45 protein-coding genes (1 of these 45 running past the window's edge) are annotated in these 57,671 nt (G+C 70.6%); 14 read left to right on the forward strand and 31 right to left on the reverse strand.

The window, feature by feature from the left end; translation table 11 throughout:
* The 3 genes from M0R80_10040 to recA all read left to right on the forward strand — a co-directional run.
* On the forward strand, window positions 1-688 hold a 688-nt coding region (locus tag M0R80_10040), incomplete at its 5' end, for a nicotinamide-nucleotide amidohydrolase family protein (protein ID MCK9459966.1).
* A complete protein-coding gene (gene thpR, locus M0R80_10045) occupies window positions 685-1,377 on the forward strand; it encodes an RNA 2',3'-cyclic phosphodiesterase (protein MCK9459967.1) in 693 nt (230 codons plus the stop codon). The genes M0R80_10040 and thpR, both read left to right, overlap by 4 nt.
* Window positions 1,378-1,383: 6 nt before the next feature.
* On the forward strand, window positions 1,384-2,502 hold the full coding sequence (gene recA, locus M0R80_10050; protein ID MCK9459968.1) for a recombinase RecA: 1,119 nt from the start codon (window positions 1,384-1,386) through the stop codon (window positions 2,500-2,502).
* A 69-nt stretch (window positions 2,503-2,571) separates the two neighbouring features.
* On the opposite strand, the gene M0R80_10055 is transcribed toward recA, so the two are convergent.
* Window positions 2,572-3,594 carry a hypothetical protein gene (locus M0R80_10055; GenBank protein MCK9459969.1) on the reverse strand — a complete coding sequence of 341 codons (1,023 nt, stop codon included), beginning with the start codon at window positions 3,592-3,594 and terminating at the stop codon, window positions 2,572-2,574.
* 272 nt (window positions 3,595-3,866) lie between these two features.
* Here M0R80_10055 and M0R80_10060 point away from each other — a divergent pair, with 272 nt between their 5' ends.
* Entirely contained in the window at window positions 3,867-4,394 is a 528-nt protein-coding gene (locus M0R80_10060) for a DUF3782 domain-containing protein (GenBank protein MCK9459970.1), read from the forward strand.
* Here M0R80_10060 and dapF read toward each other — a convergent pair.
* From dapF to M0R80_10090, 6 genes are all read right to left on the reverse strand, one after another.
* A complete protein-coding gene (gene dapF, locus M0R80_10065; GenBank protein MCK9459971.1) occupies window positions 4,360-5,178 on the reverse strand; it encodes a diaminopimelate epimerase in 819 nt (272 codons plus the stop codon). The two genes, M0R80_10060 and dapF, sit on opposite strands and share 35 nt — an antisense overlap.
* Window positions 5,179-5,198: 20 nt before the next feature.
* On the reverse strand, window positions 5,199-6,647 hold the full coding sequence (locus M0R80_10070; protein MCK9459972.1) for a hypothetical protein: 1,449 nt from the start codon (window positions 6,645-6,647) through the stop codon (window positions 5,199-5,201).
* Between the two features lie 98 nt (window positions 6,648-6,745).
* Complete coding sequence (locus M0R80_10075; protein ID MCK9459973.1) at window positions 6,746-6,949, reverse strand: hypothetical protein; 204 nt, start codon at window positions 6,947-6,949, stop codon at window positions 6,746-6,748.
* The gene (locus M0R80_10080; GenBank protein ID MCK9459974.1) at window positions 6,946-7,887 is read right to left on the reverse strand and encodes a formylglycine-generating enzyme family protein; all 942 of its coding nucleotides are present in this window, start codon (window positions 7,885-7,887) and stop codon (window positions 6,946-6,948) included. The genes M0R80_10075 and M0R80_10080 overlap by 4 nt, the downstream gene beginning before the upstream one ends.
* 1 nt (window position 7,888) lies before the next feature.
* Window positions 7,889-10,426 (reverse strand): right-handed parallel beta-helix repeat-containing protein, encoded by a 2,538-nt coding sequence (locus tag M0R80_10085; protein MCK9459975.1) that lies wholly within the window; start codon window positions 10,424-10,426, stop codon window positions 7,889-7,891.
* A gap of 51 nt (window positions 10,427-10,477) precedes the next feature.
* Window positions 10,478-10,837 (reverse strand): hypothetical protein, encoded by a 360-nt coding sequence (locus tag M0R80_10090; protein ID MCK9459976.1) that lies wholly within the window; start codon window positions 10,835-10,837, stop codon window positions 10,478-10,480.
* Between the two features lie 149 nt (window positions 10,838-10,986).
* On the opposite strand from M0R80_10090, the gene M0R80_10095 reads away from it, so the two are divergent.
* On the forward strand, window positions 10,987-12,207 hold the full coding sequence (locus tag M0R80_10095; GenBank protein MCK9459977.1) for a hypothetical protein: 1,221 nt from the start codon (window positions 10,987-10,989) through the stop codon (window positions 12,205-12,207).
* 26 nt (window positions 12,208-12,233) lie between these two features.
* Window positions 12,234-14,183, forward strand: a complete 1,950-nt coding sequence (locus tag M0R80_10100; GenBank protein ID MCK9459978.1) for an LTA synthase family protein — start codon at window positions 12,234-12,236, stop codon at window positions 14,181-14,183.
* 12 nt (window positions 14,184-14,195) lie between these two features.
* Here the strand turns inward: M0R80_10100 and M0R80_10105 are convergent, their stop codons facing one another.
* Window positions 14,196-15,809: an FHA domain-containing protein gene (locus M0R80_10105; protein MCK9459979.1), complete on the reverse strand. Its 1,614-nt coding sequence runs from the start codon at window positions 15,807-15,809 to the stop codon at window positions 14,196-14,198.
* Window positions 15,810-15,904: 95 nt separating this feature from the next.
* A complete protein-coding gene (locus M0R80_10110) occupies window positions 15,905-17,260 on the reverse strand; it encodes a hypothetical protein (protein MCK9459980.1) in 1,356 nt (451 codons plus the stop codon).
* Between the two features lie 65 nt (window positions 17,261-17,325).
* On the opposite strand from M0R80_10110, the gene M0R80_10115 reads away from it, so the two are divergent.
* Entirely contained in the window at window positions 17,326-17,724 is a 399-nt protein-coding gene (locus M0R80_10115) for a PDZ domain-containing protein (protein ID MCK9459981.1), read from the forward strand.
* A gap of 19 nt (window positions 17,725-17,743) precedes the next feature.
* Window positions 17,744-20,851, forward strand: coding sequence for a S41 family peptidase (locus M0R80_10120; GenBank protein ID MCK9459982.1), 3,108 nt, complete (start codon window positions 17,744-17,746; stop codon window positions 20,849-20,851).
* A 7-nt stretch (window positions 20,852-20,858) separates the two neighbouring features.
* Here M0R80_10120 and M0R80_10125 read toward each other — a convergent pair whose 3' ends face one another.
* The 5 genes from M0R80_10125 to M0R80_10145 form a co-directional block, all read right to left on the reverse strand.
* Entirely contained in the window at window positions 20,859-21,893 is a 1,035-nt protein-coding gene (locus tag M0R80_10125) for a beta-eliminating lyase-related protein (protein MCK9459983.1), read from the reverse strand.
* Between the two features lie 8 nt (window positions 21,894-21,901).
* Window positions 21,902-24,607 (reverse strand): S8 family serine peptidase, encoded by a 2,706-nt coding sequence (locus M0R80_10130; protein ID MCK9459984.1) that lies wholly within the window; start codon window positions 24,605-24,607, stop codon window positions 21,902-21,904.
* 120 nt (window positions 24,608-24,727) lie between these two features.
* Window positions 24,728-28,309, reverse strand: a complete 3,582-nt coding sequence (locus M0R80_10135; protein ID MCK9459985.1) for a zinc-ribbon domain-containing protein — start codon at window positions 28,307-28,309, stop codon at window positions 24,728-24,730.
* A gap of 72 nt (window positions 28,310-28,381) precedes the next feature.
* Entirely contained in the window at window positions 28,382-29,545 is a 1,164-nt protein-coding gene (gene metK, locus M0R80_10140) for a methionine adenosyltransferase (protein MCK9459986.1), read from the reverse strand.
* A gap of 159 nt (window positions 29,546-29,704) precedes the next feature.
* Window positions 29,705-30,445: a thrombospondin type 3 repeat-containing protein gene (locus M0R80_10145; GenBank protein MCK9459987.1), complete on the reverse strand. Its 741-nt coding sequence runs from the start codon at window positions 30,443-30,445 to the stop codon at window positions 29,705-29,707.
* 138 nt (window positions 30,446-30,583) lie between these two features.
* Between M0R80_10145 and M0R80_10150 the strand changes: the two genes are divergently transcribed.
* Window positions 30,584-31,102 (forward strand): ORF6N domain-containing protein, encoded by a 519-nt coding sequence (locus tag M0R80_10150; GenBank protein ID MCK9459988.1) that lies wholly within the window; start codon window positions 30,584-30,586, stop codon window positions 31,100-31,102.
* Between the two features lie 22 nt (window positions 31,103-31,124).
* Here the strand turns inward: M0R80_10150 and M0R80_10155 are convergent, their stop codons facing one another.
* The 4 genes from M0R80_10155 to M0R80_10170 all read right to left on the reverse strand — a co-directional run bounded on the left by M0R80_10155 (window position 31,125) and on the right by M0R80_10170 (window position 35,170).
* The gene (locus tag M0R80_10155; protein MCK9459989.1) at window positions 31,125-31,841 is read right to left on the reverse strand and encodes a hypothetical protein; all 717 of its coding nucleotides are present in this window, start codon (window positions 31,839-31,841) and stop codon (window positions 31,125-31,127) included.
* Between the two features lie 131 nt (window positions 31,842-31,972).
* Entirely contained in the window at window positions 31,973-34,222 is a 2,250-nt protein-coding gene (gene priA, locus M0R80_10160; GenBank protein ID MCK9459990.1) for a primosomal protein N', read from the reverse strand.
* Window positions 34,219-34,881: a hypothetical protein gene (locus M0R80_10165; GenBank protein MCK9459991.1), complete on the reverse strand. Its 663-nt coding sequence runs from the start codon at window positions 34,879-34,881 to the stop codon at window positions 34,219-34,221. The genes priA and M0R80_10165 overlap by 4 nt, the downstream gene beginning before the upstream one ends.
* A gap of 112 nt (window positions 34,882-34,993) precedes the next feature.
* The gene (locus M0R80_10170) at window positions 34,994-35,170 is read right to left on the reverse strand and encodes a 4Fe-4S binding protein (GenBank protein ID MCK9459992.1); all 177 of its coding nucleotides are present in this window, start codon (window positions 35,168-35,170) and stop codon (window positions 34,994-34,996) included.
* Between the two features lie 120 nt (window positions 35,171-35,290).
* Between M0R80_10170 and M0R80_10175 the strand changes: the two genes are divergently transcribed.
* Window positions 35,291-36,727: a B12-binding domain-containing radical SAM protein gene (locus tag M0R80_10175; GenBank protein MCK9459993.1), complete on the forward strand. Its 1,437-nt coding sequence runs from the start codon at window positions 35,291-35,293 to the stop codon at window positions 36,725-36,727.
* A gap of 209 nt (window positions 36,728-36,936) precedes the next feature.
* Window positions 36,937-38,547, forward strand: a complete 1,611-nt coding sequence (locus tag M0R80_10180) for a VWA domain-containing protein (GenBank protein ID MCK9459994.1) — start codon at window positions 36,937-36,939, stop codon at window positions 38,545-38,547.
* A 19-nt stretch (window positions 38,548-38,566) separates the two neighbouring features.
* On the opposite strand, the gene M0R80_10185 is transcribed toward M0R80_10180, so the two are convergent.
* From M0R80_10185 to M0R80_10220, 8 genes are all read right to left on the reverse strand, one after another.
* Window positions 38,567-39,298, reverse strand: a complete 732-nt coding sequence (locus tag M0R80_10185) for a rhomboid family intramembrane serine protease (GenBank protein MCK9459995.1) — start codon at window positions 39,296-39,298, stop codon at window positions 38,567-38,569.
* A gap of 9 nt (window positions 39,299-39,307) precedes the next feature.
* Complete coding sequence (locus M0R80_10190) at window positions 39,308-41,407, reverse strand: hypothetical protein (GenBank protein ID MCK9459996.1); 2,100 nt, start codon at window positions 41,405-41,407, stop codon at window positions 39,308-39,310.
* 142 nt (window positions 41,408-41,549) lie between these two features.
* The gene (locus tag M0R80_10195; protein ID MCK9459997.1) at window positions 41,550-42,074 is read right to left on the reverse strand and encodes a hypothetical protein; all 525 of its coding nucleotides are present in this window, start codon (window positions 42,072-42,074) and stop codon (window positions 41,550-41,552) included.
* An 83-nt stretch (window positions 42,075-42,157) separates the two neighbouring features.
* Window positions 42,158-42,670: a hypothetical protein gene (locus M0R80_10200; protein ID MCK9459998.1), complete on the reverse strand. Its 513-nt coding sequence runs from the start codon at window positions 42,668-42,670 to the stop codon at window positions 42,158-42,160.
* Window positions 42,671-42,744: 74 nt separating this feature from the next.
* Window positions 42,745-43,842: a radical SAM protein gene (locus tag M0R80_10205; GenBank protein MCK9459999.1), complete on the reverse strand. Its 1,098-nt coding sequence runs from the start codon at window positions 43,840-43,842 to the stop codon at window positions 42,745-42,747.
* Window positions 43,835-44,911, reverse strand: a complete 1,077-nt coding sequence (locus M0R80_10210) for an ABC transporter ATP-binding protein (GenBank protein ID MCK9460000.1) — start codon at window positions 44,909-44,911, stop codon at window positions 43,835-43,837. The genes M0R80_10205 and M0R80_10210 overlap by 8 nt, the downstream gene beginning before the upstream one ends.
* Entirely contained in the window at window positions 44,908-45,570 is a 663-nt protein-coding gene (locus M0R80_10215; protein MCK9460001.1) for an ABC transporter permease, read from the reverse strand. Before M0R80_10215 ends, M0R80_10210 begins: the two co-directional genes overlap by 4 nt.
* A 10-nt stretch (window positions 45,571-45,580) precedes the next feature.
* The gene (locus tag M0R80_10220; protein MCK9460002.1) at window positions 45,581-46,051 is read right to left on the reverse strand and encodes a hypothetical protein; all 471 of its coding nucleotides are present in this window, start codon (window positions 46,049-46,051) and stop codon (window positions 45,581-45,583) included.
* Between the two features lie 140 nt (window positions 46,052-46,191).
* Between M0R80_10220 and M0R80_10225 the strand changes: the two genes are divergently transcribed.
* Entirely contained in the window at window positions 46,192-48,021 is a 1,830-nt protein-coding gene (locus tag M0R80_10225) for a M2 family metallopeptidase (protein ID MCK9460003.1), read from the forward strand.
* A 7-nt stretch (window positions 48,022-48,028) separates the two neighbouring features.
* Here the strand turns inward: M0R80_10225 and M0R80_10230 are convergent, their stop codons facing one another.
* Window positions 48,029-49,639, reverse strand: a complete 1,611-nt coding sequence (locus M0R80_10230; GenBank protein MCK9460004.1) for a tetratricopeptide repeat protein — start codon at window positions 49,637-49,639, stop codon at window positions 48,029-48,031.
* Window positions 49,620-52,583 carry a hypothetical protein gene (locus M0R80_10235; GenBank protein MCK9460005.1) on the reverse strand — a complete coding sequence of 988 codons (2,964 nt, stop codon included), beginning with the start codon at window positions 52,581-52,583 and terminating at the stop codon, window positions 49,620-49,622. Before M0R80_10235 ends, M0R80_10230 begins: the two co-directional genes overlap by 20 nt.
* Window positions 52,584-52,640: 57 nt before the next feature.
* Between M0R80_10235 and M0R80_10240 the strand changes: the two genes are divergently transcribed.
* Both M0R80_10240 and M0R80_10245 read left to right on the forward strand, forming a co-directional pair.
* On the forward strand, window positions 52,641-53,096 hold the full coding sequence (locus tag M0R80_10240; GenBank protein MCK9460006.1) for a GatB/YqeY domain-containing protein: 456 nt from the start codon (window positions 52,641-52,643) through the stop codon (window positions 53,094-53,096).
* A 6-nt stretch (window positions 53,097-53,102) separates the two neighbouring features.
* The gene (locus tag M0R80_10245; GenBank protein ID MCK9460007.1) at window positions 53,103-54,668 is read left to right on the forward strand and encodes a helix-turn-helix domain-containing protein; all 1,566 of its coding nucleotides are present in this window, start codon (window positions 53,103-53,105) and stop codon (window positions 54,666-54,668) included.
* A gap of 9 nt (window positions 54,669-54,677) precedes the next feature.
* Here the strand turns inward: M0R80_10245 and M0R80_10250 are convergent, their stop codons facing one another.
* The 3 genes in view from M0R80_10250 to M0R80_10260 are tightly spaced (at most 14 nt apart) and all read right to left on the reverse strand, a layout consistent with a single transcriptional unit that may run on beyond the window.
* Window positions 54,678-55,355: a metal-dependent transcriptional regulator gene (locus M0R80_10250; GenBank protein ID MCK9460008.1), complete on the reverse strand. Its 678-nt coding sequence runs from the start codon at window positions 55,353-55,355 to the stop codon at window positions 54,678-54,680.
* 14 nt (window positions 55,356-55,369) lie between these two features.
* A complete protein-coding gene (locus M0R80_10255; GenBank protein MCK9460009.1) occupies window positions 55,370-57,337 on the reverse strand; it encodes a 50S ribosome-binding GTPase in 1,968 nt (655 codons plus the stop codon).
* A gap of 10 nt (window positions 57,338-57,347) precedes the next feature.
* Window positions 57,348-57,671 carry the 3' portion of a hypothetical protein gene (locus M0R80_10260; GenBank protein ID MCK9460010.1) on the reverse strand. The gene runs 216 nt beyond the window's last position, so the window shows 324 of its 540 coding nt (coding positions 217-540); its start codon lies beyond the right edge, outside the window; it ends in the stop codon at window positions 57,348-57,350.

Consider the following 57,671-nt stretch of genomic DNA (forward strand, 5'->3'; position numbering starts at 1 on the left):
CGTCGGACTCCTCCACGGCATGGGGGAGTCCGACGTGCAGGCGAGGCTCGCGCCGTACGCCGCGGCGCACCCGGAGCTCGTCTTCGGATTTCGCGCGACGTTCCCCGAGATCGGCCTGCGCGTGGTCGCGGAGGACGAGCCCGCGCTCGCGGACGCCGCCGCGGAGATCCGCCGTGCGCTCGGCGCGGCGATCTTCGCCGAGGGCGAGGCGGGGATGGCCGAGGTGCTCGGCCGGGAGCTCGCGGCGCGCGGCCTCACGATCGGGACGGCGGAGTCGTGCACCGGCGGGCTCATCGGCCACGAGCTGACGCAGATCCCCGGATCGTCGGCCTACTTCCGGGGCGCGATCGTTGCGTACGACGACGCCGTGAAGTCGTCCCTCCTCGGCGTCGACGCGCGCCTCCTCGCGGCTTGCGGCGCCGTGAGCGAGGAGGTCGTGCGCGCCATGGCGGCGGGGGCGCGGCGCGCGCTCGGGGCAGACCTCGCGGTCGCGGTCTCCGGCATCGCCGGGCCGGACGGCGGCACGGCCGAGAAGCCGCGCGGCCTCGTGCACTTCGCCGTGGCCACGGCGCGCGATTGCGCGCATCTTGAGAGGACGTTTCGCGGCCACGATCGCGCGTGGGTGAAGGCCGCGGCCGCGTGGACGGCGATGCGCCTGGCGCTCGACTCCGTCCGGGAGAGCTCATGAGGACCATCCGAAGCTTCATCGCCGTGAACATCGGGCTGCACGCCCTGCGCGCCGTCGCGGAGGAGCAGTCCGCCCTGCGGCGACGGGCGGGCGCGCGCGGCGTCGAAGTGCGCTGGGTCGCGCCGCAGAACCTCCACGTCACGCTCCGCTTCCTCGGCCAGGTGACCGAGCCGATGGTCGCGGCGTTCCAGGACGGGCTCGAGCCGGCCTTGAGGAACGTCGCGCCGTTCGAGGTGACCGCGGCGGGGCTCGGCGTCTTTCCGGACGAGCGGCAGCCGACGGTGGTGTGGGTCGGCCTGCGCGAGGACGACGCCCTCGGGCGGCTGCACGGCACGGTCTCGGAGGTGCTCGTCGGCATGGGGTTCGCCCCGGACGACAAGCCGTTCCGCTCCCACGTGACGATCGGACGCGTCAAGTCCGGCGAGGTCGACGCGCTCGCCGCGTGCATGGCCGAGTCGGGGGAGCGGGCGTACGGCGCGTTCACGGTGCGCGAGATCGTTTGCTACCGCAGCGATCTGCGCCCGAGCGGCGCCGACTACCACATGCTCTGGCGCCTCCCGCTCGGCGGGCGGGCGCGCGGCGCGCGGATCGAGGAGGCGGAGCCGATCACGGAGCGCGAGGCGGAGGACGAGCCGCTCCCCCCGGACGCGGCGGACGGGGCCCCGGACGAGGGCGAGACAAAGGAGTGAGAGCCGATGACGACGAACCAGGCGCAGGGATCGAACGCGGAGAGGAAGGGCGAGAAGGAGCGCGCGCTCACGCTCGCCATCAGCTCCATCGAGAAGAGCTACGGAAAGGGGTCGATCATGCGCCTCGGCGAGGACCAGATCCTCGGCGAGGGGATCGACGCCATCCCCTCGGGCGCGATCGGCCTCGACGTGGCGCTCGGCGTGGGCGGCTACCCGCGCGGCCGGATCGTCGAGGTCTACGGGCCCGAGTCGTCGGGCAAGACCACGCTCACGCTCCACGCCGTCGCCCAGGCGCAGAAGCAGGGCGGGATCTGCGCGTTCATCGACGCGGAGCACGCGCTCGACGTCGCGTACGCGCGCAAGCTCGGCGTCAAGACGCAGGAGCTCCTGATCTCGCAGCCCGACTGCGGCGAGCAGGCGCTCGAGATCGCGGACATGCTCGTGCGGTCGTCGGCGGTCGACCTCATCGTCGTCGACTCCGTCGCGGCGCTCACGCCCCGCGCCGAGCTCGAGGGCGAGATGGGCGACTCGCACGTCGGCCTCCAGGCGCGGCTCATGAGCCAGGCGCTGCGCAAGCTCACCGGCGCGCTCTCGAAGTCGCAGACGTGCATCATGTTCATCAACCAGATCCGCATGAAGATCGGCGTCATGTTCGGCAACCCGGAGACGACCACGGGCGGGAACGCCCTCAAGTTCTACGCGTCGCAGCGGCTCGACATCCGGCGCATCGGCGCGATCAAGCAGGGCGAGGAGTCCATCGGGAACCGGACGCGCGTCAAGGTGGTCAAGAACAAGCTCGCGCCGCCGTTCCGCGAGGTCGAGTTCGACATCATGTACGGCGAGGGGATCAGCCGAGAGGGGTGCCTCGTCGACGTGGGATCGGACGAGGGAATCGTCGAGAAGACCGGCGCCTGGTACTCGTTCGAGGAGACCCGGATCGGCCAGGGCCGCGAGAACGCGAAGGAGTTCCTCCGGGCGAACCCGGACGTCGCGTTCCGCATCGAGACGAAGATCCGCGAGAAGCACCGCCTCCCGCCCGCGAGCGCCCCGCTGCCCGCGTCCGCCCCGGCGGAGGTGCGCGCCGATGCCGCCGAGAAGCCGCAGAAGGCGGCGAAGAAGGCGTAGCCTCCGCGGCCCGCGGCGCCTCACGCGGTTCCGGACCGTTGGGTTCACGGGTCAAAGCAGAGAGAAGCCTCACTCGTACGGGTTGGCCAGGTCGACGGCGCTCCATTCCAATCCGTCGTACCGCCAGATCGCCGGGCCCCAGACTCCGTCCGCCAGTCCGGCGCTCGTCCCGCCCACGGCGAACAGGTTCGTCGACGCGCTGCCGTGCAGATCGTGCACCACGGCGTCGTCTGCGACGTCCACCGCCTCCCACTCGGCGCCGTCGAAACGGGCCCACTCGAACCCCGCGCTCAGCACGTGCACGTCGTTCGCCGCTGATCCCCAGATCGTCGCGAACGCGCCCTCGCAGCAGCCGTCGTACAGGACGCTCTTCCAGTGCGCGCCGTCGAAGTGCGCGATCGACGTCCCGACGCACTCCTCGAACGGCACAGCGGACTCGCCTTCGCCCGCCGCGTAGACGTCGCCCGGGCCGGTGCTCCAGACGGTACGCGCGAACGGGATGTTTCCGAGATCCGCCTCGTCCGCCAATGGGAGCTCGTCGCTCCAGACTGCGCCGTCCCAACGGAGGATCCCTCTGTCCGCCAGCGGGTACCCGCCAGGGTCTCCGACGGCCCAGACGTCGGCGGACGAGCTGCCCCACACGTCGGTCAGGGCGAAGTCGCAGCCGGCGTCCCCGAGCTGCCACGTCGCGCCGTCGAAGTGAACGGTCGTACACCCCTCGCCGACCGCCCAGATATCGGTCGAGGAGTTTCCCCAGATACCGTGCAGAGCGACACCCGTGGGGCTCTCGACCTCTTCCCACGAATTGCCGTCGTACCGGATGATCGCCCCCCCGGATCCCACGGCGTAAACGTCGTCGGGCGAGGAGCCCCACACGGCGTCGAGCGCCGAAGTGATCGGCGACCCCATCCAACTCCAAGCGGTGCCGTCGAGCCGCGTGATCGCGCCTTCGTCCCCGACCGCGAAGGCGTCCGTCTCCGAGAAGACCCACACGGCGTGCAGGACTGGGCCCTCGGTCGCCGGATCGCCGGTGTCGGTGTCCGAATCCGTGTCGGTGTCGGTGCCGGCGTCTGAGTCGGTGTCAGAGTCCACGTCGCTTGCGTCGCTTGGGTCGCTTTTGTCGCTTGAGCAACCGACAAGCCAAGGGACGAAAGGGACAGAAGCGACAGAAGCGACCAGTGCAAAGAACCAGCGGGCCCGTGGCGCCGACAAGCGATCCGTTCTCGCAATCATCTCTCACCCCCGTGGTGGGGCGATCGTAGCACCGCGAAGCAGTGCGCGGCCGATTTTCGGCAACCTCCGGCGAGAACGGCCGATACAGGTGCAAGGCCGAACGTCGAGCTATATACTGCTCAGGAGGAACGATGATGGAAACGAGCGTTTCGATAGAGGAGGTTCGCCGCGCGATCCGGGAGCTCGCGGAGCAGTCCAAGGAGACGGACCGCCACCTCAAGAGCCTCGCCAAGCGGTTCGGCGATCTGGGAAACCGCCTGGGCGAGTTCGTCGAGGGGATGGTTCGGCCCGGGCTCGTTCGCCTTTTCCGTGAGCGCGGCCTCGAGCTCCATCAGACTTTCCGGGACATGTCGGCGCGCCAGGGCAAGGAGGCGGCGCAGATCGACCTCATGGCGATCGACGAGACCGTCGCGGTGGCGGTCGAGGTCAAATCGCGCCTCACGATCGAGGCTGTCGATGAGCATCTCAAGCGCATGGAGAAGTTCCGACGGCTGTTTCCGCGCTTCAGCGACCTGCGCGTCCTGGCGGCGGTCGCCGCGATGGTGATCGACGACGAGGCGGCGGCATACGCCGAAGCGAGCGGCCTTTTCGTCATCGGCCAGGCCGGCGACGACGCGGTGCTGCTCAACTCGGAGAGGTTCGAGCCTCGGGCCTGGTAGGATCCAGGTACACGCCCTTGCAGATCGTGACCGCCGGGCCGGTCATCAGCACGCTCCCGCTCTCGGTCCAATGGATGTCGAGCGGGCCGCCCGGTAGCCGGATGGTGACCGGCGCGCGCTCGAGCACCCCCTCGACGACCCCGGCCACCGCGACCGCGCACGCGCCCGTGCCGCAGGCGAGCGTCTCGCCGCAGCCGCGCTCCCAGACCTTCATCTCCGCCTCCCGCGGCCCGAGGATCTTCACGAACTCCACGTTCGTCCCATCCGGGAAGGCCGGCGCCAGCGAAACCCGCGCGCCCTCCGCGCGCCAGTCGAACGCGAGATCGTCGACGAACGCGATCGCGTGCGGGTTGCCCATCGACACGATCGTGAAAGCCCGGCCGCCCTCGACGACGCGAGGCGCCCCGAGGCGCGGGGAGCCCATGTCGACCTCGACGCGATCGCCCACGAGCTTCGTGCGGATGATCCCGGCCAGGGTCTCGAAGCGGAGCTCGCCCTTCGCCGTGATCCCCTCCTCGACGACGTAGCGCGCGGCGCAGCGGATGCCGTTGCCGCACATCTCCGCCTCGGAGCCGTCCTCGTTGAAGATCGACATGCGGAGATCCGCGCCCGCCGCGCGCCGCAGGACGATGAGGCCGTCGGCGCCGAGCCCGGTGTTCCTGTCGCACGCCCGCCGCGCGACCGCGGGGAGCTCGGCCGCGTCGGGCAGCGAGCGCCGGAGATCGTCGATCACGACGAAGCAGTTGCCGAGCCCGTGCATCTTCCTGAAAACGATTTCGCTCATCCGCTCCAGCCCCTCCCGGCCTACTCGGCGGCCGCGCCGGCGACCGCGCGCGTCGTCACGAGCCCCGAGAAATCGTCGAACAGCATCTCGCTCGTCCCCTGGACGAGCGTGTCCACGAACACCTCGATGGCGACGCCGCCCGCGGGCGCCGCCGGCGCATCCCAGTCCGCCGGGAGCGCCGGGTACGGGATGGAGCCCGGGAGATCGTCCCATGCCGTGACGCGCCACAGCTCGGCGCCGGTCGCCGCGTCCGAGACGACGAGCTGTCCCAGATCACGCCCGGTCGTCGGCAGGCACGAGAACCCGGCGCCGTCCCACGCGAGCGAGGCGGGCGCCGGGGGTGGCGTGCCGAGCACCCGCGGAAGATCCTCGTACCCGAGCCACGTTTCGAACCCGCGATCCACGAGGAAGGAGCGGGGCAGCCCGGCCGCCGGGCCCGCGTCGGCGGCGTCCACTTCGTCCTGCTCCGCGGCGCCGACGAGCAGGGGCGAGGCGTCCGCGAAGTCGCCCGAAGGCCACGGCGCTTTGAAGACGAACGTGTCGGCGTTCGGACGCGTGGCCTCCAACCACGCGGTCCCCTGGGTGCCGAGATCGAGGCCGAGGTACACGCCCTTGCGCTCGAAGGAGGACGGCACGCCCGCGAGGACGATATTCACGAAGACGGTGAGCGGCGTGTCGAGCGGGAGATCCACGTCCTCGATCGCGTCGCCGGGCGCGGGCGACAAGCCACCGACCAGTCCGAGGAGGCTCCAGGCCGCGGCGTCGTCCGCGGGATCGATCGTGCCATACGTCTCCATCAGCCCCGCGAGCGCGTACAGCGCGCCGGGTCGCGCCGGCACGGAGAGCGAAAACGCGCCGCCCTCTGTGTCGGGGCGCAGCTCGACGGAGTCCGAGCCGCGGGGCGCGAAGTCGCCGTCGCGGAACGGGAGGAGCGAGGCGATGGGCTCCCCGTAGAAGATCCGCGCGATTCGGTACTCGGTCGGCCCGGGCTCGAGCAGCGCGTCGAAACCCGTGAGCTCGCCCGAGACGGTCGCGGTCGCGCCCTCCGTCACGGCGCCCTCGGGCCGCAGGAGCAGCGTGGCGTTCGTCCACGCGAGCGCGAGCGTCGTCTCGAGCACGTAGCCGGGGGTCCAGGCGTGCACGTCGATCGCGCCCGAGAGCGTCGGATCGACGAACACGACGAGGCCATCCGCGCCGGTTTCCCCGAGGAGCGCGGTCAACGGATCGGCGCCCACCATCACATGGACGCCGGGGAGCGCCGCGCCGGTCGCCTCGTCGATGAAGTACAGGTTGAGGCAGCCGTCGATCGGCCCGCCGCCCACGCCGCCGCCCGGGTAGAGCTCGGGCTCGGGGGGGGAGTCGGTGTCGTCCGTGCCGGCGCCGCCGTCCGGGAAGATGGGGTGCACCTCGCCCCAGCACCCGCCGAGGGCGAGCGCCGCGAGCGCGACGACGGCGATGGCCCTGCTCATCGAGATCACCTCGACCGCATCCTAACGGGTTTGCGGCGCGGGAGTCTAGAGCGCGAACATGGACCGCCACTCGACTGTTGGTCGCCGCACCGAGCGAATCAGACGAAACCCTCGCGCCCGGCGCCGCCCATGACGTCGCTGTAGTAGACGATCGCGCCGCTGTCGCAATCCGGAGATATCCCGTACGGGCCGTTGGTCCAGAGGATGGAGTTGTAGACGACCGGCGGGGCGCCGGAAGTCGACCCCGCGTACCAGGACACGCCACCGGGAGCGTTGTTTGCGATCGTGCCCCTGGATTTCATCTCACGCAACGAATTCCAAGGGCAGTCGACCAGGCGGAACTTGTTCCGCTGCCCCGGTGGACTACTCCTATGTAGTTCTCGCCATTCCAAAAAGAACCACTCCTGGCGATCATCGAATCGTTGAGGCAGTCATCCTCCCACGCACTTCCGTCGTTTGGTGCTCCCTCGTAGTTGGCATGAAGGCAGTCCTGCACCCACTCGAAGACATTTCCAGCCATGTCACACAACCCCTGCTCGGTGTTGCCGTCTGGCTTGCTGCACACGTCCCACGTCCGCTCCTCGTCGCAGCCGGGCATGAAGTCGGCCATCACGCACAGGTCGCACGAAGGCTCCTCCTCGCCCCACGGGTAGGTCACGTCTTGACCCTGGCTCCGAGCCGCGTACTCCCACTCGGCCTCGGATGGCAGACGCCCGCCGGCCCAGGTGCAGAAGTCGACCGCCTGCTGCCAGTTGACGCAGTTGATCGGGCGGTCGTCTTCTTCCTGGAGATCCCAGTTGCAGTTCTCCAGGCTCGCCCAGGGTTCGTCGGTGTCGGGCTCATACCCCGGAGGCTGAGGCTCGGTGCAGATGCCTTCGAGGAAACAGCACCGGTACTGTGCGGCAGTCACCTCGGTGCGAGTCATCTCGAAGGACGGGACGGTCACTTCGTGGACGGGTAGGCACAATGTATCCATCGTGTCCTCCGGACCACCCATCATGAAAGTACCGCCTTCGATCCCAATCCACTCCACCTCGTCGCAGGCTTCGGTCTCGGTCTCGGTCTCGGTTTCTGTCTCGGTGTCGGTGTCGGTGTCGGTGTCCGTATCGTTGTCCGTATCCGAATCTGTGTCCGAGTCTGAATCGGCGTCACTCGCGTCCGGTCCGATGAGCGGCGGATTCTCGGCGCACGATGCCGTCCCGAGGAGAAGCGCTATCGAAATTAGTAAGGTGGCGCGCATGCTATTCTCCTGTCCCGCCATCGAAGTACTCGTAAGCACCCATGTCTGGATTCGGATCTCTGTACTCTCCTTCAATATCGGTTAGGGGTGCCGTCCCAGGGTTGGCGGCGTCAATGCAAGCTGAACCACTCTGAAGTCTGTAAACGGGATCCACAACTCCGTTAAAAAGTGGGTTGCTGCTGATGTTTCCCGCGAATCCCTCGCACCCGGCGCCGCCCATGATGTCGCTGTAGAAAACGAAAGCGCCTTCGGTGCAGTCCGGAGAAATCTCGTATGGGCCGTTGTTCCAGAGGATGGAGTTGTAGATGATGGTCGGCCAGCTGTCGTCCCCCAGTGAGTCGACGCCGCCGGTCTCGTTGTCTGCGATCGTGCAGTTTAGGAGAGCGAGCCTGGGGTCGTCGGAAAGGACAGCGGTCGCTATCGCCCCGCCCACCTGGGATCCGGTGGAGTTGTTGTCGAGCAGGCTGTTCTCCACCGTCGTGTACTCGGAATAGACGTACTGTCCGAAGAACGCCGCCATGGCGCCGCCGAGGCCGGCGGTGTCGTTGTCCCACCATCGGCTGGCGCGGTTGAAGGAGAAAGTGCACGCCTCGATCGACGGCGCGCCCATCCCGTCGACGGTCTGCCCGATGGACACGGCGCCGCCGGCGTACGCGTGGTTGCCGATGAAGGTCGAACCGACGATCTCTGCCGGAGAGTTCTGGTTGTGGATGCCGCCGCCGTAGTAGTACTTGGCGTAGTTGTCGACGAAAGTGCAGCCGTCTATCGTCGGTCCGTCTCCGCTCCACGGAGCCCATCCCCAGTTGAGGATCGCGCCGCCCGCGAACGCGGCGTTGGGCTGGACGAAGACCAGCTCGTTGTCAGCCGTCTCGAAGGTGCAGTTGACGACGTCGGGCGCGGCGAAGACGTTCGCCATCGCGCCTCCCCACCACGCCATGTTGTCGTAGAAGGTGCAGTTCGCGATCTTCGGCGAGGAGAACACGTTGACCATGCCGCCGCCCCAGCGATCGAGCCCGGGATCGCCGTTCGCCCTGCCGCCGATCACGTGGAAACCGTCGAGCGTGGAGATCGAAGCGCCAGTGACGACGTGTTGAGTTCTCGTTTCCATGTCGGCCGGATCGTCTTCTGCCGCGCCGATGATCCGCGTGATATTGGACTCCCATTCACGGTCCTCACGCGAACCTTCCCAACCGTAGCTCTCAGGCGGATTTCCGCCGGAGAAACCTCCGTACACGTGGACGCCTGGCATCAATTGGATCGTGTCGGAAACATCAGTTTCGAAAACGTAGTAGTCGCCCTGCGCGACCCACACCTCGCAGTACCCAACGGCTCCAGTCGGATCGTAGATCTCGGCCGCTGCCGCGTTGATCCCGTCCTGAAGATCGGTGTAAGCGGTGTCCCAGGTGTCACCGTCGCCCGCCATTTCGGGCGGGAGGTTCCCGTTCACGCGCTTGACGCAGGGGCGGCAATCGTAACGCAGTAAAAGCACCTGGGGCGTCGGAGTTTCCGCGGTTTCGGTCCCGGCCGTAGGCGTGACCGATTCTGGCTCGTCGAGGATTGGTTCGAGAACGTAATCATGGAAAGTTTCCTCGAGCGGCGGATTGGCGTCGACCAGGCAGTCTGGTGGGATATCGCCTTCGTCGTTGATGCGCATAAGCAGCGGATCCTTGTCAATGAAGGCACCGTCAGAGTAGTACCCGCTCACGATCAGTCCACCGCCTGGTGTGCTGACCACTCCGGTCGCCCAGGCGAATGCGTTGTCGCCGATCGCATCCGGGTTCAACTCGCGCTGCCATTCGGTTTCTAGAACCCACTCGCCTAGGATGTTGCGGTTTTCTCTCAGTCTGATGACCTGCAATTCTTCCTCTGCCCAGAGGGAAAAGGGAGGTTGGACGTGCGCGCTCCCGACGATGGAAAATGATCCGTCCGGGTTCTGGACGACGCCTGCCGCGACAAAGGCTTCTCCATCCGTACCGTAGCCCAACAACTTGGTCCACCGCTCCGATCCGTCCACTGGATCGAGTCGTGTGAGAACCATGTTGGTGTCCCATCCGCCATCTATAAACCAGAAATCACCGACGGCGAGGTAACCATCGGGTTGACCCTCCGCGTCTTTCATCTCGATGATATCTCTGAGTTCCACGTGGCCATTTATAGTAGGTGATACTAATGATGAAAGTGTGGACTGCCATTGAGGCGTGCCATCGGACATGATCTTGAAGACAATCCCATCTCCATTCGCAGAATATCGTCGCGTGACGCCAGCAACAACGTAGCCACCGTCAGAAGTCGCGGAGATCGCCATCCCCACGTCGGTTTCGTCGTCTCCTTCGCCAAAAACTTCGATCCATGCCAGACCGCAGGGTTCGAAGGGCGTCCGTAGAGTTTTTGCGATGAAGGCGACAGAACCACCAGGTTCTCCTACGCTTCCAGTAAAAACAAACTCGTCGTCGTCAGTGGGGACCACGTCGCTGGCGGGGCCTAGCTCGGTGTAATCGCACTGCCATGAGACGGTTCCAGCGCTCGGCTCGAGCTCCAAGAGCCATGCACCCGGACCTGCTGCAGGATATCCCCCGGCCACGACCAAGCTCTACAGGAGTCCGTCCGCGTCTACGATCGGAGCGACGGAATGCGCAAACGCAGATGACCCATAGAGGTTCGACCAGATGTAGTCCCCGCCCGGATCGATGAGCGCGACCCATGCCTGGGTCGAGTCATCATCGCTGTACGAGTTGGAGTGGCCGGCGATGGCGATCGCCTTGCCGAGCGTCGGGTCTTCGACCCAGGCGACCGATTCGATGACGTCGTTCTGGCTGGCGGAGTAGGCGTTCACCCACTGCGCCTCAGCGGGAAGCGGTGGCAGGAGGATCAGCCCGAAAAGGAGAATCCCCCCCCGAATCAATCCCGAGCCGATCCTCTTCGAACGCGCGGCGCGCATCGAGCTTGTCATGACGGCCCCCCCTTGCAGGAATGTAGATGATAGAAATTCTATCACGAAAAAAAAGCGCGGGGGCGGCCGATTCGTTTGCTCGATGTGGGTCGCGTCCGATAGCGCGCCTCGGCTTTTCCGCAGTGCGGCGCGCTGGTATAGTGCGTCCGATGACACAGGCGACACGGATGCTCCTCGCCGAGGGGTTGATCACCCGCGACGAGCTCGAGAGAGCGCTCACGCTCAAGGCCGCGCGAGGCGGCACCGCGAGCCAGTACCTCGTCGGCGCGGGCGCGATCGGCTCCGAGGAGCTCGTCCGCTTCATGGCGCGGCGCTTCCCGATCCCGCGGTGGCAGCGGCAGCGGGTCGCGCTCGTGCCGCCGCTCGTGCTCGCGTCCATACCCGCGGCGCTCGCCCGCGCGCTCCGCGTGGTCCCGGTGGCGCGGCGCGAGGGCGTGCTGACGGTGGCGATCACCGATCCGACGGAGGGGCACGCCCTCGAGGAGGCGTCCCGCGCCGCCGGCGGCCGGATCGAGACCGTGCTCGTGTCGGAGGAGGACATGGCGTTCGCGATCGAGCACCACTACGGGCGCCAGAGCCAGCCGCTCGAGCCGAACGCCGAGATCCCGCTGCCTCTGACGCGGCGCGTCACGCGCCGGATGTCCGTGGTGAACGTCGACGCCGTAGCCCGGGAGGCAGCGTCGCCGTCGGGAGGGACGATCGAGGAGGCGATCGACGCGATCCCCCTCGTCCGGAGGGCCGTCACCGCGCCGCCCGCCGTCGCCGCGCCGCCTGAGCCGAGACCGGACTACGACTCGTGGCACGCGGCCCCGGTCGCCCCGGTCCATGAGCCCCGCGGTGAGGAGGAGGAGGAGGAGCGCCCGAACGAGGCGGCGGCACCCGCGCCGGCGCGGCAAAGGAGCGAGGGCGAGATCATCGCGGAGATAGGCTCGGCGGCGGATCGCGACGCGGTCGTGGCGCTCGCCCTGGACTACCTCCGGCGCTTCGCGTCGCGCGCGGCGTTCTTCACGGTGAAGCGCGGCGAGATCCGCGGGTTCGACATCGTGGACGAGGTCGGCCACCGGGACGCGGCGCGCTCCCTCTGGATCCCGCTCGCGGCCCCGTCGACCTTGCGCCGGATCTCCGAGGAGCGGCAGGTGTACTCCGGGCCCCTCGACAAGACCACCGCGGACGCGGTGCTGTCGGCCGCGCTCGGCGGCAGGCCGGAGCGCGTGATCGTGCTGCCGATCGTCCTCAAGGGGAAGGCCGTCGGGCTGCTCATGGCCGACGGCTTCCAGTCCGCCGTGCCGCCGCGGGCCCGCCTCGAGCGGCTCTCCGACGCCGTCGCCGAGGCGTTCACGAGGCTGATCGCGCGCGGCAGGGATCGATGACGGGAGCTCCCGCGCCTCCGAGAAACATGTGGGCGCGCCTCCGGTACGTCTGGCTCGTCAATTTCGTCGCGGCGTTCGCCGCGCTCGCCGCGGTGAAGGTGGGGTTGATCGCCTACAACATCGCCTCGCCGGGCGCGAGCGGCACGGAGCCCGCGTACAAGTACGTGCTCAAGGCGTTCTTCGTCCTCGGCGGCGACGTGCTCGGCGCGGCGCTGCTCGCCGCTGCCGTCGCCCTCCTGTGCGCGCCGTTCGAGCGGCTCGACTGGCGGCGGGGCTCGACGGCGATCTCGATAGGCGTGCAGTGGCTCCACGGGGTCTTCGCCCTCGTGAGCGGCCTGTGCACGGTCTTCCTCGGCGGCCTCCTCAACAAGCAGGCGATCGACCTCGCGATCATGAGCGCGCCCGAGGGATCGTCGACGGTCGGCGGCGGCATGCTCCACTCCTTCTCCGTCTACTTCACCTGGCAGAGCGCCGTCCTCCTGATCGCGATCTCGGCGATCTCGGTGGGCGGCGTGCTGCTCGCCCCGCGCCTCCTGGGGAAGCTCGTCGGGCGTCGCCGCAAGATCGTCTCGATCGCGCTCGCCGCGGAGGCGGTGATCACGGTCGGCGTCCTGCCGTTCCTCGTGGCCGGCGAGATTGGCGGCATCCGGATCCCGACGTACGGCCTCGAGAAGAGCCCGGGCGTCGAGCTCGCGTGGTCCTACGTCAAGGGGGACGCAGCCGCACGGCGCCTCTCGAAGGAGCTCGTCCCGGATCAGTTCCGGTTCGACTTCGCGGGCACTCTGCGGCCCGACGAGATCACGCCGTCGCCGCTTCGCCACGCCGTCGCGAGGCGGACCAACATCGTGTTCGTGGCGATGGAGTCGATCGGCGCGCCCTACCTGGCCGGCGAAAGGACGCCGATGCCGTTCCTGCGCGAGCTCGGCCGCCGGGACGACGCGCACAGGCTCGCCGCCCACTACTCCACCTGGTCGCTCACGACCAAGGCGTTCTTCTCGATGTTCTGCGCCGAGCTGCCGTACCCCCACTACCAGTCGATCACGATGGTGAACCCGTCGATCCCGTGCCGCAGCCTGTCCGAGGTGCTGCACGACGCGGGGTACCACACGGCCTACGTGACCCCGTCGGACATGGCGTACGATCGCAAGGAGCGGTTCTTCCGCCACCGCGAGTTCGACGAGATCCTCGACATGAAGAACATGCCGGGCCGGGAGTCGTGCTGGAAGGACGCGTGGGGGCTCGACGAGCGCACGGCGGTCCGAAACATCCTCGAGATCGCCGCGCGGCGGAGGGATCGGCCGTTCTTCGTCTTCTACGAGATGGTGGCGGGGCACCACCCGTTCCTCGCCAGCGCCGAGCACGAAAGGAACCCGCTGCCGGAGCGGTTCGACAACTACAGGCGGGTGCTCGGCTTCATCGACGATCGCGTGCGCGACATCGCCGAGGGGCTCGAGCGGCTCGGGCTCGCGGACGAGACGCTCCTCGTCGTGATGGCCGATCACGGCGACGGCCACGGCCGCTACGAGGGGCGGAACGTATGGCAGCCGGTGATCCAGGTGCCGGTCGTGCTCGTCGGGCCGCAGCTCGCGGGCGCCTCGGGACAGACCGACTTCGTGACGTCGCACCTCGATCTCGCGCCGACGATCCTCGGGCTCGTCGGCCTCGCGGCGCCGTGCACGATGAAGGGCCGCAACCTCATGGAGGACAACACGCCGCGCGTCGCGCTGTTCGGCGGGCGCCCGCCGAAGTTCCAGCTCGGGCTGGCCGACGGGAAGTGGAAGTTCATCTGGGAGGATCGGGAGCGGACGATGCTGTTCGATCTCGAGGCGGACCCGGCGGAGGCGCGCGATCTCTCGGGGGACTTCCCGGATCGCGTGCGGCTCTACGAGCGCACGATCGACGCGTGGTCCGCCTTCTCGACGAACCTCATCGAGAACTACCCGGCCGTGTTGTCGCGCAGCGGCTGCAAGCCGTAGGAGCTCGGCCCGCTAGGGCGTGTCCCACGTCATCTTGCTCTTCCCCTTCTTCGACGGCGGGGCCTCGCCGTCGTCCGCCTGGCCGTACGGGGACGCCGGTTGCGGGCCCGCGGGGGGTTGTGCCGCCGGTGGTGCGGCGGCGGGCGCGGGCGCCGAGGGCTTGCTCGGCTTGGAGGGGGTATCGTCGCTCATGTAGGGGTTGTCGTACGGGTTCGACGGCAGCTTCCCCTTCGGAGGGTTGTACCCCTTGGGCGGCGCGCTCGGCTTCACGAACGTGGAGCCGCCGGCGGGGGCCACCTCGGGCTCCACTGCCCCGGACGCGGGCTCGCGGCTCCGGGCCAGCTGGCTCACGAGCGCCTCGCGATCGGATCTGCACTCGTCGGACGCCTCGGGGATGAGGCCGATCTCCTCGATGATCTTCTCGGCGCCCGCGGGATCGTTGCCCTTCTGGATGATCGCCGCGCCCTTGGCGACGAGCTCCTCGCACAGCGCCTTGGACATCTTCGCCACCTGCTCGGCGTCGTAGTAGCGGCTCGAGCGCGGGATCTTGGCGAGGTTGTCGACGGCCTCACGCCAGTTATTGGCCTGCTCCGCGGCGAGCGCGGCCACCAGCGCGGCCTGCGCCTCCATCTCCGCGATCGCGGTGTTCTTCAGCTCGCGCAGCCCCGCGTCGTCGGGCTTGAGCTGCTGGGCCTGCGCGAAGAGCCGCGCCGCCTCGGCCCAGGCCTCGTCCTGCATCTGGTCCTTGCCGGCCTCCATGAGCTCCTCGAAGCTCATCGGCGCGGTCCCGGGGGCGTCCGTCGTCGCGACGCCTTCGTCCGAGGAGCGGCCGAGCAGGATCGCGATGACGATCGCGGCGGCCGCGAGCACCCCGAGCCCGGCGAGGATCAGGAAGAGCCGGTTGGACTTCGCCTTCTGCGGCGGCGGCGGCGCGGCGGCGGCCTCCAGGGGAACGTACTCGTAGGGCTCGCCGGGCGCGACGAAGCGGAGCTTCACGATCCCGAGCTCGATGACGTCGCCGGACTTGAGCAGATAATCGTCGCGGCGCGTGCCGTTGATCAGGATCCCGTTGATGCTGTCGAGATCCGAGATCGTCCACGCCTGCTCGTCGCCGTCGAGCCGGGCGTGGGCCCGCGAGATCGACGGGTCGTCGATCCGGAGGTTCGCCTCCTCGGAGCGGCCGATGACGTACAGGTTGACGGTGAGATCGTACTCGGCGCCCGCCTCCGGGCCGGCCACCATCACGAGCCGGGCGTGCGGCGTCACCTTGCCGATGCCGGCCGTGTCCCCGGGGTCCATCTGGCGCCCCATCGGGACGCCGGCCGAGACGTCCGTGCGGATGGAGAGGTTGTAGTCCCCTATGTAGATCTGGTCGCCCGGCACGACCTTGTGCGCCTGGTCTCCGACGACCGGATCGCCGTTGACCTTCGTGCCGTTGCGGCTCCCGAGATCCATGACGAGGAAGCTCGAGTCGCCGCTGCGCGTGAGCCGCGCGTGCTGGCGGGACACGTTCCTGTCCGTGAGACGGATCGTGTTGCCTTCCTTGCGGCCGACGCTGATCTCGTCCCGAATCAACGGGACGATCGTCGTCTTGCCTTCGTCGTCGCAAATGACGAGCTTGAACATCGGGACGTAACCGCTCCCCTACGGTGCAAAACTCATTGAGGCCCGATAACTTACCCCTGTGCATGTGCCTGTGTCAACGGCGTCGCGCCACACGATCATTCGCATTCCATCCGCCCGCGGTAGACCTGCTGCCGCGCGTTGCGGCGCAACTCGAAGGCCGCCGTCCACCCGGAGCCGTCGAAGGCCAGATCGCCGTTCGAGGACGGGTTGGGGTTGTTCGACAACAGCACCGGGACCGACGCCATCGCGCCGTCCGCGTCGAGCACCGACGCGAACGCCTGATCCTCGCAGTTCGAGTCCACGCACTCCAGGGTCCCGTTCGCGCGGTTGCCGAACCACAGGACGCCGTACCTGGCGCCACTCCACGCGGGGACCGGAAACGACTCGTCGGAGATCGTCCACGTCAGGCGGTTCGGCTCGCCGAGGAGCGCGCCGGTGCCGGTCAAGAGGTGGGAGAACACCTCGTAGTCCTCCACCGTCCTGCGGACCCAGGTGACCAGGAACCCCCCGCTCCCGGCGACGATCCGCGGGAAGCGGGTGTCGACGCCCTGATCCACGACGACCGGCTCGCCGGCGGGGGCGCCGGCGAGGGACATGGGTGCCGCGAAGATGGTGCTCAGGTCCTCGTCGCGCCACACCGCGACGGCGACGTCGCCGCTCACCGCGAGCGCGACGTCCGAGGAGTTCGCGGAGATGGCCGCGTCACCCGAGATGATCTGCGGCGTGCCCGGCACCCCCGCGGCGGAAACGGTGGCGGACATGAGGCGCATCGCGTCCGTGGCGTCGCTCTCCCCAAAGGCCGCGAGCCACCCGTCCGGCGTCTTGGCGATCGCGGGTCGGCCGCGCATGGCGCGGTTCGAGGTCGTGAGCCGTATCGGGTCGGCCGCGGCGGGCGTGCCCGCGGCGTCGAGCGCCGCGAAGGCGACCTCGACCGAGCACGAGGGGGGGGCGTCCGGGTTGCACGCGGTGTCCCAGCGGCTGTCGAGCCACAGGAGGCCGAACGCCCCGTCCCGCGCCGCCACGGCGGGCAGGAGCGCGTTCGCGGAGGACGCGAACGGCTCGACGGGCGCGATCGCCGGCGCGAGCGGGTCGTACGGGGTGACCTGGATCCGCCACTGCTCGGGCATGCCGTCCTCCTGCGGATCGTACGACCAAACGATCAGCCCCGACGCGCCCAGGAGCTCGACGTCGGGCGTCCGGCCGTCGCCGTCGCCGCTCGTCTCCGCGTTGAAGACATCGACGGTGCAGAGGGCGGGGAGGTCCGGCGGGGTCTCGTTCTCCCCGGTGTCGGTGTCCGTATCCGTGTCGGTGTCGGCGTCGGTGTCGGTGTCCGTATCCGTATCCGTCCCGGAATCGTATCCCGAATACTCGTCCTCGCCGCCGCCGCACGAGAGGAAGAGCGCCGCGAGCGCGAGCAGAGAGCAGCCGCGAGGGCGATCGACGAGGGTCATGTTTTTACCCTTTCTGAAAAGAAACCGTTGAATTGAACGTAATCTAAATGTACGAAATTCACCTGATGGCAACACCCTTTTTTCAGCGCCTCGCCCTTCCGCTCGTCGTTCTTGGGCTGGCCGCCCTCGGCTGCGCGGGGGTCGTCGACAAGTGGGAGGGGACCGTGGACGCCTCCTTCCGCTACCGCACGGCCGAGAAGCAGACGATCGTCGGCGACGTCCAGAAGGGCTCGCTCGCCGAGCGAGCGGGGCTCCTGCGCAATGACGTCGTCGTCGCGGTGGACGGCGTCGACGTGACGAGCGCGACCGCAGAGCAGGTGCTCGCCGCGGTCCGCGGGCCGTCGGGCAGCATCGCGCGGCTGACGGTGTCGCGCGACGGCGGGCTCGTGGAGGTGGCCGTCGAGAGGACGCCGCGCGCGAGGGCGGACGCCTTGGGGAAGGCCGCTGCGGGATCGTCCGAATGACACCCGACATCCGAGGCTCATGCGCCCACAGCTCGCACACCGGATAGGCACCTGCATCGTCGTCGTGGCGCTCGCCGCGTCCGTGTACATCGCGTTCTTCAAGGTCGGCGGCGGCGGCTTCGGGCAGGGCCCGGAGCGGCGGGTCGAGGCGCCCGTCCCGGAGGCCTCCGCGGACCTCCCGGACGACGGCAGCTCGCTCCGCTCGACGTACAGGACCATCAACCTCGTCCAGAAGCACTACATCGACCCGACGCGCATCGATCCCCGGGCGATGCTGCTCGCCGCCATGCGGGCGGTGCAGGAGTCGGTCGCGGAGGTGATCGTGCGGGAGGACGGGGACGCGCTCGTCGTGGGGCTCGGTGCCGAGGAGCGCCGCTTCGCGCTCGGGGACGTCGGGACGCCCTGGATCCTGCTGCAGCGGATCCGGGAGATCTTCGCCTTCATGCAGGCGCGCCTCTCGAGCCAGGACGTCGACTTCCAGGAGATCGAGTACGCCGCGATCAACGGCATGCTGGAGCGGCTCGATCCGCACACTTCGCTCCTGCCGCCCGACGTGTACCGCGACATGAAGGACAAGACGCAGGGGAACTTCGGCGGGCTCGGCATCGTGATCTCGATCCGCGACGGGGTGCTCACGGTCATCTCCCCGCTGGACGGGACCCCGGCCGCGATCGCGGGGCTCAAGGCGGGCGACCAGGTCCTGAAGATCGGCGAGGCGTCGACCGTGAGCATGCCGCTCAACGACGCGGTGAACCTGATGCGCGGCGAGCCCGGCACGAAGGTCTCGCTCACGGTCCTGCGCAAGGAGTGGGCGGAGGCGCGGGAGTTCGTGCTGACGCGCGCGATCATCGAGGTGAAGAGCGTCGAGACGAAGATGTTCGCGGATCGCGTCGGCTACGCCCGGATCAAGGACTTCCAGGCCAACACCGCCGCGGATCTCGAGAAGCAGCTCGCGGACCTCGAGAGGCGGGGCGCGACGTCGCTGGTCCTCGACCTCCGCAACAACCCGGGCGGGCTGCTCACCGCGGCGAACGACGTCTCCGACGTCTTCCTGAAGAAGGGCGTGATCGTGACTACCGCCGGGCAGGGGCCGGACGAACGGGACTCCCGCCGCGCGGCCGATTCCGGGCGCGAGCCGACCTGCCCGGTCGTGGTGCTCATCAACTCGGGGAGCGCGAGCGCCTCGGAGATCGTGGCCGGGGCGCTCAAGAACAACGGGCGCGCGCTGCTCGTCGGCCAGCGCACGTTCGGCAAGGGATCGGTCCAGGTCCTGTACGACTTCGCCGACGGCTCGGCGCTGAAGCTGACCACGGCGCAGTACCTGACGCCGGGCGACATCTCGATCCAGTCGATCGGCGTCGTGCCCCACGTCGAGCTCCTCCCCATGCGCGCGGACGAGGAGGTGATCGATCTGAAGGTGGACGCGGGATACCGCGAGGCCGATCTCGATAGGCACTTCGAGGGCGACGGCGCGGCGGACGTGCGCATCGGCCGTCCGGACGCGAGCCTGCTCTACCTCTGGAAACCGGAGAGGGCGCCCGGGAAGGGGGCCGACGGCGAGGAGGACGACGGCGCGCCACAGGTCCCGAAGGACGACGACGACGGGGAGCCGCCGGCTCCACGCGACGGCGAGGGCGAGGTCGGGCCGGACACCGAGATCGACGTCGCGCGGGATCTCGCGGCCGCGATGGCCGGGGCGCGCACTTCCGCGATCGACGTCGAGGGGATGAGGGCGTTCCTCGAGCGACGTGCCGAACGGGAGCGGGGAAGGCTCGTCGAATCGCTGCGCGGGCTGGGCGTCGACTGGCGGGTCGGCGAGGGCGACGGGGCGGCGGCGGTCTCGGCGGCGATCGGGTTCGCCGGCGGCAACACGCTCCGCGCCGGAGAGAAGATCGTGCTCGAGATCGCCGTGACGAACCTCGGCCCGAAGCCGCTGTACAGGCTCCTCGCGACGACGCGCTCCGACTTCCGGGCGATCGACGACCGCGAGATCGCGTTCGGCCGCGTCGGCCCGTCCGAGACCGTGAAGCGGACGCTCGAGATCAAGGTGCCGAAGGACGCGCTCGCGCGAGTCGACGACGTGATCGTCTCGTTCGAGGACGCCGCGCACAACGCCATCGCGCCCCTCGCGGCGCGGTTCGCGGTGCTCGCCAAGGACCAGCCGCGGTTCGCCTACGGCGCGCAGATGAACGACACCGCGGCGGGGAACGGGGACGGGCTGCTCCAGAAGGGCGAGCGGGTCTCCATCGTCCTGGATCTGGAGAACGTCGGCGCCGGGAAGGCGCTCGACGCCTACGCGACGCTGGCGAGCCTCTCCGGAAACGACGTGTTCCTGACCAGGGGCCGGGAGAAGCTCGGCGAGGTGGAGAGAGGCGCGCGCCGGCAGGTGGTGTTCGAGTTCGAGGTGCGGCCCGCGTTCCAGGGGGACAAGGTGCGGCTCGAGCTGGCGATGATGGACGCGGATCTCCACGTCTACGTGGCGCAGCGCCTCGAGTTCCCCCTCGTGCCGCCCAGAGCGGTCGCCGCGGCCGAGGAGATGGCCTCCGTCGTGCGGGATCGGGTTCCGGCGCGAGACGCCCCGGCGCCGGACGCGCGGATCGCGGCGCTCCTGCCCCGGGCGAGCGTCTACCCGCTGCGGGCGCGGGTCGACGGCTTCGCGCGGCTCGACCTCGGCGACGGGCACGTCGGGTGGGTGCTCGGCGCGGACGTGGCGCCCGCGAGCGCGGCCGAGCCGTCGCCGCCCGCCGACATCCGGATCCAGTCGCCGCCCGCGGTCGCGCTCGACGCGGTGGCGGCGGTCGTCACGCGGGGGACGGTCCGCATCTCGGGGCGCGCGTCCGACTCCGACAAGGTGCGCGACGTGTACATCTTCGTCGGTGACGAGAAGGTCTTCTTCAAGGCGAACACCGATCCCGCGAACCCGGGAGAGCTCTCCTTCGCCGCGGACGTGGCGCTCGAGCCCGGCATGAACTTCGTCACCGTCGTCGCGGAGGAGTCGGCCGAGCTCGACGCGCGCCGGGTGATCGCCGTGCGGCGCGACCGCGTCGACGGGATGCCGTTCATCCGCTCGCGAAGCCTCAACGGGCCGGCGGAGACGCTCGGGGTCCTGCCGTCGACGAGGCCGTGATCCGGGGTCAGCCGAGGTACTCGCGGACCGCCGCGGCGAGCGCGCGCACGTCGTCGGCGTCCACGCGCGAGCTCGTCGCGAACCGGAGGCCCCACCACCCGGGCGGGTAGGTCGCGATCCCCAGATCGCCGAGGAACTCGACGAGGCCGGACATCGTCCTGTCCGCCGTCTCCTCTACCGAGCAGAAGACGAGGTTCGTGTGCACCTGCGCCGCGTCGACGCGCACGCGCGAGATCTCTGCGAGGAGCCGGGCGAGCAGCTTCGCGTTGTCGTGATCCTCGTGCAGGCGCGCGACGCCGTCCCCGAGGGCGAGGATGCCGGCCGCCGCCAGCACGCCGACCTGGCGCATGCCGCCGCCCATCCGCTTGCGCAGGCGCTTCGCCTCGGAGACGAACGCCGCCGGGCCGCACAGGAGGCTCCCGACCGGCGCGCCGAGCCCCTTGGACAGGCAGAACATGACGCTGTCCACCTCGACCGCGAGCGCCGCGGCCTCGACCCCGAGGGCGAGCGCCGCGTTGAACAGCCGCGCGCCGTCGAGGTGCACCGCGATCCCGACGCCCCGGGTGAAGGCGCGCACCTCGCGCATCGCTTCGAGCGGCATGACCGAGCCGTCGGCGAGCGCGTTCTCGAGCACCACGAGCCGCGTCCGCGGGTGGTGCACGTCGTCGTCGATCCGCACGCGCTTGGAGATGTCCTCGACCGTGAGGTACGGCGCGCGCCGGGGCTCGACGGCGCGGATCTGCACCCCGAACAGGGCGCCCGCCGCGCCCGCCTCGTGATCGACGACGTGCGCGGTCTCGGCGACGATCACCTCGTCGGACGGCCGCGTGTGCACGCCGATCGCGCACTGGTTCCCGAACGTGCCGCTCGGCACGAACAGGGCGGCCTCGAGCCCGAGCCTGTCGGCGGCGAGCCGCTGCAGGCGGTTGACGGTGGGATCTTCGTCGCAGACGTCGTCGCCGAGCTCGGCATCGCGCATGGCGTCGCGCATCGCCTCGGTCGGCAGCGTCATCGTGTCGGAGCGGAACTCGCGGATGCGCATGGGCGTGCTCAGAACTCCGTCGGGAGCATCTGAACGCAGGTCATCAGCGAGCCCCAGTCGCAGCTCTCCAGCGAGAGCATGCAGTCGGCGTACGCCTGAAGCTCCTCGTCGACGAGCGACGAGGCCATCACCTGGCAGCCCCACACGCAGTCCTCGGACATCATGCCGATGCAGACCCCGACGTCCGCGTCGATGTCGCCGTACCGTGTCTTCACGTGCACGCACTCCTCGTCCTCGCCGCACTCCGAGGTGTCGGTGCACGTCTCGTCCGCGCAGATCGTCGCCGCGCAGGCCTCGCCCTCGGGGCAGCCCCAGCCGTCCTGGAGGCAGCGGCCCGCCTCGGCGCACCCCTCGAGGTCCTCGTCGACCGCGCCGTCGCAGTTGTCGTCGCGGCCGTTGCACAGCTCGTCGCCGCCGCACAGCGAGCACGCCGCGCGCGTCGGCAGGCAGTAGCCGTTCACGTGCTCGAAGTCCGTCCCGCACGTGTCTTCCGCCGCGGCCTCGACGCAGAGCTGCGCGCCGAGCGCCGGGAGCGGCTGGCACTTCCAGCCGTCCGCGCAGTCGTTGTCGGTGCGGCACGCGTTGCACGCCGTGCCGTCGCAGTCCGCCGTGCACGCGTCGGACGGCGCGAAGCAGGTCGCGGCGTCGGCGCACGTGCCGTTCGCCATCTGCACCGCGCGGTAGGCGTTCACGAGCCCGTTGCCGTAGAACGGCGAGAAGCCGCCCGACCACGCGCCCCACACCGGGTCGATCTCGGTCGCCGAGTCGGCCAGGACCTGCCGCGCCTGCGCGGCCGTGATCGCCGGGTTCGCGGACAGGATGAGGCCGACGACGCCCGCGACGAACGGCGTGGCCGAGGAGGTGCCGCCGAAGTAGTTCGTGTACTGCGGATCCTCGGCCGCGTCGACCGACGTGTCGACGGTCGTGATGCCGTTCAGGCCGCCGTTCGAAGGAGCGGCCACGTCGACCGTGTCGCCGTAGCTCGAGTAGTACGACTTGAGCCCCTGGTCGTCGACCGCGGCCACGCCCACGACGTTCGGGTGCGAGACGTACGTGTCCTCGCTCACGTCGTAGTTGCTGTTTCCGGCCGCGAACAGGATGACCGTGCCGAGCCCGCCGCGGCCGTCCGTCTCCGCGTAGTCGAACGCCTCGGTCACGACCGTCGAAAGCTCCGGGTTTCCGGAGACCGCGCCCTCGAACTGCGGGTCCTCGCCGGCCGGCCCCCAGCTGTTGGAGATCACGCCCGCGCCGAGATCCACGATATCCGTGAACAGCGTCGCGAGCACCGCGTCCGACGCCATGAAGCCGCCCGAGGTCGGGAGGCCGCTGTCGCCGGAGGCCGGATCCCAGAAGAGCGCCGGGAGGAGCGTGCAGTGCGGGCAAACGCCGGACACGCCGAAGCCGTTGTCGCCGCGGGCGGCCGCGACGCCGCCGCAGCAGGTGCCGTGGCTGGCGATGCCGCCCATGTACGGGTCGCTGAGGTGGGACTCCCAGTCGTCCGGGTAGTTGTACGGCCCCAGCGTGACGTTGGGCGCGATATCGGGGTGGTTGATGTTCACGCCGTCGTCGAGTACCGCGATCACGGACGTCTGGACGCCCATGGTGACGTCCCACGCTTCGGAAACGCGGGAGTCGACCCCCTCGATCGACAGCTGGGTCGCCCCGTCCTTGATCTCCGGATCGACCTGCCCGTGGTTCTGGAGGTGCCACTGGTGGGCGAACATCGTGTCGTCCGGCGTGAAGCGCTTCTCGTAGATGCGGATCATGTCGAGCTCCGCGTGCACGCCCGGTATCGCGTTGAGCTCGAAGAGCGCGTCGAGCGCGACCCAGGGATCGCCGTCCTCGGCGACGCGCAGCGCGCCCCTAGACCAGCCGAGCTCGCGCACGGACGCGAAGCCGCGCGCTTCGACGACGTCGCGGGCGGCCTCGATCGCCGCCCTCTCCGTCGCCCGGATCACGATGTCGCCGTTCGCCGCCGCGACCCGGCCGAGCGCGTCCACGAACGTGGGCAGCGGCCGCTCGTGCTTGCCCAGCCGATACGCGATCATGTCGCTGAGCGCGTCGACCGTGTTGCGCAGGAACACCGCGCCGCCGCGCGCCATCACGGCCGTGCCGTACCGCGCCTCGTAGTCCGCGGTCTCCTCGCCCGGATCGATCGCGACGACGCTCGGCGCCCAGGAGTAGCCCGGCGGCGGGAGGTGCGCAGAGCGCAGGGAGCCCATGTCCATCATGCTGCCGAAGCACTGGCACATGAGATCGCAAGGCGCCTCGGTGTCCGGATGGGCGAGCCAGCCGCCGCACCCGGCGACGTCGGCGCACGCCTCCTGCGAGGTGCAGCACCGGAAGTTCGGGGTGACGTCTCCCCAGTACATCCCGCCGAGCCCCATCGTGCAGCTGGCCGTGCACTCGTCGAGCGTCATGGGGCAGCCCGGGGCGGACGCGCCGCCGCACTCCTCGAGCCGGGCGCACGCCTCCTCGCACGTCGCGAGGCAGTCGGTCGGGAAGCCGGCCGGATCCCCGCGGTCGCAGAAGCCACCGCCGTCCGGCCCCGCGTCCGCGTCGGAGTCGGAATCGGTGTCGGTGTCGGTGTCCGTGTCGGTCCCGGCGTCGGCGTCCGCCGAGCCGCCGCCGTCGTCGCAGCCCACGGCGGCGACCAGGGCCCACGGGGCGACGAGCAGCCCGAGCCGGCGAATGGTGCGCGTGAATCGAGTCATGGTTCCCTCCTCAGGGTTTCCGGAATGAGCGTCGAGAACGTCGAGAACGGGTCATCTTATCCAGTTCCACGACCGCGGTCATCAGGTTCAGGAGATGGGCCGGAAGGGGGGGCGGCGGGCTCAGGGCGCGTTGACCAGCTGCTCGAGGCGGGACTCGACCTCCGGGCGGTCGATCGCCTTCTCCGGGGCGATCTCGAGGTAGCGCCTGAAAGACGCGAGCGCCGCCTGGGGCTGCTTCGAGACCTGTTGCAGCACGCCGAGCCGGTAGTACGCCTCTGGCAGCCAGGCCGGCGTCGCGTCGCCGGGCTTGTCCGCGAGCGCCACGGCCTTGGAGAGCGGCGCGAGCGCGGTCTGGTGGCCGACCGTCTGGAGCAAGGTGATGCCGAGCTTGAAGTTGAGCTCGGCGTCGTCCGGAAGCTCCTGCACCGCTCGCTTGTAGTAGCGCAGCGCGGCGCCGAAGTCGGCGAGCTCCTCGCACGCTGTGCCGATCAGCCCGTACGCCTCGGACAGCTTGGGATCCTTGGCGAGCGCCTCCTCGAACAGCGCGATAGCGTCGCGCGCGCTCCCGGCCCGGAGCTTGATCTCGCCGGCCCGCAAGGGCGCCTCGGCCAGCTCGGGGTCGAGCGCCCGCGCCCGGTCGACCGAGAGGGCGGCACGAGACGAGTCGTGCATCGCCATGAGCGCCATCCCGAGGCGCAGGTGGTTCATGGCGTTCTTCTCGTCCAGCTCGATAGCCGCGCGGAAGTACGGGATCGAGTCGGCAGCGCGCTCGGTCTGCCGCAGGAGCTCGCCCATGTGGTAGTTCGCGTCTGCCGACTTCGGCATCGCGGCGACCGCCTCGGCCAGCAGCGGCTCCGCCTTCGCGTAGTCCCGCAGCATGATCGACGCCGCGCCGACGCGAAGCTTCGCCGCGGGATCGTCGGGCGTGGCTGCGAGGGCGCGCTCGTACGCGGCGAGCGCCTCCGCGAGCCGGCCCGTCGACTCGAGCAGGAGACCCTGCTCGAGGGCGAGGCCGGGGTAGCTCGGGCTCCTGGAGATCACCTCGCCGAGCGCAGCTTCGGCGTCCGAGGAGCTGCCGAGCCTTCTGTACATCTGGGCCATGCGGAAGTGGGTGCGCGCGTCGTCGGGCTCGACGTCGAGCGCGTCGTTGAGCGCCACGATCGCCGTGGCGTAGTCGCCGCGGGTCGCGTAGGCGTCCGCGAGCGTGAGCTTGATGAGCGCCGAGCCCGGCGCCTTCTCCCCGGCCTTGTCCAGGATCGCCATCGCCTCCGTATCGCGGCCGGTCTTCGTGTAGAGATCCGACAGCGCGACGTACGCCTCGACGAGCTCGTCGTCGGCGCCCAACGCGGCGTTGAGCTCCTTCTCGGCCTCCTCGAAGCTCTTGAGCGCCAGGTCGATGCGTCCCATCAAGTAGTGCGCGTAGGCGTTGCCGGGGTTCCCGGGCAGCAGGTCGGCGACAAGCGACTTCGCGTCGCCGAGCAGATCCTGCCGGTACATCGTGTCGGCGTGCCCGAGCTTCGCGTCAACGCTGGCCGAGTCCTCGCCGCGCGCCTTGACGAACAGCGTCACCGCGCCGGGCACGTCGTCCTGGCTCAGAGCGAGGAAACCCTTCCCCACGAGGAGATCGATATCGTCGGGGTTGAGCGCCGTCGCGGCTTGGAACTCGTCGACCGCCTTCTGGAACTGGCGGTTCCTGAGGTAGGCCCGGCCTTTCAGCGCGTGCGCCCGCGCCTTCTCCCGCGGGCCGGACTCGACGGTTTCCACCACGGGCTCGAGCAGCGCCTCGACGCGCGTGGAGCTGCGCCGCTCCCTGTCGAGCAGCAGCGCGGCGAGGGCGAGCCGTCCGCCCGCGTGCTTCGGGTGCTTCGCGACGAGCGCCTCGAGCGCCGCGAGCGCGTCCGCGCTTCCCGGGCCGTCGTCGAGCGCCCTCGCGACCAGGAAGTCGGCGCGCGCCGACTTCTCTCGGGCGGAGAGCTTCTTCGCCTGCGCGAGCGCCTTCGCGTGATCCCCGGTCGTGAGGAGCGCCTCGACTTGCAGGGCGAGCTCGTCCGGCGAGGGGTTGGGCAGCTTCGCGAGCTCCTTGGCCGCGGCCTCCCCGCGCAGGGCGACGACGTCGCTGCTCGACTTGGCCAGCGCCGCGTAGGGCGACTCGGACTTGTCCAGATCGATGCCACCGAGGAGCCGGGTCGCCTTCTGCATGTGCGCGATGCCGCTCCTGAAATGCGCCTCGTGCCAGTTGTGCAGGAAGACGCCGAGCAGCGTGAGGTCCTCGTTCTCCGGGTACTCCCGGCGGGCGGACTCGAGCTCTCGGATCGCGTCTTCGAGCGCCGCGTACGTGTCGGCCTGAAGCCGCTTCTCGATTTTCGCCCTGGTCTGACCGACGACCTTGTCCTCCGCGGCGTCCGGGAGGAGCTCGGCTATCAGGTTCACGCCGAACGGCCCGAAGTCGGTGAAGCTGAGCGCGGCGCCGCCCACGACGAACAGGACGAGCAGGGTGAGCAGCGTCACCTTCACGCGGCGGCTCTGCCGTTCCAGACGGCGCCTTCCTTCGAACTTGGCCCCCTTCCTGTCCTTCGCATCGGGCGGGGCGTTGTCGATGATCGTCCCCGAGGACACGGGCGGGCTGTCGGCGAGGTCGAGCCCGCCGCGATCGAGCGCCAAACCCGATCGGCGCTCGTCCTTGTCCTCCGCCGTGGGGAACTCGTCGAACTCGTCCGAGGAGCCGCTCCTCTTCTCCGGTTCGCCGCCCAGGTCGATCTCTCCGAAGTCGGTCGACCCGGGGCTCTGCACGCGCTCGCGCGAAGCCGGGGGCGGAGGCGGAGCCGCGCCGAGAGCCTTGGGCGCGAGGCCGTCCGGGGCGCCGGCGGGCGTCGGCAGGTTGGCGCAGGATGGCGTGGGCAGGTCGATGCCTGACGGTGTGGGCAGATCGATATCGCCGAACGGATCGTCGTACTTCGGGGTCGGCAGGTCGACGCCGGTCGCCGGCGTGGGGAGATCGATCTCGCCGAACGGATCGGCGCGCTTCGGGGTCGGCAGGTCGACGCCGGTCGCCGGCGTGGGGAGATCGATCTCGCCGAACGGATCGTCGCGCTTCGGGGTCGGCAGGTCGACGCCGGTCACCGGCGCCGGGAGATCGATGTCGGCGAACGGATCCTCGTACTTCTGGGTCGCGGGTTGGCCCGCGGCCCGCTTGGACGGGGTCGGGAGATCGCCGAACGGATCCAGCCGATCGGGCGCCGGGATGTCCGCCCCGAACGGCGCCGCCGGCGCCCTCTTCGGAGCCGGCAGGTCGGCGCCGGTCACCGGGGTCGGGAGGTCGATGTCGCCGAACGGATCGGGCCGCTCGGTCTTGAGCGCCGGCAGATCCATGTCGAGATCGAACAGGCTGGACGACTTGGGCGCCGGCAGGTCGGGGTCGAGCTCCCTCGCCGCCGCGGTCGGCGCATCAGAAAGCCCCGAGGGCCGCGGGCCGCGCTGCGGACGTTTCGGCGCGACCGAGGGCCGCGCTGGCATGGTCGCCGTCGCGCCGCTGGGCGCCAGGGAGGTCGCCTCCGCGACGCGCCCGTCCCGGTAGACGCGGAACGTGCACGTGCACTTGGGGCAGCGCATGCGTTGCCCGTTCTCCGGGATGCGGGATTCGTCCAGTTTGTAGGCGTGGTTGCACTGCGGGCAGCTCACGTTCATCGTCGCACCTGTCTCCACCGCGATCCGCCGCTCGAGCGGGTGTTGTAGAAAGCTAGCACAACGATGACCGGGCTGAAAGCGGGAGGGGGGCTACTTCAACAGGGCGGCGGCGAGCTCGGCGGCGCGATCGGTGCGCTCCCAGGTGAAGGTCTTGCCCGTCCGCCCGAAGTGGCCGTACGCCGCGGTCTGCTTGTAGATCGGGCGGAGCAGATCGAGCTGCTCGATGATCGCCGCCGGCCGCATGTCGAAGTGCTTCTGCAAGTACTTCCCGATCCTGTCCTCCGGCACCGCGCCGGTGCCGAACGTCTGCACGAGCACGGAGACCGGCTGCGCCACGCCGATCGCGTAGGCGAGCTGGACCTGGCAGCGCGTCGCGAGCCCTGCCGCCACGATGTTCTTCGCGGCGTAGCGGGCGTAGTACGCGGCCGACCTGTCCACCTTGCTCGGATCCTTGCCGGAGAACGCGCCGCCGCCGTGGGCGCCCATGCCGCCGTACGTGTCGACGATGATCTTCCGGCCGGTCACGCCCGCGTCCGCGTACGGGCCGCCGTTCACGAAGCGCCCGGTCGGGTTCACGAAGATCTTGAGATCCTTCGGGACGAGCTTCGCCGGGATGGTCGGCAGGATGACGTTCTCCCGCACCCAGTCGGTCAGCGTCTTGTGGGAGACCGACTCCGTGTGCTGCGTGGACACGACCACGGTCTCGACGGCCGCGGGCAGGCCGTCGCGGTAGCGCACGGTCACCTGGCTCTTCGAGTCCGGGCGGAGGAAGTCGACGGCGCCCTCCTTGCGCAGCTTGGCGAGGTTCTTCATCAGCCTGTGCGCGAGGGAGATCGGCAGCGGCATCAGCTCCTTGGTGTCGGTGCACGCGTAGCCGAACATCATCCCCTGGTCTCCGGCGCCCTGGTCCTTGAAGAGGCCCTTGCCCTTGGTGACTCCCTGGGAGATGTCGGGCGATTGCTTCTCGATCGCCGTGAGCACCGCGCAGGTGTTGGCGTCGAAACCCATCGACGAGTCGTTGTAGCCGATCTCGCGGATCGTATCGCGGACGATGGTCGGCATGTCGACGTACGTCCGCGTCGTGATCTCGCCGGCGATGACGGCCATGCCCGTCTTCACCATCGTCTCGCACGCCACGCGCGACCTCAAGTCGTCCTTGAGGCACGCGTCGAGGATCGCGTCGGATATCTGATCGCACACCTTGTCCGGGTGGCCCTCGGACACGGACTCGGAAGTGAAGAGGAACTCGCTCATTCTGTCGCTCCTTGAATTGTGGCCCGGCCGGATGAAGCGCGTTTCTCCCGCGCCGGGCGTTTTGATGAGTTGTTACAGCTAAAGCCGGAAAAGCGGATTGTCAACATCTCAGGGGGGATGGCGGCGCAGGCGACCCCTTGTGTCCCTGCTTCCCTCCGCCTAGTCAGGGACGAAGAAGAAGACCGAACGGGTGTCGAGCACCGCGTCGCCGTCGCCGACGACGTCGAGGAACGCCCCGTACGCGGCCATGGCGCCGGTCGGCGGGATCGTCTCGTTCCTGGCCGGGAAGATGTCGAAGCAGACCGTCGTGCCCGGCGGCACGTCGACGAATCGATCCGGCACGAGGTCGTCGTCGTCGTCCGCGGTGGCGAGCCCGCCCGCGCAGAAGGCGCCCGGGTTCAGGGGATCCTCGACGCCGCCGACGGTGTTCGGCGTGACGCGCTCCATGAGCGCCGTGGCGTCCTCGCCGTCGGTCCCGTCGTCGGTCAGCAGGGTCGACAGGTCGGTCGTCGCGTCGCCCGAGGTGAGCACGAGGACCGCCTGCTGCGGCGACGGCTCCCAGGAGTAGGGCGAGATGAAGATGAAGTACCCTTCTCCGAACGGGGTGGAGCCCGAGTCGTTGGGGTCGGTTCCGGTGGCCCACTCGGCGAAGTCGGAGTAGCCGTCGCCGTCCGTGTCGATGAGGTTGGGGTCGGTGCCGAGCTCCTCCTCCTGCCCGTTGGTGAGCCCGTCGCCGTCGTTGTCGTCGGCGGGATCGGTGCTCGTCTCCGTGTCGGCGTCCGAGTCGGAGTCGGAGTCCGTGTCGCCGTCGGCGCTTCCCGGGTCGGTCCCGTCGTCCGCGCACCCGCCGAGGGCGAGCGCGCCCGAGAGCGCCGCCGCAAGAACGATCTCTTTCAACATCGCCACCTCTCGTCAGGGAGTCCGCGTCGTCCGAAGGGAGCTTAGCGTGACGACGGCATCAGCGAAAGCGAGCCCGGATCGATTTTCCGCAACTTTCGGCGCGAACGGCCGATACAGGGACGGAGAGGAGGTGGGTCGATGCCGGAAGAAAGCCTCGTTCCGATGGAGCGCGTCGAGCGCGCGATCATCGTCCTGCGGGGGCAGCGGGTCATTCTCGACGCGGAGCTCGCCGCGATGTACGGGGTGGGCACGCGCGAGATCGTGCAGGCGGCGCAGCGCAACCCGGAACGGTTCCCGGCGGACTTCGTGTTTCAGCTTACAATTCAGGAGCTTGGCTTCTTGAGATCACAGTCTGTGATATCAAGTTCCGGGGGACACGGGGGACGGCGGGCCCTCCCGTACGCCTTCACCGAACAGGGTGTCGCGATGCTCTCCAGCGTGCTGCGAAGCCCGCGCGCGGTCCGGGTCAACGTGGAGATCATGCGCACCTTCGTGCGCCTGCGGCGGATGCTCCAAGCCGACGCCGGGCTCGCCCGCAAGCTCGAGGAGCTCGAGAAGAGATACGACGCGCAGTTTCGGGTCGTCTTCGACGCCATCCGCGAGCTGATGGCGCCGCTCGTGAAGCAGAAGAAGCGCATCGGCTTCGGGGAAGGGTGAGCGCGAGCGAACGCTCCAACCGTTATTTCAAGAACATCGACGGGGGCAGCAGGAAGTAGACCGAGCGAGTGTCGAGCGCGGCGTCGCCGCCGACGTCGATGAACGCCTTCCAGATGGTCGGGATGCCGTACTCCGGAATCGATTCGTTCATGGTGGGGATGACATCGAAGCAAACCGTGGTGCCCGCGGGCACGTCGACGAACCGATCCGGAATGGAATCGGAATCGTCGTCCACGGTGGCGAGGCCGCCCGCGCAGACCAGCTCGGGGTTCGTCGGATCCGCGACACCGCCCTCGATATTCGGCGAGACGCGTTCGATCAGCGCCGTGGCGTCCTCTCCGTCGATCTCGTCGTCGCGCCCCGACACGGCCAACTCCGCAACGGCCCCTTCGGTCGTGTAGACGAGGACCGCCGACTCCGGCACGGGCGGCTCTTCGTAACCATCGTAGTAGAAAAAGAAATCGCCTTCTGCCACGGGGTTCGATTCCGGATCGTCGGGATCGGTCCCAGCGAACCATTCGAGGAAGTCGGAGAACCCGTCGTCGTCGGAGTCCGGGTCGAAAGGATCTGTGCCGATCTCCTCTTCGAAATCATCCGACAACCCGTCGCCGTCCGTATCGAAATCGAAATCGGTTTCGGAATCGGCATCGCTGTCCGTGTCGGTATCGGTATCTGTGTCGGAATCGCCGCCGTCGGGCGTCTGATGAGCGGCCTCGTCCCCGCATCCGCCAATGAGCAAGGCGACGCCTGTCGCAAAGATCGGGTGGAGCACGCGGTTCAACAACTCTTCATCCCTCCCGGATAGTGAATGTCCTCTCCGAGTTTACGCCGGATAGAGTTCTCGTGCGCGGCACAAGGGAAGATCGGCTTTCACAACATGCTCACCGGGTCGACGTCGATCCGGATGCGGACACCGTTCGGCGGGGACTCGACGACATCGCTCGCGCCGAGGACGAGGCGGCGCAGCTCGTCGCGCCGCTTGCCGCGCAGGAGGACGCGCCAGCGGTGCCGGCCCTGCACCATGGCGATCGGCGCGGGCGCCGGCCCGAGGATGTCGATCGCCGCGCCGCGGGTCCCCGAACGCCGCCGCGCGTCCCCGAGCGCCCGGCACAGCTCGCGCGCCGCCGACTCGACGCGCCCGCCGTCCGGACCGCTCAGGCGCAGCGCGAGCAGGCGGCCGAAGGGCGGGTAGCCGAGCTCGGCGCGGCTCTTCAGCTCCAGGGCGGCGAACCCCTCGAAGTCGTGCGTTCGCGCCGCGACGATCGCCGGATGGTCCGGGCTGTACGTCTGGATCAGCGCGCGCCCGCCGAGTTCGGATCGGCCCGCGCGGCCCGCGACCTGCGTGAGCAGCTGGAAGGTCCGCTCCGCGGCGCGGAAGTCGGGCATGTGCAGCCCGACGTCGGCGAGCAGCACGCCGACGAGCGTCACGCGCGGGAAGTCGTGCCCCTTGGTCACCATCTGCGTGCCGACGAGCACGTCGATCTCGCCGGTGCGCAGCTTGTCGAGCACCTCCTCGGCGCCGCGGCCGGACGCCACGTCGCGATCGAGGCGGGCGACGCGCGCGTCGGGGAAGAGGGCGTGCAGGATCTCCTCCGCCTTCTCGGTGCCGACGCCGACAGGCTTCAGCTCGGCCCCGCCGCACGCCGGGCACCTGTCCGGCGGCGGGTGCCGCGCGCCGCAGTAGTGGCACACGAGCCCCGCCGGCCGCTTGTGCAGCGTCAGCGACACCGCGCAGTCGTCGCAGCGCCTGACCTGCCCGCACGCGGCGCACGTCAGGCTCGGCGCGAACCCCCGCCGGTTCAGGAACAGGATCGCCTGCTCGCCGCGCGCGAGCGTCTCGTGCAGCGCCGCGTGCAGCGGCCCGCTCACGACGCGCTGTCCGCCCGGCCCGGCGCGGTGGTACCGGAGATCCACGACCTCGACGCGCGGCAGAGGCAGCGAGGTGGCGCGGTGCGCGAGCACGAGCCGCGTCAGCTTGCCGCTCCGGGCGTTGTCGTGCGCCTCGAGCGACGGCGTCGCGGAGCCGAGGATCGCCACCGCGTTCGCGCGCGCGGCCCGGAGCAGCGCGAGGTCGCGGGCGTGGTACGGGAAGCCACGCTCCTGCTTGAACGAGCCGTCGTGCTCCTCGTCGACCACGATCACGGCGAGATCGTGCACCGGCGCGAACACCGCCGACCGCACGCCGATGGCGACGCGGACCTCGCCGGATCGGAGGAGCCGCCACTGGTCGAACCTTTCGCGATCGGTGAGCCCCGAGTGCCACACCGCGAGCCCCTCCCCGAAGCGCGCCCGGTACCGCCGCACGAGCTGCGGCGTGAGCGTGATCTCCGGCACGAGCACGAGCGCCCCGAGCCCGCGATCGAGGGCCCGCTCGATCACGCGGAGGTACACCTCGGTCTTCCCGGAGCCGGTCACGCCCTGCAGGAGGAAGCCGCCGTACCGCCGCTCCTCGAGGCGCAGCGAGATCGCCGCGACCGCCTTCGCCTGATCGCCCGTCAGCACCGGAGGCAGGTCCCGCTCGACAGCGGCGCCGACGAACGGGTCGGGCGGCCGGTCCCGCGCGGAGAGCGCCACCAGGCCGTCCGCGGCGAGGCGCTTGAGGTGCGCCGTGAGGCCGTCCGCCACCCCGCGCAGATCGGCGGCGCGCACAGTGCCGTGAGCGGCGATCCGTTCGAGCACGGCGGCCCGCTTCGGGGCGCGCCTCGCGATCTCGGCGACCCGCTCCGCGGCGCCCGGGAGCGCGGTGGCGACGGTTTCCTGAGGGCGCCCGATCCGCGCCTTGAAATCGTCTCGCGCGCTTTTCGGATCGATGCCCGGCGGCAGGGCGGCGCGGAGCACCTCGCCGAGCGGGTGCAGGTAGTAGTCGGCCGCGGCGGTGAGCAGATCGACGAGATCCTCCGGGAGCGCCGGAGTCTCGTCGAGCAGCGCGAGGGCCGGGCGCACCGCGAGGCCGTCCGCTTCGCCCGCCTCGGCGGCGCCGAGCAGGTACCCTGTCAGGCGCCGGCGCCCGAACGGGACGAGCGCGCGCGCGCCGCGCAGCGGGACGCCGAGCGCGGCGGGGATCTCGTAGACGAACGACCGGCGCAGCGGCACCGGGACCGCTACCCGCCACAGGCTCATGGGGCTCTCCGCAGGTGCCGCGTCGTCTCCGGCGTGCGCTGCTCGCGGCGGGCCTCGCTCCTCGTCAAGGAGAGCGCCTCGACGAGGCGGGTGCGCTGCGCCGCGAGGTCCGCGAGGCCGGCGAGGAGGAGCGCCACCCCCGCGACGAAGATCCCGGTCGCGACGGGCGTGGCGATCCGTCCCGCGGCGGCGTCGACCCCGGCGAGGCCCCAGGCCATGGCGAGCGCGGCGATCGCGGCGGCGGCCGGATAGAGGACGGCGCGCTCCGGCGTCCGCGGCGGGCGCTCGGGGAGCGGTGTCGAGGTCGTGCCGCGGCCGAGGCGGCGCGCCCAGAGCGCGGGGGCGACGGCGGCGATCAGGGCGGCGACGGCGGGCGCGAGGACGAGCGGGGCCGCGACGACGGCGCCGCGGCGGAGCGTGTCGACGAGCGCGGTCGCGGGATCGGGCCGGGTGAGGACCGCGGCTTCGAGGCCGTCGCGGACGAGCCCTTCGAGGGCGGCGCCGAGCGCCTGGCCTCCCAGGCCGAGCACCGCGCCGAACGCGACGAGCGCGGCGCCGGGCGCGAGGAGCGGGGATCTGGGGAACATCCCGGCGCTCGCCGCGGCCGCGAGCCTCGCGTCGCTGGGCGGAAGGAAGCGCCCGTTCCCGTCGTTCGGCATGGGCGCGAGTGTAGCGTTCCGATCGAGGCGACGGGAAAAAAAAGAGCCCGACCCCACGGGGACGGGCTCTGCGACGAACTGGGCGTCGAAGCGCGGCGGACCGCGCCGCTTGTCAGCCCTCCTTGATCGCGCCGGCCGGGCAGGTGTCGATGCAGGCGCCGCACTCCGTGCACTCGGCCTCGTCGATGCAGGCGACTTCGTCCTTCATGGAGATCGCCTCGGCCGGGCACCCCTCCACGCACTCCTCGCAACCCGTGCACTCTTCCTTCGTGATCTTCGGGATAGCCATCTCATCCTCCGCCTGTTGTTGCGGTCCGCGTCGTGTCGTGGGCGCGTCCGCCCTGAGGTTTTCCCGTGCCTACCATGTCACCTATGGACAGGCAATCGTTTGTTTGAGCACATTCCGGCCGTGGTCGAACCCGAGAAGAGATGGCTCCCCGAGCACGCCGCGATCGAAGGGGAGATCGGCACGATCCGCCGCAGCGCGCCGCGGATCCTCGCGCTCGGCTACCCGGCGCCGTACTCCGTCGCCGCGTCCTCCCTGGGCTTCCAGACCGTCTACCGGCTCCTGAACGGCGCGCCCGAGCTCGCGTGCGAGCGGTTCTTCGACTCCCCCGCGCTGCGGCCCGGAGGCACGCTGCGCACGGCCGAGGGCGGGTTCCCGGTGCGCGGGGCCGCGGCGGTCGGGTTCTCCATCGCCTGCGAGACGGAGCTCGCGCGGCTCGCGGCGCTCCTGGAGGCGGCCGATCTCGAGCCGCTCGCTTCGCTGCGGGGCGACGGAGATCCGGCGGTGCTCGCGGGCGGCCCGCTCACCCTGCTCGATCCGAGGCTGCTCGCCGAGATCGCGGACGCCGTCGTCGTCGGCGACGCGGAGGAGGCGCTGCCGGCGCTTCGCGACGCGGTCGGGAGCGCGCGGGACAAGGGGGATCTGCTCGATCGCCTGGCGGCGGGGATCCCCGGCGTGTGGGTGCCGTCTCGCGGCTCTGCGCCGCCCGCGCCCGCGATCGCGCCCGTCGATCTCCTGCCGGCGTTCGCGGCCGGGTGGTCGCCGCGCGCGGAGCTCAAGGACCTGTTCCTCGTCGAGGCGGCCCGCGGCTGCGCCCGCGGCTGCGCCTTCTGCGTCCTCTCCGGGACGGGGTTCAGGCCGGTTCCGGCGGGCCGGGTCCTCGAGTCGATCCCCGCAGGCGCGCCCGGGGTGGGGCTCGTCGGCGCGGCCGTGACCGATCACCCGGAGATCGAGGCGATCGTCGCGCGGACCGTCGCGTCCGGGAAGCGCGTGTCGCTGTCCAGCGTGCGCGCCGATCGGCTGACGCCGGCGCTCGCCGGGTCGCTCGTCGAAGGCGGGCTGCGGACGCTCACCCTCGCCGCGGACGGCGCGTCCGAGCGGCTCCGCCGCGCGGTCCACAAGGGGCTGACGGCCGACGATCTCCTGCGCGCCGCCGCGATCGCCGCTCGGGCGGGGATCCGCCAGCTCAAGGTCTACGCGATGGTCGGCCTCCCGGGCGAGGAGGACGGCGACGTCGAGGAGCTCGCCGCGCTGCTTCGCGATCTCGCGCCGGGGCTCGAGGTGACCGCGGCCGTCCAGGCGTTCGTGCCCAAGCCCGGGACGGGGCTCGCGTCCGCGGCGATGGCGCCGCTGCCCGACCTGCGACGGCGGCTCGATCTCATCAAGCGGCTGACGCGCGGCCGGTGCCGGTTGAGCCCGACCTCGCCGCGATGGTCCTGGATCGACTGGAAGCTCGCGCACGCCGGGAAGCTCGCCGGGCGGATCGGCGTGGCGGCGCACCGCGGGGGCGGCGGCTTCGCGGCGTGGAAGGCCGCGATCGAGGGGCACCTCGCGCCCTGAGTTGTGCCACTCCCCCGCCCGGTTTGGCACAGACCGCAACCTGGCGGACCGCTCTCGACGTACTGGCAACAAGCCGAAATCACTCGCGAACAATCTGGAATTCCAGCCCCCCGCCCCGCCCCATCGGCGCCTGGCACGGCGCGTGCTTAACCACGGGCACATCGCGAACGTCCAGCGGCCGCAGCGCCGCACGAAACGGAGGGGGCACAATGATCAGGAGTGAAATGATATCGAAATGGACGGTGGTTGCAGCGGCGCTGGCGCTCGCGCTCGGCGCGGCGCTGTCCGCCTGCTCCGACACGTCGGAGGGCACACCCGACGGCGACTCGGACGGCGACACCGACGCGGACTCGGACGGCGACACCGACGCGGACTCGGACGGCGACGGCGACACGGACAGCGACGGCGACACCGACGGTGACGGCGACGGTGACGGCGACGTCGACAGCGACTCCGACAGCGACTCCGACGGCGGCACGGCGGAGGAGTGCGACACCGAGACGCCGGTCGTGCTGTACCTCTCCGCGGACGACTCCAACTCCATGTCGAGCCCGGTGATCGCGCGGAACGCCATCGAGCACGGCGCCTTCGTGGACGGCCGGATCCGCACCTACGAGTTCCTGAACTACTACACGTTCGATTACGAGGCGGCGGAGCCGGACACGGTCCGGGTCACCGCCCAGATGCGGCCCAACGAGACCGCGTTCGAGGGGCTCGAGGCGGCGTACAACCTGCAGATCGGCGTGCGCTCGCCGGACGTCCCGGACGACGACCGGCGGCCGGTGAGCCTCACCCTGTCGCTCGACACGTCGGGCTCCATGGCGGGCACGTCGATCGAGCTCGTCCGCGACTCCTGCCGCGCCATCGCCGGCTCGCTCCGCGACGGCGACGTCATCTCCATCGTCGAGTGGAGCGACAGCCTGAGCATCCCGCTCGACTCCCGCGAGGTGACCGGGCCGGACGACTCCGTGCTGCTCGGCGTGTGCGACGACCTCTCGACCGGCGGCTCGACCGACCTCCACTCCGGCCTGGTCACGGCGTACGCGCTCGCCGAGGAGAACTTCAGCCAGAACCGGATCAACCGCGTGATCCTGATGTCGGACGGCGGCGCCAACACCGGCATCACCGACGTCGAGCTGATCGCCGCGGCGGCGGACGACTCCGAGGGCGAGGGGATCTACATGATGGGCGTCGGTGTCGGCGATCCGTCGTACTACAACGACGACCTGATGGACGACGTCACCGACGCGGGCAAGGGCGCCTACGTCTTCGTCGACAGCGAGGAGGAGGCGTACAAGATGTTCGGCGATCGCTTCCTGTCCCTGGTCGAGGTCGCGGCCCGCGACGTGCGCGTCGAGCTCGATCTGCCGCCGACGTTCGCCATGGTCGAGTTCCACGGCGAGGAGTACTCGACCGAGCCCGAGGAGGTCGAGCCGCAGCACCTCGCGCCGAACGACGCGATGATTTATCATCAGGTGATCGGATCGTGCGACGCGACCGCGTACGACGACACCGCCCCGGTCACCGTGACAGCCGACTACTTCCACCCGTTCACCTTGAGCCCGCTCACGGCGACGTTCGCCACCACGATAGGCGAGCTGCTGGACGCCGACGCGGCGCTCCTGCTCAAGGGCGACGCGGTCGTCGCCTACGCCGAGGCGCTCAAGGCGGTGCGGGACGGCGCGAGCGACAGCGAGGCCCTCGCGATCATCGACGGGGCGATCGCGGCTGTCGAGGCCGCGGCCGAGGTCCTCGCCGGCGACCCCGACCTCGTCGAGATCTCCGGTCTCCTCGACCAGTACCGCACGCTGTTCGAGTAACCCCCCGAGCGATTCGTGCTCAGTGCCAGTAGCCGCCGGGCGGAGGGGGCTTCCTCTGCGAGCCGTCGCCCTCGAGCACCTTCAGGCGGCGGCGCATGCGCCACAGCCGGATCCGGCTCGCGAGCCGCGAGGGGCGCCACAGCCCCGTCGTGAGGAGCGCGCCTATCGCGAGGCCGCCGAGGTGCGCGGCGTGGCTCGTGGCCGTGCCGCCGACGAGGAAGTCCAGGGCCGCGTACCCGATCGGGAGCAGGGCGAACCACTTCCCCTTGATCGGGAAGAGGCCGAACACCCAGACGATCCGGTTCGGATCCGTGATCACCCACGCGGCGACGAGCCCGTAGATCGCGCCCGACGCGCCGACCGTCGCGGCGTCCGGGTAGAAGAGCGCGCCCGCCGCGAGCACGACGAGGCCCGCGCCCACGCCGCAGAGGAGGTAGAAGTTGACGAACCCGCGCGCGCCCCAGCCCTGCTCCAGCGTGCCGCCGAACATCCACAGGAACAGCGAGTTGAACAGGATGTGCGACACCTCGTTCGGCGCGTGCAGCCACATGTACGTGAACGGCTGCCACAGCTCCAGCCCGGGCAGGACGCGCGACGGCGTGAGGGCGAGGTGCTCGAACGGCGCCGTGATGCCCGCCCAGCGCCCGACCACCACCGTGGTGAGCCAGACGGCGGCGTTGACGATCAGGATGATCTTGACGGCGCGCGTGAACGGCCAAGGGGAGAGGATGGTTCGCCTAGCGCGGGGCATCGAGTCGCGTCACGGGCACTCCCGCTTCGCGAACTCCTTCTTCGCCTTCGCGAACGCAGGGTCGGACTTGGCCCTGCCGATCGCCTCGAAGTACTTCCCGAGGTTCGGGAAGTTGCCGCGCGCGAGGAGCCCCTGCTCGGTCGCCTTGAGCCCCTTGTCGCCGCGGCACTCCATGCGGGCGGCGGTGCGCGCCACACGGTCCACCGTGTAGGTGCCGGTCTTGAGCTCGCTCGCGGACATCTGGAAGAACCCGTTCGCCGGATCGGCGGCCGCGGCGGACTCGAAGCTCGCGATCGCCTTCGCCATGTCGCCCCGGAAGAGCGCCGCGACGGCCAGGAGGCCGAACGCCTCGGCGCGCGCCCGGTTCTCGGTGCTCACGTCGAGCGCCTTGCGCGCGACGTTCTCCACCTCGTCGAACCGCTCGAGGCGAGTCAGCGCGAGCCCCTGCCGCGCGTAGGCGTAGCCGAACCTCGGCGCCTTGCCGGCGGCGTTCTTGAAGTGATCGAGGGCGCCGTCCACCTTCCACTTGCCGAGCGCGGCGTCACCGGCCGAGAGCTCCTTCTCGGCGGCCTCGCGATCCGCTCTGCCCGCCTCGATCGACCCGCGCATCGCGGCGCTCGCGAAGACGACGGTCTTCAGCTTGCGCTTGTACCATTCCTCCTCGATGAGCTCGATGACGACGTCGTTGTCCGCGAGCCGCTGCACCTTCCGGTCCAGGTGGTCCGTCATCTTCTCGGCCTTGGTTCCGAGGAGCTCCTCGAAGTCGCCCGCGGAGGCCGCGAGCGGGACGGTCTCGCGATAGGAGAGCCGGATCTCGAACAGCTTGCCCCCGATGAACAGGAACTCCGCGGAGGGGCCGCGGCGGTCGGCCTTGCCGGTCGGGTAGAGCTCGAGCAGCTCGGCGCCGGGGACGAGATCGTAGCCGCCCGGCCCGACCCGTTGGAGATCCTTGAGGGCATCCGCCACCTTGGCCGGGCTCGCGCCGAACAGGCCGCACGGGCTGTCCGCCCCCACGGCCTTCGCCGCGGCCTCGAGGTGCTCGCGCCACGGGAGCGCCGGGTACTCGGCCCACTTCCTACAGGTCGTTCCCGGCGCCGCCACCGGCCCGGTCGGCGCCTCGACGGCCTTCGCGATCGGGGGCACCTCCTTCGCGCCGCCGGTCACGGCCTTCGGTCCAGGTCCCGCGCCACCTTTTGCGGCGACAGGGACGCCCCCTGCCGCGCCGCCCGCCTGCGCGGCCTCGTCGTCCGAGGACGGCAGCGCGATCAGGATCACGACCGTCACGATCAGCGCGAGCAACACGGCCGCGGCCGCGAGCGCGTGCAGGTAGCGCACCTTGCCGAGGATCTTGACGAGCGCCGGCGGCCAGCGCTTGGCCTCGAGATCGTCGAGCGCATCGTCGGACATCAGATACTTGAAGAGGATGAAGTCCGACTCCTTGCGCGCGTCGTCGTCTCCGAGAATCTCCTCGTCGTCCAGTCGGTCGTCGTCGCGGATGATGTCGGAATCGGAAACCGTGGCGGCGATCTCCTCGACCGGGATCTGCTGCAGCGAGGACGAGTCGGGCGAGAGCATGATCAGCTCGGACTCGTCCACGAGATCGCGCGTCGTCGGGATCCAGTCGTCGGAATCGTCCGTCCTGGCCGGCGGGTTGTAGGCGGGCGCGGTCGGCAACCTGGGCGCCGAGGGCGAGTGCTGGCCGACCGGCGGCGGCGGTATCGTCGCCCTCGATTCGACCGGCCCGTGGTCCCCCGGCGTGCCCAACCCGACCGGCCGCTGGGGGGGCGCCATCGCGGTCATGAACATCGTGCGCTTCTGGGACGCCACCGCGGGCGCCGGTGCCGCGGGCCTCGGCGGTGGCGCGGGCGGCGGGCCCGAGAGCCGCGCCATGGGCGGCGGTGCCGGCGGCGGGCTCGAGACCCGCACCATGGGCGGCGGCGCCGGCGGCGGGCTCGAGACCCGCACCATGGGCGGCGGCGCCGGCGGCGCGGAGCTCGGCCGCGGGTCCGCCTCGGAGACGCTCGACAGCTTGAACCCGCAGTGCTTGCAACGCACCGCGAGCATCGGAATCTCACGTTGGCACGCCGGACAGGTTTTCGTTCTGCTCATCGTCGACCGACCTCGCGCTGGGCCACATGTGCATCAAGATCCGCGAGGCAGGTTATCAGACGGACCGCGGATGCTCAACATCGACGAGACGTCGCGGCGAATTTCGGCGCGGCAAGCGAGATCGTGCCGCCCGCGGGCGAAGCTAGTCGCAAATGTACGTGCAACAGGAGCGACCCTCCTCGCACGCGAGCCCGCTCGTGGACGTCTCCCAACAACCCGTGCACGCGGCGCTCGGGATGCAGTCCTCGTAGCCGGAGGACTCGTTGCACGCATAGTCGCCGGGCGCGTCGACGCAGCAGAGCCCCATCTCGCAGCCGAGCGCATCCTCGAGCGAGTACGGCTCGAGCCCGGCCTCGCACAGTTCCCACACCGCCCCGTTGCACGTGCCGCCGAGGTCGGTGCAGTCGGAATCCGTGTCGGTGTCGGTGTCGGTGTCGGTGTCGGTGTCGGTATCGGAGTCCGTGTCGGAATCGGTGTCGGAATCAGAGTCGGTGTCGGAGTCGGAGTCGGAGTCCGTGTCCGTGTCGGAATCGGAATCGGAATCGGTGTCGGAATCCGTGTCCGAATCGCTGTCGCCGCCCGCGTCGTCGCCGCACGCGGGCAAGGCTGGCGCGGCGAGGACCGCGAGCACGAGACCGGTGACCGTGATCCACAGTTTGTTCGTCATTCTAATCTCTCCTCTGTTTCAAGATCGCGCCGCGGTCTGCGACGCGTTCATCCTGCCCTCTCAGGGCCGCTCCCCGCGCGCGGTCAGCCGTAGCATTGCCAGGAGCAGCAGACGTACCCCTCCTGGCAATCGAGGGAACCCGTGCCCGGCCCCCAGCACTCGTCGATGTCGCCGCAAGTGTCGCCGGGCAGGCAGTCGGCGTAGGCGGTGGAGGAGCTGCACGAGTAGCCGTCCGGTGCGTCCACGCAGCAGTGCCCTTCGCAGTCGAGCGGATCGTCGGCCCCGTACGGCTGCGTCCCGGCGGGGCAGGAGTCCCACGGGTTCACGGTGCACTCGCCGTCGACGTCCGTGCACGGGACGTCCGAGTCGGTGTCGGCGTCGGAATCGGCGTCGGAGTCCGCGCTCCCGTCCGGTCCGCCGTCCGCGTCGGAGTCCGAATCGGTGTCCGAGTCGGTGTCGACGTCCGTGTCCGAGTCGGTGTCCGTGCCTCCGTCCGTGCCGCCGTCGACCCCGCCGCTCGGGTCCTCGCCGCCGCAGGACGGCGCCACGAGCGCGAGGCAGAGGCCTGTCAGCGCGGCCAATGTCTTCGTCGTCATTCAATTGCTCCCTTCCGTTTGGTACCTTCTATTGGGCCACAAACGGCGTCCGGCGGACAAAAAATCGACCGCGCTCACCGCGGCGTCTCGAATACGCGGAAGGTGCACAGGCCGGTCTCGTTCGCCGCGTCGTCCCAGAGGTGCAGCGAGTTGCCCTGGCAGCGGCCCCACTCGCCGCACCCGACGCACGGCCCGCGGCGCATCCAGGAGCGGTCCCGGAACCTCTCGAAGCGCTCCTCCCAGACGGTCGCGAGATCGTCGGTCCGCACGTTCCCCTGCACGAGGCTGCGCGTGACGTTCGGGCACGCGGCGATGGCGCCGTCGTGGAGCACCGACGCGATGCAGATCCCGGCCCGGCAGAAGTACGGCTCGGAGCGGACCGCCCGGTCGATCTCGGCGGGCAGGTACCCCTCGCAGCTGAAGTCGAGGTCGAACCCAGCGGCGGCGAGCATCGGGCGCCGCGCCCGGATCCAGCCGAGGAGGGCGCGGAGCTGCTCGGCGGAGAGGAGGACGTCCGGGTTGCCCGCCGCGCGGCCCTTGGGGAAGATCGAGAAGATCCGCCAGCGGCGTACGCCCCGGCCCCGCAGGAGATCGAGCACCGCGTCCAGCTCGCCCAGGTTGCGCGGGTTGACGCACGTGACCACGTCGAACAGCGGGAAGCCGACCGCCGCGGCGAAGCCGATCCCGGCGACGGTCCTTTCGAACGCGCCGGGCACGCCGCGCAGCCAGTCGTGGGCGCCGCTCAGGCCGTCGAGGCTCACGGTGAGGCTCGACACGCCGAGCCCGCGGAGCTTGCGGGCGGCGCGCTCGGAGAGGGCGTAGCCGTTCGTCACCAGGCCGATCGGGAAGCCGTGGCCCGACACGCGGCCGAGGATCGCGTCGAGATCCGGGTGGCAGAGCGGCTCGCCGCCCGTGACGACGCACATGAGCGCGCGGCGTTTCGGGAAGCGCGCAGCGAGGCCGTCGGCGAGCCGGAGCCATTCCTCCGTGGTCAGGGAGAGCGCGTCGTCCGCTGCGCGGCCGCAGTCGCTCCCGCAGTGGAGGCACGCGAGGTTGCAGCGCTGCGTGATCTCCAGGAAGAGGTAGCGGAGCGGATGGACGGTGGTCTCGAGCCGCCTGTAGAGCGGGTGGGTGGCGCGCCGGAGGGCGTTCGCGAGGCCGGACTCAGGCACGCATCCCTCCGCCGATCGCCCGGAGCGCGGCCGGGCGGATCGACGCCTCGCACCTCGCGCCCGGCCCGAGCCCCCTCGCCGCGGCTTCGGCGCGCGTGAGGTGGGCGTCGAGGGCGAGCCCGCCGAAGTCGATCCGGGCGAGGTAGCCGTCGCCGCTCGGCGCGAGCGCGCCCAGGGTCCCCTCGAGGCGGTTGGACGCCGGATCCGGGAGCTCGCCCGTCGCGAGGAGCCGCACGTCCTCTGCGCGCAGGCACACCGTGATAGGCCCGTCCGGCCCGCCCTCCCGATGGAGCGCGATGCCGCCGGGGAACCGAATCGCCGCGCCGTCGCCCTCTGCCGCGAGCAGGTTCTCGAACCCCATGAAGCGCGCGATCTCGAGATCCGCGGGCCGCGAGAAGACCTCGTCCGGCGTGCCGATCTGGCGCACCCGACCGCCGAGCATCACCGCCACCCGATCGCCCAGCGCGAGCGCCTCCCGCCGGTGGTGCGTCACGAGCACGGCGGCCATCGCCGCCCCGCGGATGAGCGCGCCGAGCTCCCCCTGCATCGACGTCCGGGTGGGCGCGTCCAGCGCGGCGAGCGGCTCGTCGAGCAGGAGCACCTCGGGCTCGAGCACGAGCGCCCGGGCCAGGTTCACGCGCTGCGCCTCGCCGCCGCTCAGGGTTCGCGCGCGCCTCGCCGCGAGCTCGGCGATTCCGAGCCGTCCGCACCAGCGCTCGATGCGCCGATCCCGCTCGTCCGGGCCGACGCCGCGCACGCGCAGCCCGAGCTCCACGTTCTCGCGCACCGACCTGTCGAGGAGCAGCGGCGTCTGGAACACGCACGCGAGGCGCCTGCGCACCTCGCGCTCGTCGCGCGGCGAGACCTCGCGGCCGCGGAAGACGACCGCGCCCTCCTCCGGCCGCTCGAGCAGGCCGAGCACCTGGATGAGCGTGGACTTGCCCGCGCCGTTCGGTCCGAGCACGGCGACGGTCTCGCCCGGCGCGATCCCGAGGTGGTCGACGTCGAGGATCCGGCGCCCGCTCTTGGAGATCCGGACCCCCCGCGCCTCGAGGAGGTGCGGGCTCATCGCCGGCCCCCTTGCTGCATGTGCGTGAACGCGAGGTTGATAGCGAACGCGAACGCGAGGAGGACGAGCCCGAGCGCGATCGCGGTCGCGAAGTCGCCCATGCGGGTGTGCTGCACGACGGCGGTCGTGAGCACGCGCGTCTCGCCGCGGATGTTGCCGCCCACCATCATCACGGCGCCGACCTCCGAGATCGCGCCGCCGAACCCGGCCATCACCGCGGCCAGCACCGACAGCCGCGCCTCGCGCAGCAGGATCCACCCGAGCCGCGGGCCGCCGACGCCCAGGGATCTGAGCTGCAGCGCGAGGTTCGGATCGAGCTGCTGCACCCCGGCGGCGGTGAGCCCCATGACGAGCGGGAAGGCGATGATCGCCTGCGCCGCGATCATCGCCTGGACGGTGTACATCCATTCGAGGGCGCCCAGGGGGCCGCCCCGGAACAGGGCGAGCGCCACGAGGAGGCCCACCACGACCGGCGGCAGCCCCATGCCGGTGTTGACGAGCGCCATGACGAGGCCGCGGCCCGGGAACGCGCGGCGCACGGCGAGCGTGGCGCCCGCCGGCACGCCGAGGAGCACCGCGAAGGCGAGCGCCCCCCCGGACACGAGCAGCGTGCGCCCCGTGATCTCGGCCACCTCGGCGTACGTCGCGCTGTCGAGCATGCCGGGACGCTCACCCCTTCTTCACGCCCGCGGCCGCGAGCCTTCGGTACTCCCGGAAGGCGACGATCCCCTGGACGACCCCGATGACGACGAGCACGATCGGCAACGCCGGGCCGAACAGGCCTCCGCTCGTCGCGAGGATGAAGCCGCCGGCACCGACGAAGGCGAGCGCTTCGAGCATCTCGAGGAGCTTCACCCAGGGCGCTCTCACGATGCTCCCGACGATCCCGACGACGAGCGCGATGCCGCCGAGCCCTATCGACAGGCAGCTTATCAGCCCGAGCTGCGCTATCACCGCCGCCTGCGCGGCCAGCTGCGCCGGATCGGCCGCCTCCGAATCGATGCTGCCGACACCCCGCGCGTACAGGGTGATCTTGATTCCGAGGAAGATCAGCGCCCCGGCGAAGATGAACGAGAACCACTTCACGCGCGTGCGCTTCTTCTTTGGCTCCTCGCCGCCGATGTACGTCGTGTCGTCCATGGGACCTCCCGCGGAGAAGACTACGACATCTCGCTGAGAAACGCGCGGGTTTCCTGCTCGGGCCATGCCTCTCAGGATTCCCATGCCTCCCACCCGTTGTGTTATCGTCCGCCCGACAATCCAACCTCCCGGAGGACGCCATGAAACAACGCAACGCCGTTCTCATCGCGACGATCGCGCTCCTCGCCTCGTGCGACGGCCCGCCGCCGCCCGCCACCTGCGGCGACGCCGAGGCGAGGGACGGGACGAAGGGCCCGGCGACCGTCGCCGAGGCCGAGGAGTTCATCACGGCGCTCGAGGACGAGCTGCTCGAAGCGTGGATCGCGCAGGAGCGCGCCGCGTGGGTGAAGGCGACGTACATCACGGAAGACACGGACGCGATCGCCGCCGCGGCCGAGGAGGCGGTCATGGAGCTCGTGTCGCAGAAGGCGGCCGAGGCGCAGCGGTTCACGCGCGTCGACGTCTCCCCGTCCGAAAAGCGCAAGCTCGAGCTCCTGAGATCGAGCATCGACCTCCCGGCGCCGACGGATCCCGCGAAGCGCGAGGCGCTCGCCGCGCTCTCCGCGTCGCTCAAGAGCCGCTACGGCAAGGCCAAGGTCTGCGAGAAGGACGGTTGCCGGACCCTCGACGACCTGTCGAACACGATCGCGACGAGCGGCGACTACGGGGCGCTGCTCGCCGCCTGGAGGGGCTGGCACGACGCGGCGAAGCCCGCGCGCGCCGAGTACGCGAAGCTCGTCGAGCTCGGCAACGAGGGGGCGCGGGAGCTCGGCTTCGCGAACCTCGGCGACCTGTGGAAGTCGCGCTACGACATGCCGCCGGAGGCGTTCGAGAAGGAGATCGCGCGGCTTTGGGAGCAGGTCCGGCCCCTGTACGAGGCGCTCCACTGCCATGTCCGCGCGAAGCTCGCCGAGAAGTACGGCGCGGACAAGGTCAAGGCGGACGGCCCGATCCCCGCGCACCTCCTCGGCAACATGTGGAGCCAGGAGTGGACGACCCTCTTCCCGCTCGTGGCGCCCGAGAAGGGGCGCGCGGTCGACGTGACGAAGGCGCTCGTCGAGCGGAAGTACGATCCGCGGAAGATGGTCGAGCAGGGCGAGCGGTTCTTCTCGTCGCTGGGGTTCGACCCGCTGCCGAAGACGTTCTGGGAGCGCTCCATGTTCGTCCGGCCGCGGGACCGCGACGTCGTGTGCCACGCGAGCGCCTGGGACATCGACTGGAAGGACGACCTGCGCATCAAGATGTGCATCGAGGTGAACGCGGAGGACTTCACGACGATCCACCACGAGCTCGGCCACAACTACTACCAGCGCGCGTACAAGGACAAGTCGGCTTTGTTCGCGGGCTCGGCGAACGACGGGTTCCACGAGGCGCTCGGCGACACGATCTCCCTGTCCGTGACCGACGACTACCTCGTGGAGATCGGGCTGCTCGACGCGCCGCCGCCCGACAGCCTGAACCCGCTCATGCGGCGCGCGCTCGAGAAGATCGCGTTCCTGCCGTTCGGCTACGTCGTGGATCAGTGGCGGTTCGACGTGTTCAAGGGCGCCGTGCAGGAGGCCGGGTACAACGACCACTGGTGGAAGCTCCGGCGCGAGCTCCAGGGCGTCGCGCCCGCCGCCCCGCGCGCCGCCGACGACTTCGATCCGGGCGCCAAGTATCATGTCCCGGCGAACGTGCCGTACACCCGCTACTTCCTCGCGACGATCCTCCAGTTCCAGCTCCACCGCGGGCTGTGCAAGGCGATCGGGTTCGAGGGGCCCCTCCACAAGTGTTCGATCTACGGCAACAAGGAGGCGGGCAAGCGGCTCGAGCAGATGATGGAGATGGGGATGGAGAAGCCGTGGCCCGAGGCGCTCGCCGCGGTCACCGGCGAGACCCGCATGGACGCGACCGCGATCGTCGAGTACTTCCAGCCGCTCATCGATTGGCTGAACGAGCAGAACGAAGGGCGGAAGTGCGGGTGGTGAGAAGAGCCTACGGCTGCGGCGCGGGCTTCCGGGGCGGCGGGGGCGCGGAGAGCGCGAGGCAGTGCTCGCCCTCCCGCTTCGCGTCGTCGGCGCGGCCGCGCGCCCGGTAGCACCGCTCGAGCAGGCAGTGCACGGACGGGTCGAACGGGTTGAGCGCCTCGGCGCGCTCGAGCGCGGCGATCGCCTCGTCGTACTTCTCGAGCTCCGTGAGCGCCTCGCCGAGCTCGACGAAGCCGGTCGTGTAGGACGGGTACAGCGCGGCCACCGGGGCGAGGAGCGCCGCCGCCTCCTCGAACCGCCTGAGATCGATGAGGCAGCCGCCGAGCCGCTCGACGATGCGCGGCGAGCTCGACCGCTCGAGCGCGAGGGCGCGGCGGTACTCGGCCGTCGCCGGCGCGAGGTGCCCGCGCAGCCGGAGCAGATCGCCGAGCCGCACGTGCCGGGCGGCCTCCTCGTCGACGTCGCCCTCGAGCCGCGCGCTCTCCCCGGTGGTCCCGTGCCGATAGCGCCGCTGCATCAGCCCCACCGCCGACACCGGCGTCTGCCGCCGGCCGGAGACGTCCTGCTCCCACCAAAGGTACAGGCGCCGCAGGTTGAACTTGGTCAGCTCCGTGAGCGCGCCGTCGATCGTCGCGCCCTCGCCCAGGCGCCGCAGGAGGGCGGCGATCCCCTTCTCGGGGCCGATCCGCGCGTCGAGGTAGCGGGTGAGGCTCAGCACCTCGGCGTACGCGAGCGCCGCGTCCTCCTGATCCGGCAGCGCCGCGATGGACGGGTGCAGGCGCCTGAGCGGGATGAGCCGCTTCTCGCGCGCCGCGCGATCGAGCAGGTACGTCTCCTCGGGCGTCAGCGCGCCCGTCTCGCCGCCGCGCCACCGCCCCTCGAACAGCTTCGCGACGCCCTCGTGCAGCCATATCGGCGCCTTGTCGCGCGAGGCGCGCGAGACGAAGAGGTGGGCGAGCTCGTGGCCGAGGGTGTCGAGCCACGGATACCCGGACGCGAGCGCGCGGGGCGAGAGCACCATGATGCGGCCGTACTTGCTGACGCCGACGGTGCCGGTCCTCTCGATCTGCTCCGGCAGGAGCCCGGAGAGCGCCGCGAGCGACTCCACGTCCGGCACGAACAGGACCTCGATCCGGGCGCGCGGGGCGTCGCCGAACACTTTCGAGAGCGCTGCGAGCTGCGCCGCGAGCGCCTTGTCCGCGTACGGCACGAGCAGCGCGTCGTCGGGCGCCGTGTAGCGATAGGTGAAGCGCCCGTCCGCGCCCCGCTTCGAGGCGAGCCCGGCCGTCACCTCGGAGAACGTCTCGACGCGATCGCGCAGCTGCTTCCAGTCGAGCTGCGTGCGCGCCTCCTGGATCGCGCTGCGGAGCGCCTCGACCGCCGCGTCGTTGTCGCCCTCGTGGAACAGGAGCTTGCCCTCGAGGTAGCGGGCGCGGGGCGACTTCCGCGCCTCCGGCGCCAGCCCGTCGATGCGGGAGCGGGCGTCCTCGAGGCGCCACGCGGCGATGTCCTCCTCGATCGCCGCGAGCTCGTCCGTCTGCCCCGCGCCGGCGCGGGGCGCGGACGCCGCGAAGAGCACGAGGACGGCCGCGGCGGCGCTACCTGACCAGCGTCTCATAGTACTTCCTGATCGCGTCGCGGTAGTCGCTCGGCGCCTCGTCGCGCATCGCGTCGAGGATGTCCTTCCGGAACTCCGCCGGCACCTGGTAGTCGTCGGGCTCGGGGATGTCCACCTCGGCCTTGAACGCCATGGGCTGCGACTCGAGCGGCACGAGATCGCCGCCGCGTTTCAGATCCTCGCGCAGCCTGGCGAGGATCTCGAGCGCCGCCGTCTGCTCCTCGAGCGCGTCACGCACCTGTTTCTCCTCGAGGCGCGTCACGCCCTGCGCCATGTGCAGCGCGGCCTCTTCGAGCGACTTGCCCGCCTGGTGGATGAGGAACCTCGGGTTGTCGCCCTGATCCCGGATCCACGCCCTGAGGTTCTTCGTGCGCGCCCCGAGGTGGCGCTGTGCGGCGGCCTGCTCGCGCACCTTGCCCCGCTCGCGATCTCCGAACACCTGGGCCGGCTTGGGGTACGCCTCCGTCAGCTCGGCCACGAGCCGCGACGCAGAGCGGGCGGTCCTGCGGAGGCCGACCGCGAGCGCGCCGTGGTCCTCCTCGTCGAAGCCGCTCGCGGCCTCGACGAGCTCCTCGCCGAGCTGGCGCGACTCGTCGAGATCCCCCTGGCCGAGCGCGAGGCCGAGCTCGCGCGCCGAGACCCGCGCCCGCACGAGCAGCTCCCGCCCGGACGGATCGGCGGGGTGGCCGACGTCCGAGAGCTCCTCCTCGATCTTCGAGACCTCGCCGAGCTGCCGCTTGACGAGCGGATCGATGCGCCCGCGCATCACGTCCATGAGCCGTTCCTGGTACCAGCGCTGGAGGGCGGTCGTTTCCCGGCGGAGCTGCAGCTGCTCGGACTCCACGGCGAGCAGCTTCTCGAGCAGATCGCTCAGGAACTTCTCGCCCTCGCCGAAGCGATCGTTGCGGTACGAGAGCCGGCCGCTCTCGAGCGCGGTCATGAGCCTCGCGAGCTTCTGCTCCAGCTGCGCCGTGAGTTGGGACGCCTCGGCGATCGCGTCGCTGGCCAGCAGCGCGCGCAGCCGCTGGAGCTCGCCGTCGAGATCGATCATCGCCGCGGCCGGGGCGTTGAGGTACGCGTCGGCGACCTCGCCGCGGACCCCGCGCAGCCTCTCCGAGAGGCGCCGGGAGAGCTGCTCCAACCTGTCGATCGCCTCGAGCAGCGCCCGCCGCACCGCTTCGGAGCGGTTCGAGCCGTAGCTCTCGATGAGGCGCGCGATCTCGGCGCGGCCCCGCTCGAGGAGCCCGCCGTCCGCGACGAGGCGCGTGAGCTGCTGGTCGAGCATGAGATCGTCGATGCGCAGGACCGCCTCCTCGATGAGGCGGACCGTGACGCGATCGGTGCCCTGGCGCTGCCGGAACGGGCCGAGCTGGCCCGCGTAGAAGCGCGACTCGTGGAGCAGCTGGTTCGAGAGGTCCTCGCGCATGCGCATGTACGCGTCCACGACCGGCCGCGACGAGAACGAGTCCTGGTTCATCTGGTGGATGAGCCGCGCGGTCCTGCCGAGGAGATCCTCGGTCTGCGCGCGGACGACGTCGAACCGCTCAGCCGTCAGCGGATCGCGCTTCGGATCGGCGGCGGACTCGGCCTTGAGCCGCTCGGCGAGCAGATCCACGAGAGCGTCCAGGGCGCGCCCCTGTTCCGTGAGCACGGCCTCGTGGCGGCTCAGGCGCGTCATCAGCTGGACGACGAGCGTCTTCGAGCGGCCGGACTTCGGCCCCCGGATCATGTCGTTGTCGAAGACCTCGAGCTCGACCTCGACCCGCGGGCCGCCCTCGACGCGCAGCGTCTCCGGGGAGAACCTATAGCGCCCCTTGAAGCGCGTGACGTGATTCGCCGTGCGCGCCACCGTCTTGCGCACCTCCCGCCCGAGGCCGGCGCGCAGCACGATATCGATTCGCTCGATGCCGAAATCGTCCGATGCCTCGTAGTCGATGATCTCGTCATCGTTCTCGTCGAGCTCGACCGTTCCCGCGGGGCGCATGAGCGCGATGGCCGGCGGGTCGTCCGGCTCGATCTCGATGGGCCTTTCCGGCCCCTCGGTCATGGACGATTTCGTGCCGAGCGCAATTCGGAACATGCCGGCCGCGGTGACGGGGAAGCGGGCCGAGACGCGCCCGTCGGGCAGCACCTGGACGGGGACGGCCTCGCCGCCCGGGAGCAGGACCGTCCCTCGGTCGGCGCCGGGGATGCGCGCCTCCGCCTCGAGCACGACCGATGTCCCGAACGGCGCCGAGAGGCCGCCGGACGACGCGCCGAACCGACGCGGCTCGCGGCCGAGGTAGTCCGGGTAGTACAGGGTGACGGTGAGATCGCGGACCACGGGCGCCGGGGCCGCCTTGCGCACGAGGGCCAGCTCCGGCGCGTGGGGATCGCTCAGGAGCGATCGCGTCCCGGTCTCGACGACGCCGGGCATCGCCAGGCAGACGGCGGTCGACAGGATCGCCGCCGCGCACAGCGCGAGGATCGAGGGGACGAGGGCGCGGCCCGGGAACACCGCCTTGGCCGGGAGCGCGGCGAGCGCCGCCGACGCGGAGGCGAGGTGGCGGTCGAGGAGCGCGCGAGAGAACGCCGGATCCGGCCGCCTCGTCGAGAACTGGCAGGCGCTGAGGACGTCGGACGCGAGCTCGGGCGCCGCGCGTCCGACCCGCCGCGCGATCGCCTCGAGGTCCGCGAGGTGCTGCAGCGGGCCGACGACCGCGAGGCCGAAGGAGAGGACGATGGCGAGGCAGAACACGAGCCAGCCGACGACGCGCACCGTGTCCCCGCCCCACCAGCCGAGCGCGGTAACGAACGACGTGAGCAGGACGGCGGCCGCGACCAGGCACCAGCTCGTCCCGGCGACGGCCGTGACGAGCCGCGCCCGCCGCCGGAGGCGGAAGAGGTGGCCCGTGATCTCCCGCGCCGGACCGGGCGGCACCGAGTTGTAGGTCGACGTGCTCATCGTCTATAACCGGGGAACCGGCGCAAGGGTGGCCGGCGCCACGTCAGGGAGAATCATATGGGCATCGAGGAGCAGTTGACAACCAGGCTGACCGAGGCGATGCGCGCCAAGCGCGTGGCGGAGATGAACGTGCTGCGCATGATCAAGACCCAGGCCTCGAAGGAGCGGGCGGCCCCCGGGTTCGCGTGCGACGACGAGGACGCGTTCTGGCTCGGCGTGATCCAGCGGTACGCCAGGCAGCAGAAGAAGGCGCTCGCGGAGTACGAGCCGCTCGGCGAACGGGCGGCGTCGCAGATCGCGGAGATCAGGTTCGAGCTCGAGTACCTCGCGCCCTTCTCCCCGTCGGCCCTCGGCGAGGCCGAGACCGAGGCCCTGGTCGTGGCGGCGATCGCCGAGACGGGCGCGGCCGGCGCGAAGATGCTCGGCAAGGTCGTGGGCGCGGTGATGAAGGAGCACAAGGATCGCGTCGATCCCGCTCTCGTCAAGCGCATCGCCGCCGCCAAGCTCGGCTGAGCCCGCATGGGTCGGAAGAAGCCAAGCGACGGGCCGAGATCCGACGCGACCCGCGTGCTCGTGATCTCGGGCGCGAAGGGCGGGGTCGGCGCGTCGATGTTCGCGACCAACCTCGGGATCTTCCTCGCGCAGATCGGCAAGCGGGTCCTGCTCGCCGACCTCTCGTTCGCCGACTCGTGCCTCCACGCGTGGCTCGGCATGCCGCGGCCCGGGCTCGGGATCGCGGACTACGCCTGCGGCTCGGTCCCGGAGCTGCGCGACGCGATCGCGGAGACGCCGATCACGGGGCTCTCGCTCCTGGGCGGATCGTCGAGGGTGGACGCCGGCGGGCCGTCGCCGCTGGTGCAGGTCGGGGCCGGGGAGCTCCTCCGCCGCATCCGCGCGCTCGGGGCCGACTACGCCCTCCTCGACGCCCCGGCCGGTCTGGACGCGGCCGCCATCGAGCTCTTCGGGCTCGCCGACGCGTCGATATCGGTCACCGTCGGGACCCCGGACGCGGTCGAGGCGACGCACCGGTTCTTCCTCGCGGCCTTCCTGGCGCGCGCCCGCGCCAGCGCGGTGCGGCGGGACGTCGCCCAGGTCGTCGACGCGCTCGTGCGCCGGCCCGGGAGCCCGCCCTCGCCGCGGGAGGTGATCGCCGCCGCAGCCGCCGCGTCGCCGGCGCTCGGCGAGGAGCTGCGCGAGCTCGCCGCCGTGTTCCATCCGCAGCTCGTCGTGAACCAGACCCGGGTGAAGGCGGACGAGGAGCTCGGCGAGGCGATGATCTCCGCGGCGATCCGCTGGCTCGGGGTCGCGCCGCGCCTGCTCGGATCGATCGGCTGGGACGACAACGTGTGGCTCTCGTTGCGGCGCGGCCTGCCGCTGCTCGTCGAGTTCCCGCGCAGCCGCGCGTGCCGCGATCTCGAGTCCGTCGTGCGCAGGCTCCTCAACCTCGACGGCCGCGAGCTCCCGGAGCCGGCCCTCATCCCGCCGGCCACGGCCGATCAGAACCTCTACGAGATCCTCGAGATCTACCCCGGCGCTTCCGAGGAGGAGGTGCGGCGCGCGCGCAAGCAGATCCGCGAGTGGTACGGATCGGACGGGCTCGCCGGGCGCGGCGTCTGCTCCGTGACGGATCGCGCGTTCTACCTGCAGCGGACCGAGGAGGCGCACGCGACGCTGCTCGACAGGACGAAGCGGCGCGAATACGACCGGCGCGTCTTTCCGGACGGCTTTCCGCCCGCGCACGAGCGCCCCGCGGAGCTGCGCGGCTCGATCGCCGGGCCGGTGACGGCGACGCGCGACTCGCTCCCCGAGATCGAGATCGGCGAGGACCAGATCGTGGACGGCGCGTTCCTCGGCCGCGTGCGGCGAGAGCTCGGCGTCGAGCTCGTCGACATCTGCAACCGCGCCAAGATCTCGATGGCGTATCTCAAGGCGATCGAGGAGGAGCGGTTCGCGGCCCTCCCGGAGGCGGTGTTCACCCGCGGCTTCGTCGCGGAATTCGCGAAGTTCCTCAAGATCGACGCGCGGCGTGCGGCGCGGGACTTCATGGCCAAGTACAGCGCGGCGCGGCCGATCGCGGGGAAGTAGCGGCGCGGCTCAGCCTTCCCTGGGCGGCAAGCGGCTCACGTGGATGTCGGCGGCGACGTCGGAGTCGATCGCGATCTCGGAGTCGCCGTAGAGGAGCACGAACGCCGGGTGGCGGCGGTGGAGCTCGAGGATCTCGCCCGGGTTCAGCCCGAGCGACGAGAGCCGGTGCATGCGCTCGTGGGCCCGCGGCTTGATGTACACGATCCGCGCCCGCTCCCCCGCCCGGAGGTCCGTGAGCGGGACGATCTGCGACGCGACCTCGGTCAGGCGATCGCGGCAGCACGCGCCGGGCGGGATCGGGCGACCGTGCGGGCACGCGCTCGGGTGGCCGAGGAGCGTGCAGACCGCGTCGATCATCTCCTCGCGGATGCCGTGCTCGACGAGACAGCCGATCTCCGATGCGAGCGACCGGTCCACGCCGAGCAGCGTGTAGAGGAGCATCTCGGCGAGGCGGTGCCGCCGGATCGTCGCGGTCGCGACGGCCCGCCCGGCCTCGGTCAGATCGACGCGATCCCGATCGCGACGGGCGTATCCGGCGGCGACGAGCGCGTCCACGTCCTCGGACGTCACTCGGATCTTGGAGTCCTCGGTCTCGGCCGCCTGCAGCTGCGAGAGCGACACGGCGCCGTGCTCTGCCGCCATCGCGATCGCCTCCAACAGGTTCTCTTCCCGATCCGTCACCGCCACGCGGCACCTCCTTCTCAACCGAACGTCACGCCGAGCGCGCGGCACGCCGCGTTCAGCCCAGCCCCGACCGCGATCGCGTACGCGGAGACGAGGGCGATCATCGCGGCCGCCGTCGGCAGCCCCCGCTCCTTGACGAGCACGATCGCCGAATTCATGCACGGCATGAGGAACGACATGACGAGCATCGTCACGACGAGCTGCACGTTGTCGAACCCGCCGCGCGCGAGCTCGAGCTCCGCTGCCCCGCTCTCGCGCCGGATCAGCGTCTTGACGAAGACGCGGACCGCCTCGTCCGGCAGGCCGAGGAGCCCGTTGACTACCGGGTGCGCCGCGCGCTCGAGAGCGTCGAGGCCGCCCAGGCGGTTCACGGTGAACACGACGAGCGACGCCAGGAGGAACAGCGGCACCGCCTCCTTCATGAAGTGGTAGGTCTGGCGGACCGTCCGCAGGGCGACGCTCGAGAGCCGCGGCCCGCGCATCGGCGGGATCTCCATGATGAAGTCCGACGCGCTCCCCTGGAGCAGGTGGCTCGTCGCGAAGCCCGCGAGGAGCGTTTGCGTGACGATGACGCCGAACACCGTGGCGGCGGCGGACGCGGGCATCGGCGCGAGGATGACGAGCATCATCGCGAGCAGCGGCGCGCACGGCGTGCCGAGCATGAGCAGGAACGACGCGATGATCCGCTCGCGCTTCGTGTCGAGCATGCGCGTCGTGATGAGCGCCATCGTGACGCACGAGAAGCCCATGGTGAGCGGGATGATCCCCCGGCCGTTCAGGCCGACGAGCCGGAACACGCGGTCGAAGAGGACCGAGAGCCGCGCCAGGTAGCCGGAATCGAGGAGGATGTTGAACGCGAAGTAGAAGAAGAAGAGCACCGGCATGACGAGGCCGAACGCGAGCGCGAACCCCGTCGGCACGAGGCCGAAGTCGGGGTCGACGAGCGCGTCCCGGAGGACGGGGGAGGGGAGGTGGGCGGCCAGCCGCTCCGCCCAGGGATTCAGCCAGCCGTCGAAGACGTGCATGCCGATCCAGTCCGCGACGCGCGTCGCGCCGAGCTCTCCTATCCAGAGATAGGCCGCCGCGACGACCGCCGCCCCGATCAGGAGCCCGAGCACCGGGTGGTGGGCCGCGCGGCCGAACGCGTCCAGGAACCGGCCGCCGCCCCCCTCGCGGGCGACCACCTGCGCGGACAGGTGTCCCGCAGCCGCGTGCAGCGCCTCGGTCATCTCGAGCTCCGGCGGGAGGCCGGTCCGCTCCGCCGCGATCTCCTCCAGCACCGCCGCGGTCCGCGCACGTGCACCATCGCCGAACTTCCGCCCCACGTGTCGCAGCGCGGCGTCGTCCCGCGCGAGCAGGAGCGTCGCGAGCCCGCGGGTCGCGCCCGGCGCGCCGATCGCCTCGAGCACCCGATCGAGGGCGCGCTCCAGGTGCTTCGGGAACGCCGCGACGCGGCGCGGCACGGCCGGGCGATCGAGCGCGGACACGAGCGCGTCCACCCCGGCGCCGTCCGCCGCGGAGGTGATCACCACAGGCGCGCCGACGAGGCTCTCGAGCAGCCCGGCGTCGATCGCGACGCGGTGACGCCACGCCTTGTCCTCCATGTTGATCGCGAGGACGACAGGGATGCCGAACTCCGCGACGTGCGCGAAGAGCGCGAGCGAGCGCTTCGGATCACGGGCGTCGGCGACGACGATAACGGCCCGCGGATCGAGCTCGAGGAGGGCGCTGCGCGCGACGGCTTCGTCCACGCCCTCGGGGAAGAGCGTCGCCGTGCCGGGCGTGTCGACGAGCTCCGCGGCGCCGCCGTCGCCGCCACCCCGGCCGAGAAGGCGCCGCAGGAACGTCCGCGTGAGGCCTCGCGCGAGGGCACCGCGCGTCGCCGTAATCGACGTCGCCGGGACCGCGATGTCCGGGAACCGCTCACCGCAGAGCCGCGCGAAGAGCGTGGTCTTGCCCGACTGCAGCGGGCCGATGAGCAGCACGGGCCGCTGTTCAGCGCCAGGCGAGCGTTCCCGAGGAGCGGCGCGCGAGTTCAAAGGCGAGCACAAGTCGGGCCTCCTCGAGCTGACTTATCATCGACCGCGCCGATTGCATATCGGTCCGCGTCTTCTCGAGCGCCGCCTCGGCCGCCGCGAGGCGCACCCCGGCCGTCCTGCGCGCCTCAAGCAGGGTGACGACGAGCCGCCGGAGCGTCGCGTACCTTCTGAGGAACGCGGACGCCGAGGGCGCGCCGAGCAGGTACCGGAACGCCGCGCCGCGCCGCCCGAGCCGGTAGAGGAAGCCGGCCCGCTCGGCGAGGGACCTGTCGATCTCCAG

The sequence above is a fragment of the Pseudomonadota bacterium genome (genome assembly GCA_023229365.1).
In the GTDB taxonomy this organism is placed as follows: Bacteria; Myxococcota_A; Polyangia; order JAAYKL01; family JAAYKL01; genus JALNZK01.

What these genes read in the sequence shown, in the direction of transcription:
- thpR (MCK9459967.1), top strand. Translation starts at nt 685, where the DNA reads ATGAGGACCATCCGAAGCTTCATCGCCGTGAACATCGGGCTGCACGCC.
- recA (MCK9459968.1), top strand. Translation starts at nt 1,384, where the DNA reads ATGACGACGAACCAGGCGCAGGGATCGAACGCGGAGAGGAAGGGCGAG.
- M0R80_10060 (MCK9459970.1), top strand. Translation starts at nt 3,867, where the DNA reads ATGATGGAAACGAGCGTTTCGATAGAGGAGGTTCGCCGCGCGATCCGG.
- dapF (MCK9459971.1), bottom strand. Translation starts at nt 5,178, where the DNA reads ATGAGCGAAATCGTTTTCAGGAAGATGCACGGGCTCGGCAACTGCTTC.
- M0R80_10070 (MCK9459972.1), bottom strand. Translation starts at nt 6,647, where the DNA reads ATGAGCAGGGCCATCGCCGTCGTCGCGCTCGCGGCGCTCGCCCTCGGC.
- M0R80_10075 (MCK9459973.1), bottom strand. Translation starts at nt 6,949, where the DNA reads ATGAAATCCAGGGGCACGATCGCAAACAACGCTCCCGGTGGCGTGTCC.
- M0R80_10080 (MCK9459974.1), bottom strand. Translation starts at nt 7,887, where the DNA reads ATGCGCGCCACCTTACTAATTTCGATAGCGCTTCTCCTCGGGACGGCA.
- M0R80_10090 (MCK9459976.1), bottom strand. Translation starts at nt 10,837, where the DNA reads ATGACAAGCTCGATGCGCGCCGCGCGTTCGAAGAGGATCGGCTCGGGA.
- M0R80_10095 (MCK9459977.1), top strand. Translation starts at nt 10,987, where the DNA reads ATGACACAGGCGACACGGATGCTCCTCGCCGAGGGGTTGATCACCCGC.
- M0R80_10100 (MCK9459978.1), top strand. Translation starts at nt 12,234, where the DNA reads ATGTGGGCGCGCCTCCGGTACGTCTGGCTCGTCAATTTCGTCGCGGCG.
- M0R80_10105 (MCK9459979.1), bottom strand. Translation starts at nt 15,809, where the DNA reads ATGTTCAAGCTCGTCATTTGCGACGACGAAGGCAAGACGACGATCGTC.
- M0R80_10110 (MCK9459980.1), bottom strand. Translation starts at nt 17,260, where the DNA reads ATGACCCTCGTCGATCGCCCTCGCGGCTGCTCTCTGCTCGCGCTCGCG.
- M0R80_10115 (MCK9459981.1), top strand. Translation starts at nt 17,326, where the DNA reads ATGGCAACACCCTTTTTTCAGCGCCTCGCCCTTCCGCTCGTCGTTCTT.
- M0R80_10120 (MCK9459982.1), top strand. Translation starts at nt 17,744, where the DNA reads ATGCGCCCACAGCTCGCACACCGGATAGGCACCTGCATCGTCGTCGTG.
- M0R80_10125 (MCK9459983.1), bottom strand. Translation starts at nt 21,893, where the DNA reads ATGCGCATCCGCGAGTTCCGCTCCGACACGATGACGCTGCCGACCGAG.
- M0R80_10130 (MCK9459984.1), bottom strand. Translation starts at nt 24,607, where the DNA reads ATGACTCGATTCACGCGCACCATTCGCCGGCTCGGGCTGCTCGTCGCC.
- metK (MCK9459986.1), bottom strand. Translation starts at nt 29,545, where the DNA reads ATGAGCGAGTTCCTCTTCACTTCCGAGTCCGTGTCCGAGGGCCACCCG.
- M0R80_10145 (MCK9459987.1), bottom strand. Translation starts at nt 30,445, where the DNA reads ATGTTGAAAGAGATCGTTCTTGCGGCGGCGCTCTCGGGCGCGCTCGCC.
- M0R80_10150 (MCK9459988.1), top strand. Translation starts at nt 30,584, where the DNA reads ATGCCGGAAGAAAGCCTCGTTCCGATGGAGCGCGTCGAGCGCGCGATC.
- priA (MCK9459990.1), bottom strand. Translation starts at nt 34,222, where the DNA reads ATGAGCCTGTGGCGGGTAGCGGTCCCGGTGCCGCTGCGCCGGTCGTTC.
- M0R80_10165 (MCK9459991.1), bottom strand. Translation starts at nt 34,881, where the DNA reads ATGCCGAACGACGGGAACGGGCGCTTCCTTCCGCCCAGCGACGCGAGG.
- M0R80_10170 (MCK9459992.1), bottom strand. Translation starts at nt 35,170, where the DNA reads ATGGCTATCCCGAAGATCACGAAGGAAGAGTGCACGGGTTGCGAGGAG.
- M0R80_10180 (MCK9459994.1), top strand. Translation starts at nt 36,937, where the DNA reads ATGATCAGGAGTGAAATGATATCGAAATGGACGGTGGTTGCAGCGGCG.
- M0R80_10185 (MCK9459995.1), bottom strand. Translation starts at nt 39,298, where the DNA reads ATGCCCCGCGCTAGGCGAACCATCCTCTCCCCTTGGCCGTTCACGCGC.
- M0R80_10190 (MCK9459996.1), bottom strand. Translation starts at nt 41,407, where the DNA reads ATGAGCAGAACGAAAACCTGTCCGGCGTGCCAACGTGAGATTCCGATG.
- M0R80_10195 (MCK9459997.1), bottom strand. Translation starts at nt 42,074, where the DNA reads ATGACGAACAAACTGTGGATCACGGTCACCGGTCTCGTGCTCGCGGTC.
- M0R80_10200 (MCK9459998.1), bottom strand. Translation starts at nt 42,670, where the DNA reads ATGACGACGAAGACATTGGCCGCGCTGACAGGCCTCTGCCTCGCGCTC.
- M0R80_10210 (MCK9460000.1), bottom strand. Translation starts at nt 44,911, where the DNA reads ATGAGCCCGCACCTCCTCGAGGCGCGGGGGGTCCGGATCTCCAAGAGC.
- M0R80_10215 (MCK9460001.1), bottom strand. Translation starts at nt 45,570, where the DNA reads ATGCTCGACAGCGCGACGTACGCCGAGGTGGCCGAGATCACGGGGCGC.
- M0R80_10220 (MCK9460002.1), bottom strand. Translation starts at nt 46,051, where the DNA reads ATGGACGACACGACGTACATCGGCGGCGAGGAGCCAAAGAAGAAGCGC.
- M0R80_10225 (MCK9460003.1), top strand. Translation starts at nt 46,192, where the DNA reads ATGAAACAACGCAACGCCGTTCTCATCGCGACGATCGCGCTCCTCGCC.
- M0R80_10230 (MCK9460004.1), bottom strand. Translation starts at nt 49,639, where the DNA reads ATGAGACGCTGGTCAGGTAGCGCCGCCGCGGCCGTCCTCGTGCTCTTC.
- M0R80_10235 (MCK9460005.1), bottom strand. Translation starts at nt 52,583, where the DNA reads ATGAGCACGTCGACCTACAACTCGGTGCCGCCCGGTCCGGCGCGGGAG.
- M0R80_10240 (MCK9460006.1), top strand. Translation starts at nt 52,641, where the DNA reads ATGGGCATCGAGGAGCAGTTGACAACCAGGCTGACCGAGGCGATGCGC.
- M0R80_10245 (MCK9460007.1), top strand. Translation starts at nt 53,103, where the DNA reads ATGGGTCGGAAGAAGCCAAGCGACGGGCCGAGATCCGACGCGACCCGC.